This window comes from Sphingomonas sanxanigenens DSM 19645 = NX02, from assembly GCF_000512205.2.
Lineage (GTDB): Bacteria > Pseudomonadota > Alphaproteobacteria > Sphingomonadales > Sphingomonadaceae > Sphingomonas_D > Sphingomonas_D sanxanigenens.
The window spans coordinates 225476-283146 of the sequence record NZ_CP011450.1; the positions used below are offsets into that span (position 1 = coordinate 225476).

The window sequence follows — 57671 nt, forward strand, 5'->3', positions numbered from 1 at the left end:
GGGCCTCCACGGGCACCAAGGATTCGGCCTATCCGGACACGCTCTATATCGACACGCTGATCGGCCCCGACACGATCAACACGATGCCACCCAAGACGATGGACGCGTTCAGAGACCACGGCAGCGTCCACGGAATGCTCACCGAAAGGTTGGACGAGGCGCGGCATGTTCTCGACGAGGCCAAGCGCCTCGGCCTCGATCTCGGCGGCGTCACCACGGGGCTGGTCGATGAAGGCGTGCGGCTGTTCGCCGATGCGGCCGATGCGCTGCTCGGCGCGGTCGCGCAGAAGCGCACCGCCTTCCTCGGAGATCGCCAGAACGGGATGACGGCCACGCTGCCGGCCGGGCTGAACGAAGCCGTTGAGAAGCGGTTGGAACAAGCCCGCGCAGATGTCTGGGCACGGCAGCTGTGGGCGGGCGACGCCAAGCTCTGGACGGGCAAGGACGAGAGCAAATGGCTTGGATGGCTGGCGGCCGCACGCGGCCAGCAGGTCGATCCCGCCGCATTGAAGGCGCTCGGCGAGGAAGCGAAGCGCTACAGCCACGCCGTTCTGCTCGGCATGGGCGGATCGAGCCTCGGGCCCGAGGTGCTGGCGAACATCCTCGGCAACGCGCCGGGCAGCCCGACGCTGCACGTGCTCGACACCACCGATCCTGGCCAGATCACCACCGTCGCCACCGCGATCGATCCGGCCGACACCTTGTTCATCGTCTCGTCCAAGTCGGGCTCGACGATGGAGCCGGAGCTGCTGCGCGCTTTTTTCTACGATCTTGCCGGCAAGGATGGCGCCTGCTTCGTCGCCGTGACCGATCCGGGATCGAAGCTGGAGGCGACGGCCAAAGCGGATGGCTTCGCGCATGTTTTCCCCGGCGATCCCGCGATCGGCGGGCGCTACTCGGTGCTCTCCGCCTTCGGCATGGTGCCGGCCGCCGCGATGGGGATCGACGTCCACGCCTTCTACGAGGCGACGGCGCCGATGGTGTTCGCCTGTGGGCCAGATGCGCCGGCGGCGGCGAATCCGGGCATCCGGCTTGGCGCGATCATCGGCGAGGCGGCGCTCGCCGGGCGCGACAAGCTCACCATCCTGACGTCGCCGAAGCTCGCGCCATTCGGCGCGTGGCTCGAGCAATTGCTTGCGGAGTCGACCGGCAAGGAGGGCAAGGGCATCGTCCCGGTCGATCTGGAGCCAATCGGCGCGATCGAAGCCTATGGGGCCGACCGGCTATTCGTCCACTTCGAGATGGCGGGCGACGCCGAGGATGGCCTTGATACGGCGCTGACGAAATTGGCCGAAGCCGGGCATCCAGTGGTCCGCATCACGGTCGCCAAGCCCGAGCTGATCGGGCAGGAATTCTTCCGCTGGGAGATCGCGACCGCGGTCGCCGGCGCGGTGATCGGCATCGATCCGTTCGACCAGCCCGACGTGGAAGATGCCAAGATCGCCACGCGCAAGCTGGTGGATGCCTATGAGGCGTCGGGCGCGCTGGAGCCCGAGACCGCCGCGGCGGAGGATAATGACTTCGCCATCTTTACCGCAGACGACAGCGGCTTTGGTTCAGCCCAACCGGCAGCGCTGCTGCGGATGCACTTCGCAGGCCTGGCGCCTGGCGATTATGCCGGGTTCCTTGGCTATGTGGAGCGCGACGAGACGAACGCGGCGGCAATCGCGGCGATGCGGGTAGCGGTACGCGATGCCAAGGCGGTGGCGACGGTCGCGGGCTTCGGGCCGCGCTTCCTCCACTCGACGGGCCAGGCCTACAAGGGCGGCCCGGCGAGCGGCGTCTTCCTGACGATCACGCGCGATCCCGATCCCGATCTGGCGATTCCCGGCAGGACGGCGAGCTTCGGCACCGTCCAGATCGCGCAGGCGCGCGGCGACATGGACGTGCTCGCCGCGCGCGGCCGGCGCGTTCTGCGCGTCCACCTGAAAAAGGCCGGCGGGCGCATCGAAGCCTTGCGCGCGGCGATCGTCGCGGCAGCCCAGAATTAAGGAACCAGCGCATGCGTCTCGCAATGATCGGCCTCGGCAGGATGGGAGCCAATATAGCGCGCCGGCTAATGCGCGGCGGTCACGAGATCGTCGCCTTCGATCGCAACGCTCCGGCGGTGGCAGAGCTGGCCGGCGAAGGCGCGACCGCCGCCGCCTCGCTTGAGGAGGTCGCCGACAAGCTGGAGAGCCCGCGAATCTTCTGGGTAATGCTGCCGGCGGGGCCGCCGACGGAGAGCACGATCGCGACGCTGATGGCCTTGGCTGCCCCAGGCGACATCATCATCGACGGCGGCAACAGCTTCTACAAGGACGACATCCGCCGGGCGAAGCTGTGCGCAATGCAAGGCCTCCACTATGTCGATGTGGGCACCTCGGGCGGCGTATGGGGACTCGAGCGCGGCTATTGCATGATGATCGGCGGCGATTTTGCTACTCTCGACAGCCTCGATCCCCTGTTCGAGGTGCTGGCGCCGGGCCATGGCACCATCCCGCGCACGCCGGAGCGCGGCGACCCCAATGAGGATGCGCGCGCCGAGAAGGGCTATATCCACACCGGTCCCGCGGGTTCGGGCCACTTCGTCAAGATGGTGCACAACGGCATCGAATATGGCCTGATGCAGGCCTATGCTGAGGGGTTCGACATCCTGAAGGGCAAGTCTTCCGACAAGCTGCCGGAAGACGAGCGCTTCGACCTCAACCTGACCGACATCGCCGAGGTCTGGCGGCGCGGTAGCGTCATTTCCTCTTGGCTGCTCGACCTATCGGCCGCGGCGCTCGCCAAGGATCAGATGCTCGAGCAATTCTCTGGCCAAGTCGCGGATTCCGGCGAGGGTCACTGGACGATCGAGGCGGCAATGGAGGAGGCGGTTCCTGCCTACGTCCTCTCTGCAGCACTGTTCGCGCGCTACCGCAGCCGGGTCGACACGACATTCGGCGACAAGCTGCTCTCGGCGATGCGGTTCGGCTTTGGGGGCCATGTCGAGATGCCCCAATGAGCGATGCTCCGGCTGCACCCCCTGCTACCTTCGTCATCTTCGGCGCTCTAGGGGACCTCACCCGCCGGTTGCTGGTACCCGCGCTCGTTAACCTCGCCCGGGCCGGCTTGCTCGCCGATGACATGACGCTGCTCGGCGTCAGCCATCATGACGGCGACGACGAGCATCTGCGCCAGGCGCTTGACGATTTCGTGAAGGACGATGCCGACTGGCAGCGGCTCCGCGGCCGTATCCGCTATTTGCGGGGCGATTTCGCCGATCCCGCCACGTACCAGGCGCTCGGCACCCAACTCACCGGCAACGCGGTCTTCTACCTCGCCACCGCACCGAGCTTCTTCGGGACCGTCGTCGATCAGCTCGGCGAAGGGGGGCTGCTCAACGCGACTGCCGGCTTCCGCCGCATCGTGATCGAAAAGCCGTTCGGCACCGACCTCGCCACTGCGCAGGCGCTCAACAGGCAGATCCTTACCCAGGCGAGAGAGGATCAGATTTACCGGATCGACCATTTCCTGGGAAAGGAGACGGTGCAGAACATCATGGTCGCACGCTTCGGCAACGCCATGATCGAAGCCGTCTGGAACAACCGCTACGTCGATCATGTCCAGATTACCGCCGCCGAGGCCGTGACTGTCGGCACGCGCGGCAGATTCTATGACGGCACGGGCGCATTGCGCGACATGGTACCCAATCACCTCTTTCAGCTGCTGGCGATGATTGGGATGGAGCCGCCGATCAGCTTCGATGCCGAGGCAATCCATACCGAGAAGGGGAAGGTCATCGCCGCCATCCGCCCGATCGATCCGGCCGAGGCCATTCGCGGCCGCTATGCAGCTGGCAGCATAGCCGGCAAGCCAGTGCCCGCTTACCTCGCCGAACCGGACGTCGATCCCGCCAGCCGCACCGAGACCTTCGCCGCGCTCAAGGTGCACGTGGAGACCTGGCGATGGTCGGGCGTGCCTTTCTATCTACGCACCGGTAAGGCGATGCCGGTACGCGATACCGAGATCGTGGTTCAGTTCCGTGACGTGCCACTGGCGCTGTTCCGGGAGACGGTGGTGGATCGCCTGCCCCCCAACCGCCTCGTCGTGCAAATTCAGCCGGACGAGGGCATCAGCCTCGAGTTTGTGGTCAAGCGGCCGGGGCCCGTCGTGAACACCGCGCCCGTCGCCATGAACTTTCGCTACAAGGACCATTTCGAGGTCGGCCACCAGACTGGCTACGAAACTTTGCTCTACGACGTGCTAACCGGCGATCAGACGCTGTTCCAGCGAGCCGACCAGATCGAAGGTGGCTGGCGCGCGGTGCAGCCGCTCCTCGATGTGTGGGCTCAGGGCACTCCGGAGGAATATGCTGCGGGCAGCGCCGGTCCCGAAAGTGCGGATGCGCTGATGCACCGCTCGCACCGACGCTGGCATCACCTCGGGTGAGCGGGCGCATCCGCCTACTCGTGTCCGATATCGACGGCACGCTCGTCCGCCGCGACAAGAGCCTCTCCGAAGGCGTGATCGCAGCGGTCGGGCGGGCCAAGGCGGCCGGCATCGCGGTGAGCCTGATCAGCGCCCGACCGCCCAGCGGCATGCTGTGGATCGCGGAACGGCTGGAGCTCACGGGCGTCCTCGGCGCCTTCAATGGTGGCACGATCGTCCAGCCCGACGGGACTGTCGTCTCGGCCGACCAGCTCGAGCCCGAATGCGCCGCACGGGCGCTCGCGCTGCTGGATCACCCGGCCATCACCCCGTGGCTGTTCGCGGGCGGCCTCTGGTATGCCCGCGCAATTGACGGTGTGTATGTTCCGCGCGAGCGCCGCGCGGCCAACATCGACCCGATCATCAGGCGCGACTTCGCGGGACTGCTCGCCCATCCCGACAAGATCGTCGGCGTCAGCGACGACCATGCACTGCTCGCGCGACTTGACGGAGAGATCGCGGCCGCACTCGGGCAGGACGCCACCGTTGGCCGTTCCCAGCCCTACTATCTCGACATCACCGCCCCCCGCGCCAACAAGGGCGATGGCGTCGCCGCACTGGCCGCCGCGATCGGCGTGCCGCTCGCTAACGTCGCCGTGCTCGGCGATGAGCGCAATGACCTGCCGATGTTCGCGCGCGCAGGTCTCTCGATTGCAATGGGACAGGGTCCCGATGCCGTCCGGGCCGCCGCTGACCGGGTAACTCGGTCGAACGAGGAGGACGGCGTTGCCCATGCGATAGACGAGATCATCCTGCCGGAAGCGGCTCCATGAGCGAGGCGATTTCAACGATCCGCCGGACGACGGCATCATGAGTGGAGCTTGCCGATGAAGCGACTTATCGCTTTCGACTTGGACGGCACCCTGGCCGAGAGCAAACAGCCGATCGACCAAGCGACGGCCGAGTTGCTTGCCGAGCTTCTCGATCTCCTCCGCGTTGCGGTGATCTCCGGGGGCGACTGGCCACAGTTCGAGACACAAGTCGTGTCGCGGCTGCCCAGGAAAGCCAACCTCCGTCAGCTGTTCATCATGCCGACCACGGGTACCAAGCTCTACCGTTTCGATGCGGGCTGGCAGGTCGTGTACGCCGACGTCTTCTCGCAAGAAGAGCGCAGCCGCATCCTCGATGCGTTAACCAGGGCAGCCGACGAGAGTGGGCTCCGCGAGACCCAGATATGGGGCGAACGAGTGGAGGATCGCGGCAGCCAGATCACGTTTTCCGGGCTCGGGCAGCTCGCTCCCCTCGACGCAAAGACCGCGTGGGATCCAGACTTCGCCAAGCGCAAACGCCTCCAGGCGGCCCTCCGAACGACGCTCCACGATCTCTCGGTCAACATTGGCGGATCAACCTCGATCGACATCACTCGTCAGGGCATCGACAAGGCTTATGGAATGCGCAAGCTAGCCGAGCATGCCGGCGTTCCCTTCGCCGAAATGCTCTTCCTCGGCGACGCGATCTACCCGGGGGGCAACGACAACCCTGTTCGTGAGGCGGGGATTGATACGATCGCAGTCCGGGACGTCGCCGAGACCAGGACCGCGATCTCGGCGATCATCGCTTGCCTGAGGCCTTCACAGGCAAATGGTCGAGGGGATCCAGTGCCCTGAACAAAGGCTTCCCGAACAAGCGCACCGAGATTCTATCCGACCGGCGGACGAAGCCGCGAGACAACAGCAATGGAGCTCATCATGTCGAAGGCTGATTTTGTGACCCGCCTGCCTGTGTTGCTTCGGTCCGATCCAGCGCGCGTGGTCATTCGGCCTTACACCCCAGCGGCGGATCCGAAGGGGTTCGACCAGGGAGATCGTCCGCGCGCACAACGCATCGCAGATCGGGTGCTTGCGCTCGATGAAGCCGAGTTGCGCGAAGAATTGCGACGCCTCCTGACCGACTTCTCAGGTCGTCACCGGGACGTGGAGTCAGTCTTCCTTCGGCGGTTTCAAGAGGTGAACGGATTGATTATATGCAAATGCGAAGTCAGCCGCGACCGCGCAATCTTGATTGGGGCTTACTTCAGCAATGAATATTCCTACGAGGCCGCGGCTTTGTTCAACCCGAGCATTGTCCCTCACCCCGACCAGTCCGGCGTCGCAGCCGATGCCATCCGCTTCGTTCTTTCGCTGCGAGCGGTCGGCGAAGGACATGTTTCATCGGTCGCCTTCCGCACGGGCGTGTGCGGAGCGAACGGTGTCGTCGCGATCGATCCCTCCAGTCCAAGGCCGGTCGTGCTGCAGATGGAAAACATGCCCGGCGACGGGACGAGCGAGCCGGGCGTGCGTATCATCTGCGATGGGAGTCATGATCTGTCGGAAATCGTATTGTTTCCAATGACGCCCAGCCAGCGCAACGGCATCGAAGACCTCCGTCTCGTTCGTTTTGTCGATGATGACGGGAGCGCAACTTACCTCGGCACTTACACCGCTTTCAATGGTCAAGCGATCCGACAGGAGTTGCTCCGCACCACTGATTTTAGAACCTTCGAACTCAAAGCCCTCCACGGAGACGCCACGAGCAGCAAGGGGATGGCGCTGTTCCCGCGTCGTATCGACGGGCAATACGCAATACTCGGTCGGCAGGACAACGAGAACATCTTGTTCCTGACGTCGGACGATCTATACGACTGGAACGGCGGCGTGAAAACGGTCTCGCCGCGCTGGCCTTGGGAATTCGTTCAGATCGGCAATTGCGGGTCGCCCATCGAGATCGATGAGGGCTGGCTGCTGATCACGCATGGCGTCGGTTCAGTGCGAAACTATTGCATCGGGGCATGCCTCCTGGACCGCAACGATCCGTCGAAACTGCTGGCGCGCGTGACTCAACCGCTGCTCCGATCAGATGCCGAAGAACGCGAAGGCTATGTTCCGAACGTGGCTTACAGTTGCGGCGCGATGGTCCACAATCGCGTGCTGGTGCTGCCCTATGCCGTTGCCGACAGCTTCACCACCTTCGCGACGGTGCCACTCGACCAGCTTCTGGCGGCGATGGCGTAGGAAACATCTTGGGAGCCTGACGGAGTGACGGAGTAGGGTGACCGGGAATAAATGTGGCAAACATGCTGCTTCCTCCCGGCGCATGCTTAGCTCGCAGGTAGCCGCCCTCGCTTTCCAATGAGGCTTTGGTGATGCACGAGGTCGAGTGGCTGGAATTCGACGACTGGGCCGCAATGGTGTGGCAGGTCGTCAACGATGTTGAGATCGCGGTAGAATGCGCGGTCGACGCGCGCGGGTGCGCGTTGCTTGCAGTGCCGGGCGGCAAGACGCCAGTGCCGATATTCCGCGCGTTGGCCGCTCGCTCACTGAACTGGCCGAAGGTCATGCTGCTGCCGACTGATGAAAGGTTGGTCGCGGAGGATGATCCGCTCAGCAATGCCGGCTTGATTCGCGCTCATTTCGGCACCACGGGCGCTACCATAATGCCGCTGTGCGAGCGCGTGGATATCGACCCAGGGGCGGCGGGCCGCGCCGCGGATCGGCGCCTGCGGGTGCTGCAATGGCCATTCGACCTTGTCTGGCTCGGGATGGGTGAGGATGGCCATACCGCCTCGATCCTGCCGGGGCCGGATTTTGAGGCGGCGTTGAGCGCTCCGTTATCACGCCGCGCCTGCGGCGTCGTTCCCGACCCACCACCAAAGGAGGCACCGGTCGCGCGCGTTACCCTCACTCGAGCGGCGCTTGTGGCGACACGGACGCTGATGTTGACGATCAGCGGTGACAAGAAGCGCGCGGTTGCGAGGCAGGCAATCGAAGACGGCCCGCGGTCAGCAACCGCGATTGGGCGCGTGCTGGCCGAGTGCAGCGCACCAATTAAAGTCGTTTGGTGCAAGTGAAGCGCGTACCGTCCGGGGATTTCCTGCGTTGGCGATGATGTTCGCTGTGATCGGCCTCGTAGTGGGCGTTAGGATATCTTGTGCGACCGAGCCCAATGACCGGCAAGTCGGCTGAAAACAAAGGAACGAAAGTGATGATGAAACCTACTCACCATAATCGGCGGTCATTCATTTCTGGTAGTGTTGCGCTTGCGGCGGCGGGGACGGTCATTTCCGCCGCCGAGGCGCAGCAAAGCAGGGGGATGGCGAGTATGAAACGGGGAATGACGTTATCGGACTGTGTACAGGATTGTCTCGAATCACATAAGATGTGCCTGGAAACTGCCCGTTACTGCATGGACAAAGGCGGAAAACACGTTAGCACCAAGCATCTTTCACTCCTGCTTGACTGCGCGGAGATATGCCAGACGACAGCTAACTCTTTATTGCGGCGCTCTTCGCAGCATGCAGTGATTTGCGAGGCCTGCGCTCGGGTTTGCGAAGCCTGCGCGCGCGACTGCGACAGCTTTGCCGCAGACGCTCAGATGCGACAGTGTGCTTTAACCTGTCGGACATGTGCCCAAAGCTGTCGCGATATGGTCGGGATGGCCATCTGACGCGGACTTTTTTTGGTAGCGGCGGGCCCGAAGAATGCGCCGCATCTCTGTGCGGCGTGGCAGATCTTCCCGGCTGAGAGCTCTCGAGCGGAACGGACGATGACGGCTGCATCATCTCGCGCGGGGTCATTGGTTCGGAGCGCCCCTCCCATTTCCCTCACCTCAGCTTTTGACCCGAATCAAAACACCGGCCTTGGCTCGGGACTATAGTCGAAGCGCGACAGGGGCCTCGGAGGTAGATGATGCTGGTTTCCGATCAGCCGATATGCCGTTAGACACAGGAGACGATGATGTTTACCGAGCTTCTGCAGCTCGCCGCCGACAAGAAGCTGATCGTGGGCATGTGCGTCTATCCTCCAGGAGCTTCCGGGTATCACGTGCAAATCTGGACCGGCCCTAGCATGGGTGAGCGTACAGAATGGTGGGAGCGATTTCCGTGCGATATTCCGCACCGGGAGGCGCTTGATCGAGTCGCCGGAATCGCCGGGCACGCTCTGGCACAAACGTGGCGCCGGGAGGCAGCCTCGAGTGCATTTTTCCAGCCCGCGCCTCGCCATGACCTGATCGAGCCGAACGTGAACCACGCGGCAGACGAACCCGACAGGCGACGCCTCCGCATCCTCCACGGGGAGAGTGTCGGGAACCCTGCGACTCCCCAATGATGCACGAATGGATCGCGCGGTCATAGGTTCGCCACCACAGGGCGTCGCGTGACGAAGGAACCCGCTTCATGGCCGCCATCCGCCTCACCACCAAGCGAATCGAGAAACCCTGGGGGCGGACCAAGCTGTGGGCGGGCTTCGGCAGCGTGGCGCCAGGCGGTGAGCCCGTCGGGGAGATCTGGTTCGAGGCACCCGGCGATCCCGAGCTGCTCATAAAATATCTCTTCACCAGCGAGAAGCTGTCCATCCAGGTTCACCCCGACGATACGGTGGCGCAGGCGCACGGCTATCCGCGCGGCAAGGACGAGGCGTGGGTGGTGCTCGCCGCGGAGCCGCGTGCAACAATCGCGATTGGCACAATGGCCCCAATGACCCAGGACGAACTTCGCCGCGCCGCGCTTGATGGTACGATCGAGAAGCTCGTCGACTGGAAGGCGGTCAAGACGGGCGACGTCTATTATTCGCCCGCGCGCACCGTCCATGCGATCGGGCCGGGGCTGACGCTGGTCGAGGTTCAGCAGAATGTCGATCTGACGTACCGCCTCTACGATTATGGCCGGCCGCGAGAGCTGCATCTCGACGAGGGCATCGCAGCGAGCAATCCCGTCCCCTACGTCGCACCGTATGTAGCCAAGGAGCTCACGCCAGGTCGTACCATCCTCGCCGACCACGCCGCCTTCGTGCTTGAGCGTTGGACGCGCTCGGGCGAGGCAACGCTCGCCAGTGACGGTCGGCCGATCTGGCTAGTGCCGCTCGAGGGCGGCGGCGCGTTCGACGACGAGGGCTTCGAGGCGTGCGGGGTGTGGCTCGCCGAGGGTGAAACCGCGCTCCGCGTGGATCCAGGCACCGAACTGCTCGTCGTCTATCCCGGCGCGGGCGTGATCGATCGACTGTGGGAGCCGGACGTGTGACATCCACCCTCATCGCGGTTCAACCGCGGATGACGGAGCCACTCTGGCGCCCGAGCAACAACGAGCGGCACGGCAATATGACGAACTTCGGCTATAGTTTCAGGGCCATGGCGTCTGACCGGACTGATGGCGTACTACCGGAATGCCTTGATCACCGCGTTGAGGTTTACCATCGCCGACTTATCGTGATGTATTATTGGTGGAATCTCCGCATCGATCCCAAGGAGCTCATAAACCGCCATTTGCGCGACCCTCACAGAGTATTCGACGGTGAAGACGACATCTTCGGGTATTTCGACGAATTGACTGACGAAGGCGAGGTTCTTCGAGTTCTTTGGGACCGGCGGCGGTCGGTCCTCGCTCGCGCGCGGCATGAACATGCTGGTAATATAGGGCATTCGGCAAGGGATGCAGTTCGCCGTTTCGAACACCGTCAAATCGAGGTTGAGGTGACCAGAAAGCTCGATCAATATCTCCTGACCGATGCAATCCGACATCGGCTTCGCTACAAAGTCGCCCACCCGGTCGGGGTGCAACGCATAGCCCCAGAAAACGCGGGTCCCGGCGGGCTGGTCGGGGAAATGCGGTTGATGTGCCAGCACTACCGACATGAACCAATTGGAGTCCTTGAACGTGACGAGGCCGCCTGTGCCTGCCTCGTTGCCCGTAAACGCCTGCATATGATCGAAGAAGGCGGTATTCTGCTGGGTGACAGTGAACGACAGCCAATAGGACTCAGGGATCGAGGAATTAAACACAGCAGGATTGCCAAACTCGGGCCGCCCCTTGGCTAACTTCTCCCACAGAGCCCACCCGGCGCTGTCATCCTTCGTCAGACGTTCGGGTGCTCGTGTCATCGATCCAAGGCTAGACGCGTCCGTCATCGAGCCGTTCTGAAAAAAGACAAGGTCGTCATCGCCGACGTTGACGGATCCGTTTTCACCAGCGTCGCTTGTCTCGATGCTCGTGACTGCTATCTTTCCGTTCATTGTCGACAGACCGAAGTCTGTTACCCGGCAGTCGTTGACGAAATGAACACCCCTCTCCCTCAGCCAGCTCGCCAGCGGCCGAACCAATGAGTCGTACTGGTTGTAGATCGTGCGCTTCACGCCCGCGAGCGTTTCGATGCGTGAGAATTCTTTCATGAAGCGATGCAAGTAGCGTTTGAATTCGACCGCGCTATGCCAAGGCTGAAAAGCAAATGTCGTCGCCCACATATACCAGAACTTGGTCTCGAAGAACGTTGGCGATAGCCATTCGCTAATTCGACTTGAGCCCAGTGTTTCCTCGCTTGCCCCGGCGAGCTTCAGCAACTCGACGCGATCCTTCATCGAAAAACCCATAGAGGTGACGTCGAGGATGGCGCAGTTGCGGTCCACGAGGCGCGCTCTGGAATGCGATTTCACACGCTCGTTGAACGCGACCGTCTCCTCAAACACAGTCCTGCCAGGCTGTTCGAGCGAGGGGATCGTCTTGAACAAGCCCCAGGTACATTCATAATTGTCCGTTGTCAGCATCCGCCCTCCCCGCATCGAATAGCCCTCCGCCGGGCTGCCGGCGCCATCCAGACTCCCGCCCAGGACCGGCAGGGTCTCATAGACAGTGATGTTCTTACCTTGCATGCCGCCGTCGCGGATCATGAAGGCTGCTGCCGCGAGCGAGCCGATGCCGCCGCCAACTAAGTACGCGCTTCTATCGCTTGCCATTTTGTTCTCCGGGAGAAATTGCGAGTATTCCTTGCGAAGGTAGAGGAATCCCGTCCCTTAGCCGTTGACTCAGGTCAAAGGCTGACGTGCCGGAGCTCGGGTCAAGGTGGGGATGAAGCGCCCGCGAGCGGTTGGCGCGCTGCCAAACGCTAGCGCCTACCACGCGCTCGACATTGTTCTTGAGTATGGCAGGCGGTGTGTCGAACCATATCAGGCAAATCAGGAAGAACCCTGCGGCCCCCACGATCACCGCAACCTCACGAGCGACATCTCGGGTAGTCCGCTGCTCGAGCAGTCTCGCCTTGAGCCTTGAGCAGCCGACGCTACGCAGCACACTTCGACGGGCGGTTCAATCGCCTGCGTCGGACGGAGCCCGGTAAGGCCAACTCCACTCGCGAATCCCAGGCATGTCCTCGCCATGGGTCGTTATATATTGTTTGTGCTCTATCAGCCGGTCGCGAAACGCTTGCTTGGCGTGCGCGGTGGTGCCGGCAAGGCCCGGGACACGGTCGATCACATCCATTGCCAAATGGAACCGATCAAGACCGTTGCGCACGACCATGTCGAACGGTGTTGTGGTCGTCCCCTCCTCCTTGAAGCCGCGGACATGAAGATTGGCGTGGTTGGCTCGCCGGTAGGTCAGCCGGTGAATGAGGTACGGATAGCCATGGAAAGCAAAGACGATCGGCTTGTTTCGAGTGAACAGGCTGTCGAAGTCATTGTCACTGAGGCCGTGTGGGTGTTCGCTTCTTGGCTGAAGCGTCATGAGGTCGACGACGTTCACCACCCGGATCTTCAATTCGGGAATGTGCTGACGAAGGAGGTCGACGGCCGCAAGCGTCTCGAGCGTCGGCACGTCGCCGGCGCAAGCCATGACGACATCCAGCTCGCGGCCGTCGCGATCAGTTCCCGCCCAGTCCCAGATGCCAACCCCCGCAGCGCAATGCGTCTCCGCCTCGTCGGCGGTCAGCCATTGAGGTGCTGGCTGCTTGCCGGCGACGATCACGTTGATCCGGTCGTGGGTGCCCAGGCAGTGGTCAGCCACGCGCAGCAGGCAGTTGGCATCCGGTGGCAGATATACCCTGACCACATCGGCCTTTTTATTGACAACCAAATCGATGAAACCCGGATCCTGATGGCTGAAGCCGTTGTGGTCCTGCCGCCAGACATGACTGGTCAGCAGATAGTTGAATGAGGCGATCGGCCGGCGCCAGTCCAGTCCGCGCGAGACCTTCAGCCATTTGGCATGCTGGTTGAACATCGAGTCTACAATGTGGACGAACGCCTCGTAGCAGTTGAACAGCCCGTGCCGGCCGGTCAGCAGATAGCCTTCGAGCCAGCCCTGGCAGAGATGCTCGGACAGCACTTCCATGACCCGCCCGCCGCGGGCAAGGTGCTCGTCATAGGGCTCGGTCCGCTGCATCCAGGCGCGGTCGGTCACCTCGAACACCGCGTCCAGGCGGTTCGACGCGGTCTCGTCGGGTCCCATGATACGGAAGTTGCGGGCGTCCGCATTGAGTCGAAGCACGTCGGCGAGATACTTGCCCAATTGGCGCGTCGCCTCGCCGATCGCGCCGCCGGGGCTCGGCACCGCCACCGCATGGTCGCGCCAATCGGGCCGCCTGAGAGCGCGACGCAGCCGGCCGCCATTGGCATAGGGGGTCGAACCCATCCGCTTGTCGCCGGCTGGAGCCAGCGCGCGCAGCTCGGGCAGAAGCCGGCCGGCCGCATCAAACAGCTCCTCTGGGCGATAGCTGCGCATCCATTCCTCGAGCAGCCGGCGGTGGGCGGCATTCTCCCGCGCCTCGGCGATCGGCACTTGATGCGCCCGCCAGAAGCCTTCGACCCTCTTGCCGTCGACGTCCTTGGGACCAGTCCAGCCCTTCGGACTGCGCAACACGATCATGGGCCAACGGATCGTGCCAGGAGCCTCCCCGGCGCGGGCGGCGTGCTGAATTTCCGCGATCCGGTCGAAGACGCGGTCCAACGTCGCCGCCATCTGCCGGTGCATGTCCATCGGATCGCTGCCCTCAACGAAGAAGGGCTCGTGACCATAGCCCTCGAGGAGCTGGCGCAGTACCGTGTCGTCCGACCGCCCCAGAATGGTGGGACCTGCGATTTTGTAGCCGTTAAGGTGCAGAATCGGCAGCACCGCGCCGTCATGGACCGGATCGAGGAACTTGTTGCTGTGCCAGGAAGCGGCAAGCGGGCCGGTCTCGGCCTCGCCATCACCGATCACGCAGGCGACCACCAACTCGGGATTGTCGAATGCCGCGCCATAGGCGTGGACGAGCGCATAGCCGAGCTCCCCACCCTCGTGAATGGAGCCCGGGGTTTCCGGCGCGGCGTGGCTGGGGATGCCGCCGGGGAAGGAGAATTGACGGAAGAGCCGTCGCATGCCCTCCTCGTCGTCGCTGATCGCCGGATAGATCTCGCTGTAGGTACCTTCGAGCCAGGTGTTGGCGACCATTCCGGGCCCGCCATGACCCGGCCCACAAACATAGAGGAGATCGGTATCGCGCGCCAGAATGATGCGATTGAGATGGGCGTAGATGAAGTTCAGCCCCGGCGTCGTCCCCCAATGGCCGAGCAACCGCGGCTTGACGTGTTCGTGCGTCAACGGCTCTCGAAGGAGCGGGTTATCGAGCAAGTAAATCTGCCCGACAGAGACATAATTCGCCGCGCGCCAATAACGGTCGATCAGCATCGCCTGCGTGTCCGAGAGACCGCTTATCGCCGGACTATTGTCTGCATGATCGGTCAAGCTCAATCTCCTCGACGTGAACAGCTTGTGCCCGACCCACTTGCTTTTCGTCCGACCTGCACTGGCAGGCTTTGATCTGCGTCAAAGACGTGACGCGATCGAGCCGAATGATCGGGTGAACCAATCGCAGGCAGCAACCACAGCATGGCCGCTGACGACCAGAAAAATCGACCGGGCGGCGCGCGAGGCAGGGCCCGAGCTACCGCCGTCGTGATCGCCGCTCGCGGCGACGCCTTTAGCACCGTCGGGCTGCCGGGCATCAACGACGAGCTTGACGTGCAGTCGGAACCACCAACCGCCTCGATGGTCGAGGTACGACGCCCCCTTGGCCCTTTTTTCTATCCCGATCTCGGACCTTGGATTTTTGACCTCGGTCAAAAGAACGGCCTTGACCCTGGACTATGATCCAAGCGCGATAGGGGTGGCGGAGGTAATTCATGGCTGGCTTGACCATTGGCGCTTTCGCGAAGGCAGTTGGCGTCCGGCCCGACACCATTCGCTATTATGAGCGCAACGGTCTCCTGCCGCACCCCGCACGCTCGTCGGCGGGTTACCGCTTGTACGCGGAGAGCGACCTCGAGCGAGTGCGCTTCATCCGCAAGGCGCAACAGCTTGGCTTTACGCTCGCCGAAATCGGTCTGCTTCTCACGTTGCAGGCTTCGGACACCGCTCGCGCCGCGGACGTTCTGGACATTACGGAGAGGAAGATCGCGGAGTCCACTTCCCGGATCATCGATCTCAATCGCATCAAGGATGCACTCGAGGGGCTCGCCGCCGAGTGCCCGGTGGATGCTCCGGTTTCTGACTGTCCGATTCTTGCGCACCTCGCGAACACAAGCGCCCCTGCTTTCGGCGCCAGCGGGGCGACGGCATGAGATTTGGCCCCCTACCCCAATGTGACCCGCGCGGAGGCAGCGGAGCTGGCGATCCGCGCGCTGCGACTAACTGCCGGCGGTCTCTACCCGCAAATCGATCGGACAGAAGAACGGGCCATTTGAGCTCGGGAGAGGGACTGCGGGGCATACAACCGAACAGAGAAAGGTAACATCATGAAACTTCTTATGGCAGCAACCGCGTCGCTCTCCCTGGTTCCGCTTGCGGGGTGCGCGACGATGAGGGACGCAACTCCCGAACAGCGGGCTAGTTGCGAGCGCATGGAACAAACCATGGGCACCAACACGACGCACGACCACAACGAGATGAAGGGCATGGGCATGAACCCGATGAATCTCAGCCACGCACGGTGCCAGCAGATCCTCGCACAATAGTCGCGCGACCTGAGTCGCTCGTCGAGTCGCCATAGAGTCTCTGCGTCGGGCAACCGACTGCTTTACTTGTAGCGACTTGGCGAGCGACGAGGGTGACAGCATCTCTCCGCTGCCGGGAATTACGCTGCGGAGACAGTACAGAGTTTCAACCGTTGAAAGGAGTAAGACTATGAAGAACCTAAGAAGGAGTATCCGCCGACCGGTTTTCGCCTCCACAGCCGCCATGTTAGCGCTCTTGAGCGTGACAGCGTGCGACGGTTCAAAAGACGCACCGGCCAATATCACGGCTGGTGACGAGAACGTCGCGCTGCCGGAAGACGAAAGCAGGGAAGAGCACCACGAGCAGGGAGTGGCGGCCGAGATGCACAATCGGATGTCCACTCAGCAAGGCAACCAGATGGGTGCAGGCCAGGGCGGAATGGCGGACGATCAGATGGGGGCCGGCGGCATGATGGATGATAAGATGCCGATGGGCAACTCCACGGCCAAGCCGGATACCGGCAAGGATAAGGCCATGCCGAAGGATAAGGCCATGCCGATGGAAGACGACGAGCCCATGCCGATGAAAGACGACATGTAGCGTGAAACTCTCGCCCGCGGGGAATTTGGCAATGGTGGTTCAACAATGGCTCTTTGGACGGTGAGCGGCGCGACAACGATCGTCGATGCTTGCCTGGAACGGGTGGCGTGGGTTCAGGCTCCAGTGCTCGCGCCCCTGATCTCGATGTCGTCGGCGCAGCGCAGCGCCCCCCCCCCCCGGCCCTGCGCCGGCGGCACTGCTCGCGACACTTGTCGCATGACGAATAACTCGATAAGTCACCCATCAACTGCGGAAATTTCAGCACAAAGAGGCCGCAACTCGTGCCTGAGGGAGCGGCACCAGCGCCGCTCCGCCGGCAGTCCAAGCTGTCGATTGCCAAGCCGGCGCCGATGCCGGCCGCGGCCCAACCGATGCCGATGAAGGATGACAAGTAAGGAATCCTGATGTGAAGTACGGTCCTGCCCAGATCATCTCGCGCCGTACGTGGACGACGATGAAAATCGTTCGGCTGGGATTCGCGGCGCCAATGGCGCTCTTCGGATCCTCAGCGGCGCTGGCGCAGGCGTCGCCCTCCGAGCACGCTTCGCATCATCCGGGCGCCGCTGCCGCACCGGCGAACGCAATGCCGGCAGCCGACACAAAGGTGGCAGCCCCGCAGGGCGCACCCGCCCCTCCCCCCGCGGGCGGAATGACGGGCATGATGAAGGGGATGATGTCGCCATCCCCAGGTGGCGGGGAAGCAGCTGGAGCCGAAGCAGGCTGCTGCGGGATCGTAGGCGGCAAGCCGTTCTACCCGGCCATGATGAACTTCCCAGCGCTGACGGACAAGACGCGCGCAGCCATCAGGACCGAAGCGATCGCGCGCCTCGGATCGGGCGCGGCGGCCGTCACGGCCGGGCAGGTCGAACTCCATCGCGCCCAATCGTCGAACGACCCGGTGGCTGCGCAGGCAGCCATCGGCCTGGTGCGCGATGGGGTGTCGCTCGCGGAAAGCGGCAACAGTGCGTTGCAAGGCCTGAACCAAAATCAGCCGCCGCCACGCATCGCGCTCGCCTGGTTCAAGCGCGAGATGAGCGTGACACCGGAAAGCGACATGATCATGGACGGCGGCTTTCGTGACCTGTCCTGGCTTCACGTCGCCGCCATGCTGCTGCTTGCAGCCGCGCTCGTTGCGGCATTCCTGCTACGCCGGGCGCGGCTACAGCGTATCGGCGCCCTGGCGCAGCGGCTGACTCCCGGGGGTCAGCCGCCCGGCACCGCGCCTGCGGCGGCGGCCACACCGAAGGCGCCGGGGCCCGTCGCGGGCGCTCCGGTTGCTGCGGCCGCCCCGGTCAAGCCGCCGGTCAAACGGCCCTGGAAGGGCGTCCTGCGGATCAAGGCGATCTTCGACGAGACGCCGACGGTCAAGACTTTCCGGCTGATGGAACCCAATCTAGAGTCGATCCCCTTTACGTTCCTGCCGGGACAATATGCGTCGATCACCTCCGAGATTGACGGTCAAAAAGTGCGGCGCTCCTACACGATCTCTTCTTCGCCCACCCAGCACGACTATATCGAGCTTACCGTAAAGCGCGAGGAGCATGGCCTAGAGTCCCGCCACCTCCACGATCATGCACAGACTGGCGATCTGCTCGAGATCACCGCGCCGGCCGGAAATTTCTTCTTCACCGGCAAGGAAGCCGACGGCATCGTCCTGATCGCCGGGGGTGTGGGCATCACGCCGATGATGAGTGTTTTGCGCTACCTTACTGATCGATCGTACCCGTATGAAATCCACCTTATCTACGGTGTTCGTACTCCCGCTGACCTGATTTTCCGCGAGGAATGCGCGTATCTCGCCAGTCGGCACCCGAACGTCACCATCCTGTCGATCGTCTCGTCCGCGGAAGGCACCGACTGGAAGGGCCCGGTCGGCTTCATCACGGCGGACTTCATCGCCGGCTGTGTCGACGATATCGTGAAACGCCGCATTCATCTTTGCGGCCCGCCGCCGATGATGGACGCGGTCAAAGCGGCGCTGGAGGAACTCCACGTCCCGTCGGATCAGGTCAAGACCGAGGACTTCGCGCCGCCCAAAGGCGGTCCCGTTCCCGATAAGGAGCCCGACGACGAGCCCCCGGCTCCGCCGGCGGATGCGGCTGGCGGCGGTGCGGCGCCACCTTCGGCTCAGGCGACCGTCAACTTTTCCAAGTCCGGGAAGTCAGGAAACCTGGCGCCGGACCAATCCGTGCTCGAGGCTGCCGAAGCGATCGGCGTTGTGATCGACTTCGAATGCCGGGTCGGGATCTGCGGGCGCTGCAAGGTGCCGCTTAGCGAAGGTACGGTGACGATGGAGGTTGAGGACGCGCTCTCGGCCGACGAGAAGGCGGGCGGCATGATCCTCGCATGCCAAGCAAAATCTGCGAGCAACCTGGTCGTGGACGCCTGACGTGACCGAAAGCGAGAAGGTCACCGTTGGCGGCATGCTCAGCGCTCTCGTCCTGATCGTGCCCGCGTTCCTGGTGCACGTCGCGCCTCGCTTTCCCGGCAGCCTGACAGGCTCATTGTTCGGCATCGCCGCGGCAGTGCTCTTCCTGCTGCTGCTGTCCTATTCGGCCGTGAAGCGGCTGCCGTGGGTAAAGGAGCGCACGAAAGAGCATGTCTCGATCGGCGCTGTTCTGACCTTTCACGTCTATGCTGGCGCAGTCGGGGCGCTGCTCGGCATCATTCACTCGGGACACAAGTTCCAGAGCCCGCTCGGAATTGCACTGACCCTGTCCATGCTCACGGTCGTGGCAAGCGGGTTCGTTGGTCGATACTACCTCGCTCACATCGGCCAGGACTTGCGCGACCAGCAGAAGGAGCTCGGTGTCTTGCGCACTCGCTACGACAGTCTCGCGCTGGCCGCGGCGGGGCTCAAGGATCAGGCCGTGGTCGACCCTAACGGTGTCCCGCTCGGGCAACTGCTCGGAGCGATGTCGGATCTCGAATTCGCGATCACCGCACGCGAGACGCTCAAGCGCACGCTGGCACGCTGGGTCGTCCTGCACATCGCCGCCTCGATCGTGATGTATGCGTTGCTGGTGCTGCACATCTGGAGCGGGATCTATTACGGGCTGAGGTGGCTTGGATGAAATTTTCGGCCGCATCCCTGCTGATCCTGGTGGCAGCGGCGATCCTCGCGGCGATCGCCGTGCCGATCTCGATCTATCGCTCCGGCAGCGACGCGATACCGGGCTGGAGTGCGGCCGTCCGTCCTGGGCCGTTGTCCAAGGCTCACGCATTCCTCGGAGATAAATGTGCGAGCTGTCATACGCCCAACGAGGGCGTCACTGTCGACAAGTGCGTTGCCTGCCACGTGCCGGCCAAGGAACTGCTGTCGAAGCCCTCGACGGTGTTCCACGCCAATGTGACGACCTGCAGTGGTTGTCATGTGGAGCACCAAGGGCGCGACAAACGCCCCATCAAGATGGACCACGCCGTTCTCGAGAAGCTCGCGATCCGCCAAGCGGGCAAGCCCGTCGCGCTCGATTGCAAGGGGTGCCACGTCTTCAAGGACAAGCACCAGGAATTCTTCGGGCCAAAATGTGCGACTTGCCATGCCACCGACACGTGGAAAATCGTCGGCTTCCTTCACCCAAGCCCGAAATCGAAGGAATGCGCGCAGTGCCACAAGCCGCCGCCGAGCCATCTGATGATGCATTTCGAGATGATGGACAGGTCGATCACCGGCCAACGAAACGCAACCGTCAACCAGTGCTTCGCCTGTCACCAGACCGATTCGTTCAACAACATCAAAGGGGTAGGTCGGGTCGATATGCACTGAAACGCTAGTAACGGGGAACTGAAGTTTCACCGCGAAAGGCCAAAGCTCGACACTTTCTCACCGGATGCAATGTGGCCGCCGCACAGCGCTGACGCTGGACCGGATCCTCGACGCAATGCGACACCTTCGCCCATGCGGCCGGCACGCAAGCCCAAGGTGATCATCGCGGCTTGGTCGCATTCGTCCACAGCACCGACGCGCGCACGAGCTGGATGGGAAACGGGCAACCCAGTCCTTTTTTGTCGTTGTCGCTTTTGACTAAGGTCAAAAGAACGGCCTTGACCCTGGACTATGATCCAGGCGCGATAGAGCGATTGGAGGTCAGTGATGGGTGATTTCACAACTGGCGTATTTGCAGAGGCCGTTAGCCTCCGGACCGATTCATCCGCTCTTGTAAGCGTCACGATGTTCGACACGCGCTGCGCAGCGACAGCCGCTCTGTCAAAATGAGAAGAGCCGAAATCGAACGATATTTTGCGTGGGGTTGGCGAGCAGACCCCCCAGGCGCGATCCGGATGGAGACGAGACGATGACCTACCAGAGCATCAACCCCTACGACGGCAAACTCCTGCAAAGCTTCGACGATCTTACCGAGGAGAGCCTTGAGACAAAGATTGCGACGGCCGCCGCGTGCTTCGAGAGCTGGCGGCAGACGACGTTCGCGCAGCGGGCGGCCATCGCCGCGAAAGCCGCCGCCATCATGCGGGCCCGCGCCGACGAGTTCGCGCGGCCGGTAACGCTCGAAATGGGCAAGCGCATCGCCGAAGCGCGGGGCGAAGTGGCGCTCAGCGCGGACATCATCGATTACTACGCGCAGAACGCCGAACGCTTCCTCGCGCCCGAACGCCTCCATCCGAGTTCAGGCGAAGCGGAGATCGAAAGCACCCCCCTCGGCGTACTCTTCGGAGTTCAACCATGGAACTTTCCCTATTATCAGCTCGCGCGCTTCGCAGCGCCCAACCTGATGGCGGGCAACGTCGTGATGGTGAAGCACGCCGGGAACGTTCCGCAATGCGCCATCGCGTTCGAAGAGCTGTGGCTGGAGGCCGGGGCACCAAAGGGCGCCTACACCAACCTGCTGATCTCCCACGACCAGGTGAACCGCGTCATCGACGACCCGCGGATCAAGGGCGTGGCGCTGACGGGCAGCGTCGAAGCCGGAAAATCCGTCGCTGCGCGGGCGGGGCAGAACCTGAAGAAATCGACGATGGAGCTTGGCGGCAGCGATGCCTTCATCGTCCTTGATGACGCCGATCTGGAAAAGACCGTCGAGTGGGCGGTCTGGGCCAAGATGAACAATACGGGCCAGTGCTGCGTGGCGGGCAAGCGCTACATCGTCGTCGAGGAGTTGGCCGATCGGTTCCTCGACAAGTTCCGCACCGCGCTCGCGAAGCTGGAACCCGGGGACCCGATGGACGAGGCGACAACGCTCGGTCCGTTGTCCACCGAAGGCGCCCTGGTGAACCTCCTGGACCAGGTCGATCGGGCGGTCGGCGACGGCGCCACGGTCGTGATGGGCGGCAAGAGGATCGACCGTCCGGGCTCCTTCATGCAGCCCACGATCCTGGCCGATATCGCGCCCGATAGCGCCGCATTCCGGGAGGAGTTCTTCGGGCCGGTCGCGCTCTTCTTCCGGGTCAAGGATGAAGACGAAGCGGTGGCGCTCGCCAACGACTCGGCTTTCGGGCTTGGCGGCTCGGTCTTCACCGGCGACGTCGCGCGCGGCAAACGCGTCGCGAGCCGCATCGATACGGGCATGATGTTCGTCAATCACCCAACTTGGACGACGCCCGACCTGCCGTTCGGTGGGGTCAAGGACTCAGGCTACGGCCGCGAGCTTTCGAACATGGGCATCCAGGAATTCGTCAACAAGAAACTGGTTCGCGTCGAGGCGATCGACGCGCCAGCCTAGATCGCAAGGCGCGGATTTCGAACCAGCGCGACGTCAACAGCGCGCTCTCGACTGAGCTAAAAAGGAAAACAGCCATGGCTTCTACAATGCAGGCCGCAGTGGTCGAAACGTTCGGCCAGCCTTTGGTCCTCCGCGAATGGGACATGCCGACGCCTGGCCCAGGTCAGATCGTCGTCAAGACCGAAGCGTGCGGCGTGTGCCACACCGATCTCCATGCCGCAAATGGCGATTGGCCGGTCAAGCCGACGCCCCCGTTCATTCCGGGTCACGAGGCGATCGGTCCGGTCGTCGCGGTCGGAGCGGGCGTGACGATCGTCAAGGAAGGCGACCGGGTCGGAGTGCCCTGGCTCTATTCAGCATGCGGCCGCTGCGAATATTGCCTGAAGGCTCAGGAGACGGTTTGCGCCAAGGCGCAGTTCGGCGGCTACACGAAGAATGGCGGCTTCGCCGAATACATCCTGGCCGACCCCAATTACGTCGCCCACATCCCCGACGGCCTGTCGTCGATCGAGGCCGCGCCGCTCGTCTGCGCCGGCATCACCACCTACAAGGGCATCAAGGAAACCGGAGCCAGGCCCGGCGAATGGATCGCCGTTTCCGGCGCCGGAGGCCTCGGCCATCTGGCCATCCAGTATGCCAAGGCCATGGGACTGTCCGTCGCGGCGATCGACATCGACGACACAAAGCTCGAACATGCAAAACGCCTCGGCGCCGATCTTGCGATCAACGCCAAAGAGGGCGACCCGGCGGAGGCCTTGAAAAAGGCGACGGGCGGCGGTGCTCACGGGGTCCTGATTACAGCGCCCTCCCTCCCGGCGTTCAAGCAGGGAGTCGCCATGACGCGTAAGCGCGGAACCTGCGTGCTGGTCGGGCTGCCGCCCGGCGAGTTTCCGGTCCCGCTCTTCGATGTAGTCGTTGACTGCATCACCATTCGGGGATCGTTCGTCGGCACACGCCAGGACATGGCCGAGGCCCTCGCATTCGCCGCCGAAGGCAAGGTCAAGGCGAACATCGAACTGCAGCCGCTTTCGGCGATCAACGAGGTTTTGAGCCGGCTGCAACGCGGCGATGTGGCCGCACGCGTCGTCCTCGATTTCGCGGGCAAGTGATCGTTATGACAAGGTCTTTGGATCGCATCGGCCGACGCGAGGTGATGGCGGGCGCGGGTCTGCTTGGCCTATCGGCGGTTCTCGCGCGCTCGGCGCCGGCTTATGCCTGGACGCAGGACAGCCAGGCCTTGCCGGTCCCGCGGCCCTCCTCCGCGAACGTGCGCAGCTACGATCTGGAGATCGACGACTACCGACTGATGGTCGACGGACGTCCCGGCAAAGCGATGGCGATTAACGGAACCGTGCCGGGGCCGCTCCTGCGTTTCCGCGAGGGCGAAGACGCCGTCATACGGGTCACGAACCGCTTGAAGGAGATCGCCTCGATCCACTGGCACGGGATCCTCCTGCCCCCGGGCATGGACGGGGTTCCCGGCGTGAGCTTCGCCGGCATCGCGCCGGGCGAGACGTTCACCTACCGCTTTCCGCTGCTTCAGAGCGGCACCTACTGGTGCCACAGCCATTCGGGCGGGCAGGAGCTGCTCGGCGTCTACGCGCCCTTCGTCATCGATCCGGCCGGTCCCGATCCCGTCGCCTTCGACCGGGACTATGTCGTGTTGATGTCCGACTGGAGCTTCGAGGCTCCAGAAAAGATTATCGCCAATCTCAAGAAGCAGTCCGGATATTACAATTATCAGAAGCGCACGCTGGCCGATCTCGTGCGCGATGTCAGCGCGAACGGCTGGTCGGCGACGCTCATGGAACGGCTCAGCTGGTCCAAGATGAGGATGGACCCGACCGACTTCGCCGACGTCACCGGTTACACCTACACCTACCTCGTTAACGGTCTGACCAGCGACGCCAATTGGACGGGGCTGTTCCGGCCGGGTGAGCGCGTACGCCTGCGTTTCATCGCGGCCGGCGCGATGACCTATTTCGATATCCGCATCCCCGGGCTCAAGATGACCGTGGTCCAGGCCGACGGGCAGGACATCCAGCCGCTGGAGGTAGACGAGTTCCGGATCGCGCCCGGCGAAACATTCGACGTCATCGTCGTGCCCGAGGACCGCGCCTACACGCTGATGGCGGAGACGATGGACCGCAGCGGGTTCGCGCGCGGCACCCTGGCCCCGCGCGCTGGCATGACCGCCCCGATCCCGCCGCGCCGACCGCGGCCGATCCGCACCATGGCCGACATGGGGATGGACATGGGCGGCATGGACATGGGCGCGGGCAAGGCCGGGATGGGGAGCATGTCCGGGATGCCGGGCGCCGCCGCTCCCGCGTCACCGCCGATCATGGACATGAGCGGCCACCAGATGCAGAACATGGGCGCGGCCGGGCGGGTTCGCGCGGACGCCGCCGGAAAACTGAAGACGGCGCACCAATCGGGCATGGCCGACATGCCGACGACCGGCGGCGCGATGGGCGCCATGGGTGCGATGCCGGGCATGAGCGGCGAAGGCGCCTCGGTCAAAGATCAGCGCTTCGCTCACGGCCCCGACACGCACGGGGTCGGCAATTCCTCGATCGCCATGGTCGCGAAGAACCGTCTCGGCGAACCGGGCTCGGGGTTCGACACCGAGAATTCGCGCGTCCTGGTCTACGCCGATCTTCGCAGCGTGATCCCGCAAACCGATCTGCGTGCGCCCGAGCGCGAGATCGAACTGCACATCACGGGCAACATGGACCGCTACAGCTGGTCCTTCGACGGCAAGAAATACTCCGAAGCGCGCACCCCAATCGCGTTCAGATATGGCGAACGGCTGCGCATGGTGTTCGTCAACGACACCATGATGGAACATCCGATCCACCTTCACGGCATGTGGATGGAGCTCGAGAACGGCGGCGGAGCGAACCAGCCGCGCAAGCATACGGTCAGCGTCAAACCCGCCGAGCGCCTGACGGTGGCTGTGACCGCCGACGCACCTGGGCAATGGGCGATGCACTGCCACCTGTTGCTCCACATGGAGATGGGCATGTTCCGCGTCGTCGAAGTCTCCTCCCCCGCCTGACCGGAGAAAGCCGTTGCGCTTCGCACCTTCATTATTGCCCGTCCTGTTCCTGCTGCCCACCGGTCTTCAAGCACAAGAGACGGGCGCGCGGGGAGCCGGCGAACCGATGTCCATGCCGATGCCGGCTCCCGGCCAAACTTCGCATGCCGAACCGGTTGCTGCACCTGCCCCGACAGACCAGGAGACAGCAACGCTGCCCAACCTGGAGGACCGCTCAGGATGGCCGGAGCCGACCGCCGACAGCGCGAACTACAGCTACCTGGTGACAGAACTGCTCGAGTATCGCGAAAGTCGCGCCGCGGGAGCGATCCGCTGGGACATTTACGGCTGGTACGGCGGCGACGTGAACCGGCTCTGGGTCAAGACCGAAGGGCTGCAAGACGTATCGGGGCCAGGCGGAGGCGAGCAGGAGGCCCAGCTTCTTTACGGCCGCCTGATCTCGCCCTTCTTCGACTTTCAGGCCGGCGTCCGTTTTGCGCACCGCTCGGGGCCAGGCCCCAATCAATCGCGAACCTATGCCGCGATCGGCGTGCAGGGCCTCGCTCCTTACCGCTATTCGCTCGAACCGACGTTGTTCATAAGCCAGGACGGCAAGGTCTCCATGCGGGCGACCGCCACCTATGATCAGCAGCTGACACAGCGGCTCATCCTGCAACCCCGCTTCGAGTTCGACGCCGCAGTCCAAAAGGATCGGTCGTTCGGCGTCGGTTCCGGGCTGAACAAGACCGAACTCGGTCTCCGGCTGCGGTATGAAGTAAAGCGCGAGTTCGCCCCGTATGTGGGCGTGTCGTGGACACAGAGCTACGGAAGCACGAAACGACTGGCGCGCGCGGAAGGTGAAGACACCAGCCTCGTTTCTGTCGTCGCGGGAGTCCGGATGTGGTTCTGAGAAAGGCGCGCGCCTCGATGGACCTGACCAACCTCGCCCGGCAGTCGAGGTGTGAAGAATGTTAGACGGAAATGGAGCGGTCGATATGAGTAATTCCGGACGGCGATTGGCACAACGGCTCCGAGCGCACCCCCTGACTTCGGTCGTCTCCGGCATTCTCGTCATTGTGGCACTATATCTGGTGTACGAGCACCGCACCTCCCCGCTTGCAATGCTCCCCTACCTCCTCCTGCTCGCTTGTCCGCTGATGCATTTTTTCATGCATGGTGGTCATCGCCGGCGCACCAGCGAACGTGCGGAGAACTCGGGAGGTCCAGCGGGGACAATCGGCAACCGCCTTGTTAGCCGCGAAGCAGAGGGTGGGCAGTGATATGCAACTGCGGAGCGCCCATTGGCTCCGCGCGATCGCTCTGATGGCATTTGCAGCCGGTGCGTCCACTACGAGCGCCTCGCAAGCAGCGACGGTCCAGCCGGAGGCGAGCCTTGTCGGAACTTGGTCTTTCGACGGCCGCCAAGCCTGCAAGTCCGGACCAGCCTGGGTTTTCAGCTCTGACGGTTCGTATTCGGAAGTGATGCTCCCCGACAGAACGTCGCGAGGGACTGGTGGCTGGCGCGAGCAGGGAGGAAGTATCTTCTATTCGCTGGCCGTTCCGGCTTCACGAACACGGCGCCGGGCACGGCTTGAACGCCGCATGACCATCATCGAGCGCTCACCGGACCGGATTGTTGCGGTGACACAACAGCGGGTCCGACATGTGATGCACCGGTGCCGGTAGGAACTTTGTGCTCGTGCCGCCATGGCGGCTGGCGGGACACCATCCCGCCAGCTTTCATGGCTTTGAACAAACTCCTGCGCCTCCAGTATGATCTCATACGACAGCCGGTTGGTGGGAGCCGGCTTGGCGCTCCTGCGAAGCTCTGGTTCCGCGTAAAAGGTGCTCCCGTGCCGGTCGCCACGCCTGCGTCTGAATGAAGGAAAATATTGTGGATCACACGCATGAATACGCGGAAGGCGACCGCCAAATGAAGCCATCCGGCCTCCCGGACGGAGCAGTCAGGGATCCGGTATGCGGAATGACGGTGGACCCAGCTACCGCAAAGCACCGCCATGATCTGGACGACACCATCTACTATTTCTGCAGCGAGGGGTGCCGCTCGAAGTTTGCCGCGGATCCTGAGCGTTATCTCAACCCTCCCGCAACAAAGCCCGCGATCACCAGTCCGGCAATGGGCGCATTGCCCGAGCCGGCTCAGGGGGCCGTATGGACCTGCCCGATGCATCCCGAGATTCGCCGCCCCGGTCCCGGGAGCTGCCCGATCTGCGGGATGGCGCTGGAGCCGGCCGACCCCACGCTCGAAGAGGGCCCCAATCCCGAACTGATTGATATGACCAGGCGGTTCTGGGTCAGCGCCATTCTGTCCCTGCCCCTCCTCGCTCTGGCAATGGGGGGCGAGCTTTTCGGCTGGCATCCACTCCCGATGCGTACGTCGATGCTCGTCCAACTTGCGCTCGCTACCCCGGTCGTGCTGTGGGGCGCCTGGCCATTTTTCGAGCGAGGCTGGGCTTCGCTCAAGAGCCGAAACCTCAACATGTTCACGTTGATCAGCCTCGGCGTCGGGGTTGCCTACGTCTTCAGCGTGGTGGCCACCTTAGCGCCCGATCTCTTCCCTCCCTCGTTCCGAACGATGGGAGGAGCCGTCCCGGTCTATTTTGAAGCGGCGGCTGTCATCGTCACGCTGGTTCTGCTCGGCCAGGTCCTGGAGTTGCGTGCCCGTTCGGCAACCGGACGGGCGATCCGCGCGCTGCTCGGCCTCGCCCCGAAAACGGCTCGCATCGTGCGCGCTGACGGACGCGAGGAAGACATTCCGCTCGAGCATGTCGTGGTCGGTGACACGCTTCGTGTGCGGCCCGGCGAGAAGATACCGGTCGACGGCATCGTCACTGACGGCCGATCCTCAGTCGACGAATCCATGATCAGCGGTGAGCCCGTGCCGGTGGAAAAGGTCCCCGGCGAGAAGGTGACCGGAGCCACCGTGAACGGCACCGGCAGCCTGTTGATGCGCGCCGAGCGCGTCGGCCAGGATACGATGCTATCGCAGATCGTCCGCATGGTCGCAGACGCACAGCGCTCGCGGGCTCCAATTCAGGCGCTGGCCGACAAGGTCTCGGCCTGGTTCGTTCCCGCCGTCGTGCTGATTGCGATTCTCGCCTTTGGCGTGTGGTCGATCTGGGGTCCGGAACCGGCGCTCAGCTTTGCGCTCGTCAACGCGGTTGCGGTTCTCATCATCGCCTGTCCCTGCGCCTTGGGCCTCGCCACGCCGATGTCGATCATGGTCGGCACCGGCCGCGGCGCCACTGCCGGCGTCCTCGTCAAGAACGCCGAGGCACTCGAGCTCATGGAGAAGATCGATACGCTGGTCGTGGACAAGACCGGCACGCTCACCCTCGGTAAGCCCAAGCTCGTCGCCGTCACTGTCGCAGAAGGCCGCGCCGAAGCTGACGTCCTGAGGCTTGCAGCCGCTCTTGAGCGCGGTAGCGAGCACCCGCTTGCAGCAGCGATCGTGGAGGGTGCCGAGGAGCGCGGGCTGGAGTTGCCGAGCACGACCGACTTCGCGTCGCATACGGGCAAGGGCGTGACCGGGAAGGTGGAAGGGCGTCAGGTCGCTTTGGGCAATAAGGCGCTGCTTGAGGGCCTGGGCATCGACACCTCGGAGCTGACAGGTCAAGCCGACGCGATGCGCGCCGAGGGCCAGGGCGTCATGTTCACGGCGATAGACGGAGCGCTTGCCGGACTCATCGCCGTGGCTGATCCAATCAAGGAGAGCGCTGCCGACGCGATCGCCGAACTACGCAAGGGAGGCGTTCGAGTGGTCATGCTGACCGGCGACAATCAGCGCACCGCGGATGCGGTGGCACGGAAGATCGGCGGCATCGACGAGGTCTTCGCCGACGTTCTCCCCGACCAGAAGCAGGCCGTGGTGGAACGGCTCCGTGCCGAGGGCCGCCGCGTGGCAATGGCCGGCGATGGCATCAACGATGCGCCTGCTCTGGCTGCCGCGGACGTCGGCATAGCGATGGGAACAGGGACGGACGTTGCGATGGAGAGCGCGTCCGTGACCCTGGTCAAGGGTGACCTTGGCGGGATTGTCCGCGCCCGCCGGCTCAGCCGCGCGGTGATGCGCAACATCCGGCAGAACCTGTTCTTCTCGTTCATCTTCAATGCGGCGGGCGTGCCAATCGCGGCCGGAGTGTTCTATCCCCTGTTCGGACTGCTCCTCAGCCCCATCATTGCCGGCGCCGCGATGGCGTTCAGCTCGGTGGCTGTTATCGGAAACGCGCTTCGTCTGCGGACGGTGCGGCTTTGATGGCGAAGCAGCTCCCCGTCTTTCGCCAGAACGGCAGTTGCTCGTTTTTAGCGAAGCTGAAGTAGGCTCTCTGATCTCGCCGGGCAGCCGCCATCGGTGGCAGTAGGTAGCTCCGGGCGTGGATCGAGCAAAACGAAATAGTTTGAGGGCGATATCAGGACAACGGACTCTATGACCATTACGCAGGTGGCCACGATTGATATCAGCGGTATTGTCCGGGTTGCGGTAACGGCCCTTGAACTTGCCGGCACGGGCGCGATCTTGGCGGGCGCCCTGATAGCTACCGCGGCTTGCGCCAAGAGAACCTGGTCCAGCGGCTACGAGGTAAGCGTGGCCTGAGGGCCGCCTTGCCCGTTTGGCCGTAGCCGGGATGCTTATCGTCTTTGACGAGGGCGCGGGCGGTGCGGGAGGTTTTCGGTTCTGAGACTGGTCGTACGAGCGCTCGTACGACTGGTCGTGTGGAGGTGGTCGGCCGGGTATCGGGCCGACGGAGCTGGTCGGACGCGGAGAAGCTGGAGATCCTGGCCGAGGCGTTCCGGCCGGGCGTGCGGGTCCGTGATGTCATCGCCCGGCGCGAGGTGTCGAGCAGCCTGATCTATACGTGGCGCAAGCAGGCGCGGCTGGGCAAGCTGGGCGGGGTCGCGCCTGCGCTGCCGGCATTCGCCGAGGTGCGCGTGGCCGATGTCGCCGCACCTGCGCCGCAGCCGGCGACATCCACGTCTGGCCTCATCTGCATCGAATTTCCGGGTGGCGTCCGAGTGAGCGTGGACGGGTCGGTGGACGCCGGCGCGCTGGCGCGAGTGTTGTCGGTGCTGCGTTGAGCCCCACGCCGTTGCCGACGCGGGTGTTCCTGGCGTGTGGCGTCACCGACATGCGCAAAGGGTTCGATGGCCTGGCGGTACTGGTGCAGCAGGTGCTGGCCCAGAACCCGCACTCGGGCGCGTTGTTCGCGTTCCGGGGCAAGCGGGGTCATCTGGTCAAGCTGCTGTGGTTCGATGGGCAAGGCCTGTGCCTGTTCTCCAAGCGGCTCGACCGGGGTCGGTTCGTCTGGCCGGTGACCGCGACGGGCACGGTGACGCTGACGCCGGCACAATTGTCGATGCTGCTGGAGGGCATCGACTGGCGTCGCCCAGAGCGGACGTTCACGCCGACGCTGGCGGGGTGAAAACGGCGGTTTTGCGACGCTTTTTCTCGCCCGTCGATGCGTGATCTGTTATGAAATGCGGGTGCTGGAAGCGCCTGTTTCCCCTGCTGATGCCACCGCGCGGATCGCCGCGCTGGAGGCATCGCTCGCCCGGGCGAATGCCGCGCTCGCCGCCCGCGATCTGCTCATCGACACGTTGCGCGGGCAGATCGCCCGACTGCGGCGGATGCAGTTCGGTGCCTCCTCCGAGAAGTTGGGCCGCGAGATCGAACAGCTCGAGCTGGCGCTGGAAGAGCTGGAAACGGAGCGGGATGTTTCCGAAGTCGAGACTGCGGCGCCTGGAGTAGCGCCGCGCCTGGCACCGGTCCGCAGTCTGCCGGAGCATCTGCCGCGCGAGGAGGTCGTCCACGAGCCGGCGTCCGGTATCTGCACCTGCCCGGACTGCGGTGGTGCGCTGCGCCGGCTGGGCGTGGACGCGCACGAGATGCTCGACATCGTGCCGGTGCGCTGGCGGGTCGTGCGCAACGTCCGCCCCAAATACAGCTGCCGGTCTTGCGAGAAGATCGTCCAGGCACCCGCGCCGGTCAGCGCTGTGGCGCGGGGCAAGGCGACCTTCGCGACGCTGGCGCACGTCGTCGTCTCCAAGTTCGACCACCATCTGCCGTTGTACCGCCAGGCCGAGATGATGGCCGCGCAGGGGCTCGAGATCGACCGCTCGACGCTCGCGGGCTGGGCCGGGCAAGCTGCAGCACTGCTCGACCCGGTGGTCAGCCGTATCCGTGACGAGGTGCTCAAGGCCGACAAGATCCATGCCGACGACACGCCGGTGCCGGTGCTCGACCCCGGCCGTGGCAAGACCGCGACCGGGCGGCTGTGGGTGTACGCCGCCGACGACCAGGCGTCCGGCAGCACGACACCGCCCGCAACATGGTATCGCTTCACGCCCGACCGCACCGCGGCGCACCCGCAGGCGCATCTCGCCGGCTTTCGCGGCTTTCTCCAGGCCGATGCCTATGCGGGCTATGACGCCCTGTACCGCGGTGGCGTCACAGAGGTGGCATGCTGGGCACACTTCCGGCGCAAGGTGTTCGACCTGCACGAGCGCCTCTCCACGCCGCTGACCACCGATATCCTGGAGCGCATCGGCGCGCTCTATGCCGTCGAGGCGGAGGTGCGTGGTCAGCCGCCGGATGTACGCCGTCGAGCGCGACAGGAACGAAGCCAGTCGCTGGTCGACGCCTTGCGCGAGGTGCTCGACGCTGCCCTTCGCCGCCTGTCGCCCAAGTCCGACATGGCCAAAGCCATCGCCTATGGCACCAAACGCTGGCCGGCGCTGTGCCGCTTCCTGGGTGACGGGCGTCTGGAGATCGACAACAACATCGCGGAGCGGGCCCTGCGCGGCGTCGCCGTGGGAAGGCGCAACTGGCTGTTCGCGGGTTCGCGCGCAGGCGGCGAGCGAGCCGCCGCCATCTACACCGTCATCCAGACCTGCAAGGCCAACGGCGTCGACCCGCAGGCCTATATCGCCGATGTCATCGCCAGGGTCGCCGGCGACTGGCCCGCCACCCGCTGGGACGAGCTGATGCCGTGGAACTGGGTGCCCCAGACAGATCAGCCAACAGCCCAAGCCGCATAAACTGCGGTCCTCACGCCACGCTTACGCTACGAGGCGGCATATCGCCCCTTCCGCGCAGATCTTGGGCGCAGCATCTTGCTCGGGCTCGAGTTCCTCGTAGCGGGCGACATTCTCAAGTCGCTGGTTATAAACCCGACGCTTGCAGACCTCGTAGTCCTAGCCGGATTGATCCTCGTCCGCACCTTCCTGAGCGTCTCGCTTGGCGTCGAGATAAACGGGCACTTGAACCGCGCCGGGTTTGCCGGAGGCTCCAACTCCTGAGAAGGTGGAGCCTGTATGAGCAAGACGACGAACAAGTTTGCGCCGGAAGTGCGCGAGCGGGCGGTGCGGATGGTGGCCGATCACGAGCGCGATTACCCCTCCCGCTGGGCCGCGGTGGTGTCCATCGCAGAGAAGATCGGCTGCGTTCCGCAGACGCTGCATGAATGGGTGAAGAAGGCGGAGGTCAACAGCGGTAAGCGCGCCGGTGTCCCGACCGAGGTTGCCGACAAGATGAAGGCGCTGGAGCGCGAGGTTCGTGAGCTGCGGCAAGCCAACGAGATTCTGCGCAAGGCGTCAGCATATTTTGCGCAGGCGGAGCTCGACCGCCCGTTCCGGCGATGATCGCGTTCATTGACGATCACCGCGATGCCTATGGGGTCGAGCCGATCTGCCGCGTCCTGCCGATCGCCCCATCCACCTATCACGAGCGCGTCGCGAAGCGGCAGGATCCAACACGCCTTTCGACGCGGGCACGACAGGATGCGGCTCTCAAGCCCGAGATCGCACGCGTGTTCGCTGAGAACTTCGCGGTCTACGGCGTACGCAAGGTCTGGCGGCAGATGATGCGGGAAGGCTTTCCGATCGCTCGCTGTACGGTCGCTCGGCTGATGCGTGAGATGGGCTTGGCAGGGGTGATCCGGGGCAAGCCGGTGCGCACGACCATCAGCGACAAGGCGGCGCCGTGCCCGCTCGATAGGGTCAACCGCAGGTTCTATGCGCCAGCGCCGAACATGCTGTGGGTGTCGGACTTCACTTACGTCGCGACCTGGGCAGGCTTCGTCTACGTCGCCTTCGTCATCGACACCTACGCTAGGCGCATCGTCGGTTGGCGGGCCAGCAGGACGGCGCATGCCAGCTTCGTCCTCGATGCCCTGGAACAGGCACTTCACGATCGCCGGCCGACCCACCGGGGCGGCCTCATCCATCACAGCGATCGCGGGTCGCAATACGTGTCCATCAAGTACACCGAGCGCCTTGCCGAAGCCGGGATCGAGCCCTCGGTTGGCAGCGTTGGCGACAGCTATGACAATGCTTTGGCCGAGACGATCAACGGCCTTTACAAAGCCGAGGTAATCCACCGGCGTGGACCGTGGCGCAGCTTCGAAGCAGTCGAGTACGCCACGCTGGAATGGGTCGACTGGTTCAACCATCGCCGACTGCTGGAGCCCATCGGCAACATCCCGCCCGCCGAAGCCGAAGATCAATATTATGCTGCCGCAGACAACATCGATATGGCAGCGTGACTCACAACCCAACGCCTCCGGCAGACCCGGCGCGGTTCAACTGGCCGTGGCAAGAAACGCGTTTAGCACGCGAGCAAGCTGCGCGGGGAAACAAATGCCCCGAGAGCGACGGCAAGACGGATGAACCTGGGGAGGGCCAGTGAGGCCGAGGAAAATGGCAGATGCTGGTCGAAGGTTCAGAGCGCACCGCCTCAATGAAGGTCGCTATGCGACTGCGGGGATGGTTCAAGTCCACAGGCGAGACCGCTACAATTGTCGAGAGACCGTCCGATCGTCTCATAATTATGACGCTAACAGGGACGCTCCGGCTCTTCCTGGCCGGTTTGAGAGCAAGCGACGTATGAGCCAAGCTTTCACGCCAGCGCTCGGGAGGGAGGCGCTCACTCCGCTCTACGATCTGGTGATCCGCTTGCTAACCCGGGAGCGGTACTGGCGATCGCTGCTGTTGGAGCAAGTGGCGCCTCACGACGGTGAGAACATTCTCGATCTGGGCTGTGGGACGGGCACATTCGCGATCATGCTGAAGCTGCGATCGCCGGGCGTTCGCATCTTAGGTATCGATCCGGACCTCGGCATCTTACAGATTGCCCGAAAGAAGGCCCGGCGGGCGGGCGTTGAGATCGAGTGGCGGCAGGGTGTCGCGAGCGATCTTGCTGGCTCGCCAGGTACGTTCGACAAGGCGGTCTCGAGTCTCGTCTTCCACCAAGTGACACAGCGCGAAAAGGAGGCTGGTATCGCTGCGATGGTCGCCAGCGTCCGCTCGGGCGGCGAAGTTCATATCGCGGATTACGCGCAACAGAGAGGGTATATGCGGCAGCTTTTTCGGATCGTTCAACGTCTGGATGGATATGAGAACACCCAAGCAAATGCGGATGGAGCACTTGAGCGGATCTTCGCTCGGTATGACGGACCTACTCGAGCGGCGGCGGTGGTCGCGACGCCTACCGGCGCGATTAGCCTATTCAGGATGTTGGTGGATCATCCTTCTGAGAGGCAGGTGCCCTAGATCCTGGATATTGCTGCGTCCTTCTCGCTCAGCGCGGAAATCTGCGGCTTCGGACGATCGGCACCCGACCCTGCCACAGGAAATGACCACCTCGAAGCGTTCTCTCAAGCGCTTGGGTCGCATTGCATTTGATCTGGGTCAATGTCGCGCTGGATGCTAGGTGCTGTTATCGGTCCAAGCCCCAGGACCTCCAGGAGATCACGATGCAGGCCCGACGCTTCTTGCTGGCGACCGCACTTCTCGTAGTGACCGCCCCTGTCGCGGTCATCGCTCAGCCCGCCGCCCGCACGCCGGGGCTGTGGCATGCGATCCTCATGCGCGGCAGCGTCGTCAAGGCAGGTCAGGCCAACCTCGTACTTTGTGTGGGCAAGGCGGACGGTGCTCAACCTGGGCAGATCCTCAACGTCTACCGGAACAAAGAACATCCTCATGGCCCGCGCGGGGCACCCCTGTTCACGCGCGTCGAAGTCGGCACGGTCCGGATTGATTCGGTGATCGATAATCACTTTGCGAAAGCGATCAAGGTGTCCGGTGACGTCAGGGCCAACGACATCGTGGAGCTTAAGCGTCGCTCAGGCTAAGCAATTGCGCGGCCGCCGGCGTGCCGCCCGACGCGGCAGCCGCGAATGGACCGACCGTTCACCTTATATGCAGAGGGAGCACTGACAATGGCCGAGTCGCTCAAGCCTAGCGCACCGCGGGTCCCCCAACCCGACACTGCGGCTCCTGCTATAGCGGCCTATGATGCGGGACTGCGGTCCTACATGTTGGGCGTTTACAACTACATGGCGAGCGGCGTTTTACTGACTGGCCTGATCGCGTTGTTCGTTGCCAGCAGCGCTCCCGTTCGCGCTCTGTTTTTTGCCACGAATGGTGCTCCAACTCTGCTGGGATGGGTCGCGGTGTTCGCACCGTTGGTCTTCGTTTTTGCGTTGAGCTTCGGCATCAGCCGACTGTCGGAGAATGCCGCCAAGACATTGTTCTGGGCCTACGCGGCGCTGATGGGTGTGTCGCTGTCGACAATTCTGCTCGCCTACACAGGCGTCAGCATTGCGCGCACCTTCTTCGTCGCTGCGGCGGCGTTTGGCGGATTGAGCCTATGGGGCTACACCACGAAAAGGGATTTGTCGCCTTTTGGAACCTTCCTGATCATGGGCCTGATCGGATTGCTCATCGCGATGATCGTTAACATGTTCCTGAAGTCTTCGACAATGGACCTCATCGTCAGTGCCGTTGGTGTCCTGCTATTCGCCGGGCTCACAGCGTACGATACGCAGCGGATCAAAAGCATCTACTTCTCAGTGGAAGGTAGCGAGTTCCGGGGCAAGTCTATGGTGATGGGTGCGCTGACCCTCTACCTCGACTTCATCAATCTGTTCCTGTTCCTGTTGCGTTTCATGGGCAATCGCCGATAGCGGATTGCCTCAAGGCTGCTTGAGCCACCAAGGAGGTTCTGGCAGACGATCCACCTCGGGCACTCGCAGTCTAGATGTTTTTGGTTCTGGGCGGTGTCCTGGCCTAAGAGCCCGATCCGAAACTAAGTTGAGTGGTATCAGTGGGTTAGCTTGACGGCCAGCCCAGTCGTTGATTCAGGGGTTTCGCCAAAAACTACCTTGGATACAACGATGTGGACCGATACCACTCGCGCTCTCCATGCGCGAAGCATGCTGGCTTTGCCAACAGATTTAACCGATGCCGAATGGGCTATCTTCGAGCCCCTTCTTCCTCCACCAGCAAGGACAGGTCGACCACGGAAGTGGGAGATGCGCCGGATTGTTGAGGCCATCTTCTACCTGCTCCGGGGTGGGCTGCCATGGCGAATGCTGCCACCTTGCTTTCCACCGGTCTCAACGGTGCGACGCTGGTTCTACATCTGGCGCGATACCGGGCTATGGCAGGCCTTGAACTGTGGATCGGCGTGGAAAAAGGACCCCGGTAGCGGGGTGATCGGCGTCGAAAAAGGACCCCTCATCCCGGTGGTCTAGGCTGTTCGCTTGGCAGGTGTCAGGCGGCGAGATCGGGATGTTGGTATTGGAGACGGTGTTGAGGATCCGGCGCGAGCACGCGGCGGGGAAAGCCATCAAGGCGATAATGCGCGACCTGCATCTGTCACGTGGGGTGGTGCGCAAGGCGATCCGGTCGCCGGAGGCGGACATGGGCTACCGACGCGAGGTTCAGCCGCTGCCGAAGATCGGACCATTCCAGGTGCGACTGGATGCGCTGTTGAAGGAAGACGAGGCACGGCCGCGGCGCGAGAAGCTGCGCATCACGCGTATCCACGACCTGCTGCTGCGCGAGGGGTTTGACGGCTCGTATGATGCGGTGCGTCGCTATGCGGCCCGCTGGCGGCAGGCGCGGCGTCGCGACGTGATGGATGCGCCGGCGTTCATCCCGCTGCTGTTCCGGCCGGGCGAGGCCTATCAGTTCGACTGGAGCCATGAGGACGTCGAGATCGCGGGCAAGCCGATGCGCGTGAAGGTCGCGCATGTGCGGCTGTGCGCGTCGCGAGTGATATACGTGCGAGCCTATCCCCGCGAGACGCAGGAGATGCTGTTCGACGCGCATGCGCGGGCGTTCGCCTTTTTCGGGGGCGTGCCAACGCGCGGCATCTACGACAACATGAAGACCGCGGTGACGAGCGTGTTCACCGGCAAGGAGCGGGTCTTCAACCGGCGGTTCCTGGTCATGGCCAACCACTACATGGTCGAACCGACGGCATGTTCGCCGGCAGCCGGTTGGGAGAAGGGTCAGGTCGAGAACCAGGTGCAGACGGCACGTGGCCGGTTCTTCCAACCACGCCTGCGCTTTGCCAGCATTGAGGAGCTGAACGGTTGGCTGGAGGCGGAGTGTCGCCGTTGGGCGGACACGCACCAGCATCCCGAGCAGAAGGAACTGACGGTCGCTCAGGCCTGGGCTGCGGAGCGCAGCGTGCTTCAGCCCGTCGTCGCGCCCTTCGACGGGTTCTACGAGAGCGAACACGCGGTGAGCGGCACGTGCCTGATAAACTTTGACCGCAACCGCTACTCGGTCATGGCCAAGGCGGTGCGGCGCGCGGTCCAGGTCCGTGCCTATGCCGACCGCATCGTCGTGCGCTGCGACGGCGAGGTCGTTGCCGACCATCCCCGGTTTTTCGGACGCGACCGGACCATCTACGACCCGTGGCACTATCTGCCGGTGCTGGTCACCAAGCCCGGCGCCTTGCGCAACGGTGCACCATTCCAAAACTGGGAGTTGCCACCTGCGCTGTCGCGGCTCCGGCGCAAGCTAGGCGCTGGCGATGATGCTGACCGGCGGTTCGTGCGGGTGCTGGCGGCGGTGCTCGACGACGAGCTGAACCTCGTCGAGGCGGCTGTACGCGAGGCGTTGCTGGCCGGCGTCACCAGCGACGATGTCATCCTCAACATACTGGCCCGCAGGCGAGAACCGCCTCGACCGTTGGCCATCGTCACGGCCGAGGACCTGGCGCTGCGTCATCCGCCTCTTGCCGACTGCACGCGCTACGACAGCCTGCGAGGCCTCCATGCAGCGGCATGAGATGATGACGGCCATGGCGGGTCTCGGCCTGAAGGGCATGGCCAGTGCCTTCGACGAGGCGGTGACCACCGGACTACAGCGCAAGCGCACGACGATGGAGATCCTGACCGACCTGCTGCGTGCCGAGGCAACCCACCGCCATGCAGCGTCGGTCCGATACCGGATGTCGGCCGTCAGGTTGCCGGCGGTGAAGGATCTCGACGGCTTCGTCTTCGACGGCACCCCCATCAACGAGGGGCTCGTACGCTCGCTGCACAGCGGCTCGTTCCTGGCGAGCCAGCGCAACGTCGTGCTGGTCGGCGGTACGGGCACCGGCAAGACACACCTGGCCAGCGCCATCACCGCCAACGTCGTGCGGGCCGGTGCCCGCGGGCACTACTTCAACACGGTCGACCTCGTGAACCGGCTCGAGGAGGAGAACCGCCTCGGCAAAGCCGGCGCGCTCGCAAAACAGCTCTCCCGCCTCGATGTCGTGGTGCTGGACGAGCTCGGCTATCTGCCCTTCGCCCGCTCAGGCGGTCAGCTGCTCTTCCATCTGGTGAGCAAGCTCTACGAGCGCACCTCGGTCATCGTCACGACGAACCTCGCCTTTGGCGAGTGGCCAACCGTCTTTGGTGACCCGAAGATGACCACCGCGCTGCTCGATCGCATTACCCACCATTGCGACATCGTCGAGACCGGCAACGACAGCTGGCGCTTCAAACACCGCAGCTGACGCAAGGGACTACCGGCAGAAGACGCTTCGCGCTGGTTGCGCCTCCGGTCGAGCTACGCCCGCCCTACGCCGCAACCAGCGCGAACGGCACGCCCGCCATACCTGTCACGCAGCTCGACGAAGGGGGTCCCTTTTGCACGCCGATAGGGGGTCCTTTTTGGACGCCGATTGACACCTTGAACCATGGCCTTCTTATGCTGATCCGTGAAGGACAGGGGCGTGAGGCCTCGCCCAGCGCCGGTGTGATCGACAGCCAGAGCGTCAAAACCACTGAAAGTGGCGGGCCTCGGGGCTACGATGCTGGAAAGAAGATCAAGGGACGCAAGCGTCACATCCTAACCGACACCGAGGGCAATCTGGTTCACGCCGTCGTTCATACCGCTGACATTCAGGATCGCGATGGAGCTCCGATGGTCTTGGGCGGCGTCATCCAGCGGTTTCCCTGGCTGCGGCACGTGTTCGCTGATGGCGGATATGCTGGCCAGAAACTGAAGGAGGCCCTGAAGCCTTTGGGTAGCTGGATGATCGCGATCGTCAAACGCTCCGACATGGTCAAAGGCTTCGAAGTCTTGCCTCGCCGGTGGGTTGTCGAACGGACAATCGCCTGGCTCAACCGAAATCGCCGACTTGCCAAGGACTTCGAGCAAACCATCGCATCTGCCACCGCTTGGCTCTTCGCGGCCTCGGTCCAAGCCTTCATCCGGCGTGCCGCAAGACACTGTCATTCAAAGGATTAGTTTCGAATCCGACTCTAAGCGTCGTTAACCATCCTCTAACGCTTGCGATGCGATCATGCAGCTATGCTAGAGGTCGCACCGGGGTGAACATGAGCAGCATCTTCATCAACGACGTCATGGCCGTGCGAAGCGCCATTCTCGACAGGAATGCGGCGCTTCGGAATGTAGCAAGCAGCGCGGTTTCTGTTGGTAGCCCCGAGGGTGCGGGAGCAAAATTCGAAGCAGCGATGAATACCGTGCTTGGAAAGGCGGACGGTGCAGACTCGGTCGTAGGTCCAGGTTCGACCCAAGGGATCTCGGCTGCCGGGCGCGCGGAACCAGGTGGCTTTACCTCTACACTGCAAACACAGCTTCAAAAGATCAATGAAATCAACGCTCGCGCCGGAAAGTTGACGGTTGCCTATGAACGCGGCGAAGAGGTCGATATTGCAAAGGTAATGCTCGCGCGGCAGGAGTCGTCGATCGCGTTCGAGGCGACGTTGCAAGTTCGCAATAGGTTGCTTTCCGCGTATAAGGACATCATGAGCATGCCAGTCTAGCGAAAACCTTGTCGATCATATCATTGTAAGGAAGTCAGATACGAGCATCCCACCGTATCAGCTATGATGGGTTCAGATCGGCATCGAAGGGTATTCTGTTATGAGAAGATCGAGGGCGATTATCACAGCCATGTTTCTGTTACCTCTGGCCGTAACGGCTTGTGGCAGCAGCGAGGAAACGTCGGACATCTCCGAGGATCAGATGAACCATTATGCTGGCATACCGGAGCACGATCACCCGACGAATTCTACAAATGCGACACCGCAGTCGGCTACGCCGAATCCAGCGAAGAAGCAGTAGCGGCCATATTGCCGACCCCTGAAGCTGGGTCCGGGCGCAATGTGATCTTGACCGATCAGGAGCCTTTCGGCTTGCGAGCGCTACTGTGCATGCTGATGATCTTCCAGCTGCTCCCCGAGCGCGTTAAGACGCTGGTTGCGACGCCAATACGTTCGGCAACAGCCCCGTTCTTCGGCTCGATCCGATAGCGGTAGGTCTCGGTGGCAAGTGCGACCGGACCCTCAAAGCGAACCTTCACCTTGTAGTCGGAAAATGTAAACGACTTGAAGGCTGCCAGCTCTGGCCCAAGATGATGGGCGAGGTATGTCGCGTAGGTTCCCTCCGAGCCACCCGTTTCGAATATCTGGGAGTCGGCCGCGAAGAGTCGCTCTGTTCCTTTCGCATCGAGCTTTTCAATCGCCGCCTTGTACTGCGACAGTACTGCCTCCACGGCCTTCGTATCCGCGAAGCGCGATGCAGGCTGGGCGGCGACCGCGATCGGCATCGCCAGTGCTGTGGCCATTGCCACCCTAAACGCCAAAATCATGTTTCCCCCTTCAAAATGCCAGATGGTTGAGGCCGCCATGCATGAAGGCGCGCCCCAGGAACCCTTGTAGTTGTCTGGCGCACAAACCTTGAGGTGACGCCTTCTATCCGGAAGTTCGGTCCACACGAGCGGCTGACCGACCGCATTCAGGACCATTGCATGCATCGCATGCCTCCCAGCATCTGACAGCTGCACCAAGACGAGCCTGCCGAAACAGGATCGTCTTCGAACCTCTGCCTCAGTTAAAGACCATGCCGCCGTCGATAATCAGGGCTTGCCCTGTCATGTAATCCGAGTCCGGGCCAGCAAGGAAGGATACGCAGGCTGCCACGTCTTCCGGCTCAGAGATGCGCCCGAGCGTTACGTTCTTCGCCCATTGCTGCAGGCCCCATTCAAGGGTCTGGCCATTTTCATCAGCGACCTTCTGAGCAATGCCCTCCATCATGGGCGTGCGCACGATACCGGGACAATAGGCACTGCTGGTGATGCCAAGGGGTGCGAGATCCTTGGCTGCTGTCTGGGTGATGCCGCGGATCGCGAACTTGGTCGCGCCGTAAACCGCCAGATCGGGATTGCCAACCTGTCCCGCCTGTGACGAAGCATTGATGATCTTGCCGACGATATCGCCGGCCTTCTCGGGCTTACGTGCCTTGAAATGCTTGAGCGCCGCCTGGATGCCCCAATAGGTGCCGCCGACATTGACGTCGAACACCTTGTGGTAGATTTCGGGCGTGATCTCCTCGATCGGTGTGGTCGGTCCGAGGCCTGCGTTGTTCACGATGACATCGAGCCGGCCAAACCGCTGAACGACCGCATCCACCGCCTTGAAGACGTCATCGCGCTGAGCGACATCGACCTTGACCGCGAGTGCTTCACCGCCTGTAGCGATGATTGCATCGGCTGCCGCCTCTGCCGTTTCCGCATTATAATCGAGACAGCCGATGGCGAAGCCTTCCCGGGAGAGACGCACCGCGATGGCCAAGCCTATGCCCTGGCCGGCACCTGTGACGATTGCGACCTTCTTGCCAGTAGTCATGATAATCTTCCTTCGTCTGTTCAGGATGGCGCCTCTCCTCCACCGGCGCGTCTCCTCCCTCCTAAGGGTGAGAGGAGACGCGTTCAGAAAGGCAATTGACCTCCGGCCCCGGCGGTGACCGGCTGATCGACGAAGACACGCCCGATCGAAAAGCGGCTCGTTATTGCTCGAAATCGATGACGACGCGGCCCTGGATGTCGCCCTTGTGCATCCGGGAGAAGATGTCGTTGATGTTCTCGAGTTTGTCGGTTGAGATCGTGGCCTTCACCTTGCCGTCACCGGCGAAGTCCAAGGCTTCCTGTAAATCGAGCCGCGTCCCCACGATCGATCCCCGCACGGTCACGCCGTTCAGCACCGTGTCGAAGATCGGCAGCGGGAAGTCACCGGGCGGCAGGCCGTTGAGCGCGACCGTGCCGCCGCGTCCCACCATACCCATCGCCTGTTCGAAGGCCTTGGGCGACACGGCGGTGACCAACACCCCATTCGCGCCTCCGATCTGCTTCTTCACGAAAGCGATCGGGTCTTCCGAACGGGCGTTGACTGCCAACGTGGCCCCCAGCGACCGGGCGAGGTCGAGCTTCCTGTCATCGACATCGACGGCGACGACGTTGAGGCCCATCGCCTTGGCATATTGCACGGCGAGATGGCCGAGACCTCCGATGCCGGAGATCACCACCCAGTCGCCCGGTTTGGTGTCGGTTACCTTGAGGCCCTTGTAGACGGTGACGCCGGCGCACAGGATCGGCGCAATATCGACGAACGAAACGTTGCCGGGCAGATGCCCCACATAATTGGGATCGGCGAGAACATATTCGGCAAAGCTGCCGTTCACCGAATACCCGGTATTGTGCTGCTCCTCGCACAGCGTTTCCCAGCCGCCCAGGCAGTGCGTGCAATGGCCGCAGGCATCATATAGCCATGGCACGCCCACCCGGTCGCCCTCCTTGACATGCTTCACACCTGCGCCAACCGCGACCACATGTCCGACGCCCTCGTGACCAGGAATGAAGGGTGGATTGGGCTTGACCGGCCAATCGCCCTCAGCGGCATGCAGGTCGGTGTGGCACACACCGGTGGCTGCGATCTTGACGAGGATCTGGCCGGCGCCAGGTCGGGGCACCGCGACTTCCTCCATGACCAATGGCTTTCCGAATTCACGGACGACCGCGGCTTTCATCGTGCTTTCCATGGCGATGTTCCTCTCTCAGAAATGCGCGTCGATATCGACGACATCGATCAGCTTGTGATTGACGAACTCCTTGAGGCCGAGGCCCAGCAGTTCGCGGCCATAGCCCGAGCGACGGATGCCGCCGAACGGCAGGTCGGCCTCCACCTTAGTCGGGTGATTGACGAAGACCATGCCGGTGGAAATCCGCTTCGCCACTTCGGCGCCGTGGACAGGATCGGAGGTGAAGACGGAGCCGCCCAGGCCAAAGGGCGAGTCGTTGGCGATGCGCACGGCATCGTCCTCATCCTTCGCACGGAACAGCATCGATACCGGACCGAAGAATTCCCAATAACGGGCCGGATTGCCCTCATCGAGGTCGGTCAGAAAAGTTGGCTGCACGAAAGCCCCCTTGTTCGGCACTGTAGGACCGACTTCCTCAGCCTTGGCGCCCAGTTCGACGGCCTTGCGGATCTGTTCCTTGATGTCGTCGGCCGCCTTTTGCGAGGAGAGCGGCGCGAGAGTGGTGCCGGGGTCGGAGGGGTCGCCCATGACGAGCTTGGCTACGCCCTTGCGATAACCGTCGAGGAAGGTGTCGTAGACTTCATCGACGACGATCATGCGCTTGGACGAAACACAGACCTGGCCACCGTTCCAGTGCCGGCCGAAGACGGCCCAGTCGATCGTCTTGTCCATGTCGGCATCGGCGAGCACGACAAAGGCGTCGGCGCCGCCCAGTTCCATGGTCGACTTCTTGAGCGCCTTGCCGGCCTCGGATGCAACCACCGCGCCGGCAGCTTCCGAGCCAGTCAACGCCACGCCATGAACGCGCGGATCGTTGATGATGAGGTTGATCTGATCGCGCGTTGCATAGAGATTCTGGAACGCGCCTTCCGGCAGACCCGCTTCGTTCATCAGTCTCTCGAACGCCGCGGCGCTCTGCGGAACGTTCGAGGCGTGCTTGAGGATCAGCGTGTTGCCGGCCGAGAGTTGCGGCGCGAGAATGCGGGCAATCTGATAATAAGGGAAATTCCATGGCTCGATCGCCAGGAGGACGCCGAGCGGCTCGTGCACCAGCATCGCCTCGCCTTCGGCGGGATCGAGCACCGGCAGCTTCTCCGGCTTCAGCAGGTCTTCCGCATGCCGAACATAATATTCGAAGATCTTGGCGGAGAGTTCCACCTCGGCCTTCGCTTCGGCGACCAGCTTACCCATTTCCAGCGTCAGCAGGCGGGCAAAAGCATCGCTGTCCCGGCGCAGGATGTCTGCGGCATTCTGCAGGATACGGCCGCGCTCGGCGAAGGAGGTTTCGCGCCAACTGAGGAAAGCCGCGTCTGCTTTGTCCAGCGCGGTCTTCACCTCCTCGTCCGTTGCGTCGGGAAAGGTCGCAACAGTGTCTCCGGTATAGGGATTGATGGTCGCGTAGGTCATTGTCCATTCTCCTGTGGTGAATCAGATTTCGGGGGTAAGGGGTACGGTCACGCGCCGAGATCCTTCACGGCCTGCACCATCTGCGTCAGCACCGCCTGGGCATCCCCATAGACCATGCTGCAATTCTCGTTGAAGAAGAGCAGGTTCTCGACGCCGGAATAACCTTTGCCCTGACCGCGCTTGACGACATAGACCTGGTGGACCTGGTCGGCATCGAGGATGGGCATGCCGTAGATCGGCGAGGATTTGTCGGTGCGTGCCGCCGGGTTGACGACATCGTTGGCCCCGATGACCAGCGCGACATCGGTGTTGGCAAACTCGGCGTTGATATCTTCCATATCGAAGATGATGTCATAGGGCACGCCGGCTTCGGCGAGCAGCACGTTCATGTGACCGGGCATGCGCCCCGCAACCGGATGGATCGCGAACTTCACGCCGACGCCTGCGGCCTGGAGCAGCTTCACGCGAACTCGTTCATCTCGGCATACTCGGCCGCTCTTGACCCGGCCATCGGCAACCGCACCGCCATAATCGACGGCCATATAACCGCCTGAATGACCGCCCGGATAGAACTCGGTACCTGGACTGCGCCATGCTGTGCCCCTCCTCTCTGGAGGCGAGTAAGGCCTCAAATTACGTATTTGTCCCAGCTCGCATAATGTTCGGGGCTGCGCTTGCCGCGCGGCAGGCTGAGCCCGATGAGCGCGATTCCCACGACCACCGACACGATCGCCCCAAGGGGGCCGGCCCCTGTCAGCAGGAACGGGGCAGCGACGAGCCATGCCCCGAACGCGACATTGATGAAGCGGAGAGCGCGGGCCACCTCTGCGGTGGCAATGATCGCGACTGTGATCACGAGGGCGCCGACGACATGGTCGCTGTTCGCCATCTCGCCTTCGTTCCCCAGAATCACCCGCGTCAGCATCAGGAAGGCGCCGAGCACGATACTGGCCGCCAGCGTCCACGGCAGCGTCAGCCCGCGCTTCGCATCCGCCCAGAAGGTAGAAGGCGAGGCCATCACGTCGGATGCGTCCTCGGCCCCCGCCTCGACCGCGTCGCCCTGGAAGAAGGTGCGGATCAGCGGCTTGCCGCGGCGCTTCGCCCAGGCGAGGAACTGGCCCATGGCAATGACCTCGTCCAATGCGAACGGGATCATGATCAGCATGGCGAGCGCGGCGATCAGCGCCAGCGTGCTCCACGTGCCGATGACGATCGGCTGGCTGATGATGAAATAGATGCTGACGACGCCGAGCGGAATGACGAGAATGCCGAAGAAGGTCACCATCCACGGCATGGTCCGCCAGCGGTCGCGGGTGCCCATCACCGCCATAAGAATTTCGAGCACGTAGCTGACTGTACCAAGACCGCCGTCGGGGATCGGCCAAGCCTTCGACATGTCGGATGTAATGATCTCCTCGGTCCCATTGCGCGGGTCGGCCAGCGATCCAGCAAAGAACGGCTCCCACACAGTATCGATGTGGCCTAACTGGTAGGCCGTCAGGATACGCGAGGTCAGAAGCCCAATCAGCGCCATGGCGACGATCGGCAGCCGCTGCGCGTCCGTCGATGGCGAATAGGTCCAGCCAGGCGGGATGTTCTTGGGGTCCATCATGCCCGCCATGCTCATGCCCGGCATCATTGGCACGAGCACCGACAGGGCGATCACGGCCGAGCCGATGAGCAGGTTGTTGTTGTACTGCGCGGCGCTCGGGCTCCAGAAGATCAGCGGCGCGAAGAACAGCCAGATGCCGATGAACGCGACAGCCCACTGCGCCCATGTCTTGGTGCGCGGGGCGAGCGACAGCGCGCCGAACAGCGCGATGGCGAGCCCGCTGACGACATCGCTGATAGCCAGTGCGCTGGCCCGCCATTCGATCGAAGGCAGCCCGCGATCGACGGTTACGAAACGCGCGGCTTCGCCGACGCTCTGCGTGGTCATGGAATCATAGATGAGCGGGCTGGAGGCGAGCCACAGACCGAGACCGATGTTGGCGTAAAGCGCCCAGCGTGCGCGGCGCTCATCGCGGTCCATCAAGGCCATGTGATCGCCGTGCCCGCCGTGGTCCGACATGGCCGCGACCGCGGCGCCGGACCCGTGCCCCATCGCCGCGTGGTCCATTTTGCTGTGATCCATCCCGCCGTGATCTATGCCGCCCGTTCCGGCGGCCGCTGCGGGCTGGTGGTGGCCAGACCCCGCAAGCTCGGCCTCTGGCTCTTCATCCCACGCGACCAGGTTCTCGTTGAGCTTGTTGTTCCGGTACCAGGCCCGCGGATGCCGCTTGAGCGCAGCGACGATCGCCGGGAGCGTGTCGCGAAGGCTGTGCTTCGGTTCCCACCCGAGCAGCGACCGTGCGCGCGAGATGTCGAGGATATAGTGGTCGTTGCTGCTGTCGATCATCCAGGGCTGGATAAAGTCGTCGCTGCCGAGCGCTTCGTTCTGCAGGATGATCCCGGCCTTCGCGAGCGGCTGCGGGATGCGGATCGTCTTCCAGCCCTCGCCGTGGAGCGCCTCCCCGACGATGTCCTGGATCTCGGCATAGCCGGGCGGGTCGGATTCGCCGACGAGCAGCGGCAGTTCTGACGGCAAGTCGTGCCGCCGATCGACGAGGCGCACCACGGCGTCGGCCAAGTCCTCGCGGTGCACCGATGACTGTGCCGCGCACAGCATGCCGGGATAGAAATGCGAGATCAGGCGGTGCTCGTAGATCTGCGATATCTGCTGCGCGAGAAACGCCGAGCGCCCGTCGTCGTCGTAAACTCCTGCGGCGCGGAGGAAGACGACGGGGATGTTCCCGTGGCGCTCATGCAGCAATGCCTCGGTGTCGACCTTGGACTGCGGATACGCCCAGGACGCACCGATTGGCGACTCCTCGCTGATGCGCTCCTCCGGAGTGGCGGTCGGCTTATGGACCAGCATCGTGCTGGCGAAGACGAATTGCTCGACCTCGAACGATTGCAGCCCGTCAATCAGCCGGCGGGTGCCCTGGACTGTCACCTTGTCATAGAGCGGGTTAGGCTTGCCGGTTATGTCGTAATAAGCGGCTAGGTGGATAACCGACGCGATGCGGGCGCCGTATCGTGCGCGCACCTCCTCGAGCGCGGCGCGGACCGCCTCGTCGGACCCGAGATCGATGGCGACCGCGGCCGCAGGAGGCGGCGGGTCCGGAGGACCGGCACGATCGAGTCCGACGACCGTGTAGCGTTCGCCGAGCCGGGCAATGAGCGCGGCGGCTATGAAACCGCTCGCACCCGTGATGAGGACGATCTCAGGAGCACCCTTGCCGCTCCCGGGCTCGCTGCGTTCGACGTCGGTCATGACTCTGCCACCCTCGTTCGTTCACCTTTGAATACATCAACAGACCCAGCAGAGCTAACCTCACCTACATGCCCGATGCGGGCGGTGCGAGGGTGCCGAGCCATGCTACGAGCGCCAAGATACCAATCACGCAGGTTGTCTCGACCGCCAGGCTGACCCGCAGCGTCATAAGCGCTCCGTCATGATCGTTCATGGCAATCGAGCGTTCGAAGGCCGGCGTGAGGCGGAACCGATTAAGCGACGCGAGTCCCAGCATCGCTGCGAACAAGACCAGCTTGGCGAGCAGCAGCAAGCCGTAGAGCGTCGTGCCCAAGGCCGTGAAATTGGCTGGGCCCACGAGCAGCCAGCTGTTGATCAAGCCGGTGATCACTAAAATGGCAACCACGAGCGTGCCCACCGCCCCGAAGCCGTGCAGCGCCCGATGGGTAAGCTGAAGGTGCGCGGCATCGATCGCCTCGGCGCGGCGCATCATCAGGAGAAGCAATCCGAACAGTGCGCCAACCCATATACCGCCTGCGAGGAGATGGAGAATGTCCGCGCCCAGGTGAAGCCATCCGGTGCTTCCCTCGTCCATGGCACCGTGCCCGTTCCACGCGAGTGTCGCCAACGCCGTAGCGGCGGCAATCATGGCCATCGCCAGCCATGATGCTCTGCCTCGCGCCAGTAGGACCGCGCCCCCGGCAATGACCAGCGCTACCATGCGCACCTTCCAGGCGGAGCCAACCGGTGGCCCTCCGAGCAAGGCAGCCACCGCGGCCTCGTCGACCGGCCAGAATGGAGATCCGGCCATCGACGAGGCCATGAGGATCAGGCCAGCGGCTGAGAGCAGCAACCCGAGCACAGCACTTCCCGAAAGCCAAGGCCGCAGAGCGATTGCATCCTCGCGCTCGCCGAGCCGAAGGCCATAGAGGCTGAACGCCGACAGGCCGAACAGCACCGCCAGGACGAGGTATAACGCCAAGCGGATGGCGACGGTCGGCCAGTCAATCATCCGCTCACTTCACCGTGAAGGTGTAGCTGCCAGTGATTTTGTGCGTGTCGCCGGAAACGACCTGCCAGTCGACGTTGTAACGCCCACGCGGGAGACGCTGCTTCGGGATGATCGTGAGCGTACGCCCGTCGGAGCCGACCGCGGCGCTGCTCGGCATCTTCATGGCCGCCATGCCAGGCATCGCGGCCATGATCAGTTCGGCCTTGGAGAAAGCAGGCACGAGTTTCTCGCTGAACTGGAGGCTGATCTTCTCCGGGGTCGCAACCGCCGCGTTGGCGGCGGGGCTGGCGGATACCAGCTTCGGGTGCGCGTTTGCGACGCCGCCTGCGAAGAACAAGGCGGCGGCGGCAGTCGTGATGAACAAGCGACGCATCTGGGCAATCTCCATTTCCATTGGGTTCACTTGTATTACGCAGCCGGACGTTTCACCCCTCACGATCTTTTTCGTGCCGCCGCGCCTCTCGATGAGGGGTTAGCGGGGGAGGCGCGTATTCAGAAGGGAGTACAGAGCGCTTTTCACTGCGCCTTCCCGTCCGGACGAGCTGTCGCCGCGGGCCTGACGGGCGCTTGCGCGGGGTAATGATGAGGTTGCGGTTGACCAATCAAGGCTGGACTGGCGATCCCGAGGAGGTCATCGACTGTCTGATTGTGGGCGGCGGTCCCGCAGGCCTCACGACCGCGATCTATCTGTCCCGGTTTCTCAGGAGCTGCGTCGTCTTCGACACGGCGGCAGGGCGCGCCGCCTCCATCCCGCGCTCGCACAACCTTCCAGGATTTCCCGGCGGCATTTCCGGCGTCACGTTTCTTGCGCGCCTGCAAGCTCAGCTGCACGAATATGGCGGTACGATCCAGAGCGGTGAGATCGACGCGATTGTCGCATCAGGCGACCATTTCTCGGCAAGCTGCGGACTGAACGTCATGTACGCGCGGACCGTGGTCCTCGCGACCGGGGTCGTCAATCGACGTCCAGAGATGCCCGATGCGATGCATGACATCGGCGTCGCGCGTGGTCTTATTCGCTACTGCCCGATTTGCGATGGTTATGAGGCTCGGCGGATGAACGTGGCGGTGCTCGGCTGCGACGGCCATGGCGCTGAAGAAGCCGAATTTCTGCGCGCTTATGGCGCCAAGGTCACGCTTCTCGCCGAACGGTCGCTCGACCTCGCTCCAATGGAATTTGCCAAGCTGAACCAGCAGGGCATCGATGTCGCGCCTTCGCCTGTCGAGCAGCTGCGTCTGGGCGAGTGTGTCGAGGTGCGGTTGGCCAACGGCCTGGGGCTACAATTCGACACGCTTTACCCTGCGCTCGGCTCGTCGCCTCGAACGCGGCTTGCCACTTCGCTGGGCGCGAAGCTCAGCGAATCAGGTTGCGTGCTGACCAACGCCCACCAACAATCCTCTGTTGCTGGCCTTTACGCGGTTGGCGACGTTGTGGAAGGGCTCGATCAGATCAGCGTCGCGACCGGACAAGCAGCGATCGCTGCGACCGCAATCCATAACCTGTTGCGCGACAGCGACAGCGGATTGGCATCCGCCATGGCCGGGCTGTGTCCCGCTCGGGGCGTACTGCCGACCTAGCGCGAGCTATTGGCAGTGCAACGAGTAAAGCCGCCACCCAGCGCTGATTCGTACCCACACGACGATCGGCGACACGGCCCTTCTCCGTTCAAATTCCCGCACTACGATCCCGGGCTCGCTCACGCAGGCGGCATGGGCGTCGAGACGGTGCGCTACCACCAGCGCCAGAGGTTACTCGACACGCCAAAGCGGCCGCACGGTCCAACGCAAAGGCCGGAACATTCAGGTTTGTAACCTCTTGCTTCGACAGGTGGTGAGACCACTGCCTGAACAGGAGAGAACGATGCACCACATGAAAGAGATGATCGCGACGCATCCGGACGTGAAAGGAAGCACGAACGATGCACTGATCCGCTGTCTCGAGGAGTGCTACTCATGTGCTCAAACCTGCACGTCGTGCGCTGATGCCTGTCTGGCGGAAGAGATGGTCGCGCAGCTTCGCCAGTGCATTCGTCTGAACCTCGACTGCGCCGACATCTGCTTGGCGGCAGGCTCGCTCGGCACCCGCCGCACCGGCAGCAACGAGCAGGCGCTGGTCGCGGCTCTTCAAGCCTGCGCCATCGCCTGCGGGCTGTGTGCGGAGGAGTGCGAGAAGCATGCGAGCATGCACGAGCATTGCCGCATCTGCGCTGAACACTGTCGCCGCTGCGAACAGGCTTGCAACGAAGCGGTTCAGTCGATCCGCTGATCAGCCGAGGACGCGTCCTTGGCGGAGACGCGTCCTCGACGGTCCCTGTTCAGGAAACGACCGCTTCACGCACACAGCCGGACTGGGTCAGAACGCCAAGTGGTTTATTCCGCCATGCATGAAGGTTCCGCCAAGGAACCCCTGGATGGAGATCGCCAGCGTCATCAGGCCAAGCAACACCCAGTACAACGTCCGCGACCGCTCGGGACCCTTACGGTGGCGCGCTGCCATCCAAGCCAGCGCAACGCCGAAGACCGCGATCAACGTTCCGAGCCAGCGATGCGTCATCAGGATCGGGTTGCGGTCGGTCAGGTAGAACCCGCCTGCGAACCAGCCCAGGAACGCCGCCGCGATTGCTCCCAGCGCTCCGACGACCAACATTATATGTGCGACATGCTGATAGTCCCGGTTGCGGCGCCACAACCCGAACAGCTCCACCCCGAACGCACCGATGAACAGTGCGATGGGAAAATGAATGACCATGGTGTGCAGCCGACCCAGCCAACTCACAAGACGTTCGCCGAAACTCTTGTTCTTGTTAGCGGTCTCCTCGTGCATGCCGCCCATGTCCATGTCATCGCCGGCGATGTCGCGGCCGGCCATGTTCATGTCCACGGTCGACATAGAGCCCATCCCCATGTGACCGTCGCCAGCGTCTGCTCCATCCTTTTTCTGAGTCTCGCCTGCGCTGTTAGCGGCCGGCCCGGGACCGGCCCCGAGCGCATCGTGATCTTCATGAGCCGATGCCGACGTGCTTACTGACATTGCAACCGCAAGGAGCAAAGCGAAGGCCCCGCCTCGTTTACCGCCCATCACCCGACCCCTTGATCCGTGTTCATCGATTCCCGTTTTCCTCACCCGTCCGAATCCTTTTGTGAACTCTTCGCCTGCTCTTTCAGACGAACTGGACCGTGGAGCTACGCCGGCTGCGGCGGCCGGGTCCTGCGCCGCTAGCCTGAAAAAACCGCCGATCAGCTGCCGTGGCGCGCGAACAGGCGGCGCCCGCCGGGACCGAAGGCGACCACGTCATAGGCCTGCGTCTTGACGCCCGGCACTTCCATTCCCGGCGAGCCGAGCGGCATACCGCCGACCGCGAGGCCTCGCACACCCTTGGGCCGGGTCGCGAGAGCCCGCTTCATATCGGCAATCGGCACGTGGCCCTCGAAAGCCATGCCATCGGCGATTGCTGTGTGGCAGGACGAGACGTCCGCAGGGACCCCCGCGCGCTTCTGCAGCGCCGGGCGATTGGAATCATCGACGACGCGCACCTGGCGCCCGAGCTGCCGCTGCACCTGCGCTGCCCACTTGGCGCAACAGCCGCAGCCGGGATCGCGGTGCATAACGATCGGGGTGGCCGCGCTGACGGCAACCGGAACCAACAAGGCTGCGGCAGTAAGCGCGGATCGTAAAGCTGTCTTCATGGAAAAACTCCTTGGTCATTCCTCCCGCCCCTCGTGGGGCGGGAGGAACGAAGATTATCACTGAGGTCGCTTGCTCATCGACCGGAGCATCGCCTGGAGTTCACCGATGCTCTTGTTTTGCTCGGCAATAGACTTCTGAGCCATTTGCCGGGTCTTCGCATCGGGCGCCTCGCGGAGAACGATCTGCGACATGGCAATCGCACCGCGGTGATGCTCGATCATCTTGCGGGCCCACGTCTCATTTGCATTGGCGCCTTTGGCCCTCATCATCTTCTCGTGCATCGCCATCTCGGCGGGCATGAAGGGCGTGTTCATGCCAGGCATGTTGTCGTGGTTCATGCCCTGCATTTTCGAGTGGTCCATGCCTTGCATCTGCTGCTGAGCCAAAGCCGGGCTCGCTGCCATCGCCGCCAGAGCCAGAGCTGTAAGTGTCTTAAACATTGCCTGCTCCTTCTTGGACTTAGTCAACGCAACAAAGCCCAATCGGCCTCAAAACCATGTGCGAATGCCCAGAACAAGGCTGGTCGATGACGCATCCTCGCCGTCCTCGCGTGCAAAACGAGCAGAGCGGCCCACTCTGCGCTCGTATGAAACACCGATATAAGGGGCAAACTCGCGCTTCACCTCGTAGCGCAGCCGCAAGCCAAGCTCGAGGTCCGACAAGCCCGAGCCGATCCGGTCTTCCGGAACGTCTTGCGCCGCAAATTCCGCTTCGAGACGAGGCTGGAGGATCAGGCGCTGGGTGATACGCTGATCGTAATACCCTTCAACGCGGCCGAGCACGTCACCCTTGCTAGACAAGAACAGTGCGCCCTCCACATCGAAAAAGCCTGGGGCCAGGCTCTCGAACCCAACCGTAGCGTAGACACGGGAGGGGTTGGGCTTGAAGTCGTAACGAATCCCGGCCTGGAAGTCGGTGAAGGGTCCGATCGCCCGTGCATAGAGCGCCTGCAGCTCCGCCCTTTCCAGGCTTCTCCCAAAGTTCCCTTCGCCTTCGGTTTTAAGAACCAGGCGATTGATGTCGCCACCGTACCAGGCACCGCCATCCCATCGATAGGCGTCGCGACCGTCGCGGACCTGGTATTCGGCCAGATTAAATATGACCTGCGAGAAATTCTGGCCGCCGTGCATCGACTGCAGATGCTGCTGCGAATGCGCCATGGCGGGGGCAGAGTAGACTTGGTCTGCGGCCCGATCCATCGGGATGGGCGGCGGCGGAGCGTTGCCGGCCGGCAGGTTGGTCCCGACCATTGTCGTGCCGGTCGCCGAAGGAGGCATGCTTCCCATGTCGTGACCTGCCATGCCTTGCATAGCGCCCGAACCATGGTCCATGCCCTGCATGGCACCTGGCTGGCCGGGGGCGGCACCGCCGGAGGTATCTGGCATCGCCGACATGTCGTGCCCGGCACCAGGATTGGGGTTGGCTCCAGGCGTAGTCATGCCCGGCATGGCCGTCATGTCATGACCGGCGTGAGGATCGGCAACGACCGCTCCAGGGGCCGGCGGCTTGGCGGACCGACTTGCGGCGGGCTTGGCCCCCGATCCCGCCTTCGCGCGCGGTGTCGACTTGGCGGCGGGCTTCACGGACTTCTTGCGCGCGGCGGGCTTGGTCGCTGCTGGCTTCTTAGCGGCAGGCTTTTTCACCGCTGGCGTCTTTGGCGGCGGCATCTTCATGCCGGGCATATTGGAATGGTCCATCTGCGCGGCCGCCGGGGTTGCCAGGCCGAGCGCTGCGCCGCTCGCGATCAGGAGGAGCTTAAGCTGCATCGCGATTCTCCTCGCCCATCGGGCGAACGGTCACGACACGCATCATCCCTGCGGTCATGTGATAGAGATTGTGGCAGTGGAACGCCCAGTCGCCGACCGCATCGGTCGTCACGTCGAACGTCATCTTGCCGCCAGGCGCTACATTCACCGTGTGCTTGCGAGGCGCCAAGTCGCCATGCCCGGTCACCAGTTCAAAGAAGTGCCCGTGCAAGTGGATTGGGTGCGGCATCATCGTGTCATTGATCAGGGTGACGCGCGCGCGTTCGTCCTTGCGGAACGGGATGGGGTCGGCGGGGTCGCTGAGCTTCTGGCCGTCAAAGCCCCACATATAGCGCTCCATATTGCCCGTCAGGTGGATCTCCAACTGGCGCGCCGGGGCACGAGCGTCCGGGTTGCGATCCAGCGCGACAAGGTCGCGATAGGTGAGCACGCGATGATCGACGTCCTCCAGCCCCTGCGGCGGCTCGGCCGTGCGGTCCTTCGGCATCGGCGAGATGGTCTGCACCCCCGGCCCCATCTTGACGCCGGGCGCGTTCTTCGGGTTGCGCATGTTCATGTCCATGCCCCCGGAGCCGTGGTCCATCCCCGCGGTGCCGCCGCTGCCCGTCTGGCTTGGGGTTATGCCCGACGCGCTGACACCCATTTGGCTGTGGTCCATTCCCGCCATCGCGCCGGAGTTCATTTGGCCATGATCCATGCCGGCCATGCCGGCCATCCCGGACGCAACCGCGACCGCCCCGTGGTCAGTCGGTCCCTTCCAGCCGGTTAGCTTCCACAGGTTACGCGATGCGTTCTGCTGGACCGTGGGGTCGAGGCCGCGCTTCGCCACCGGGTTCTCGTCGGACATCCCCGACATTCCCTCCATCCCCTTCATGCCTCCCATATCCATGCCCATGTCGGTCATGGTCAGGAGCGTGCGCGGGCGAAGCGGCGGGACTGGGGCGATCATGCCCTCGCGCGGTGCCAGGGTGGCGCGCCCCATGCCGGAACGGTCGATCGCTTCGGACACGAAGCTGTAGGCGCGGTCGCCGGGCGTCACGATCACGTCGAACGTCTCCGCGACCCCGATCTGGAACTCGTCCACTTCGACGGGCCGGACGTTCTGGCCGTCGGCCTGCACCACTGTCATTGGCAGGTCAGGGATGCGGACGTTGAAGTTGGTCTGCGCCGCGGCGTTGACGATGCGTAGCCGGACGCGCTCCCCCGGCCGGAAGAGACCCGTCCAATTGTCGTAAGGCCCAAAGCCATTGACCAGGAAGGTGTAGGTCGAACCCGTGACGTCCGCGATGTCCGCCGGGTCCATCCGCATCTGCCCCCACTTCAGGCGATCCTTGAGGGGCATTTCCCGTCCGGCGAGCAGTCCACTCAGCGTCGGGCGCTGATAGTTGAAATAGGCACCGCCCATCTGCTTGAGCTTGCGGAAGATCTCCTCACCGGTCATCTGGCTGTGATCGGAGAGCACGATCACATGCTCGCGGTCGAATGCGATCGGGTCGGGTCCCGCGGGATCGATGACGATGGGGCCGTAGAGCCCGCCCTGCTCCTGCTCGCCCGAGTGGCTGTGGTACCAGTAGGTGCCTGACTGCACGACTGGAAATTCGTACACGAAAGTCGAACGTGCCTTGATGCCGGGGAAACTGATGCCCGGCACGCCGTCCATTTGGAACGGCAGAATGAGGCCGTGCCAGTGGATCGAGCTATCCTCGTCAAGATTGTTGGTCACCGCGAGCCGGACCTTCTGGCCCTCCTTGAGGCGGACGAGTGGCGCCGGGACCGTGCCGTTCACCCCGATCGCGGGCGTTGTAATTCCGTCCATGACCAGCTTCATCCGGTCGATCGTCAGCGCGATTTCCGTGCCTGATACGGTCGGCAGCGGCTTGGCGATGCCGCGCGACACAGGTTGCGCCCAGGCTGGCAGATAGGCCGACATGGCCAGCGTGCCGCCGAGCATGGCGGTTCCGCGCATCACGTCGCGCCGGTTCAGATTGCGGCTCATGCTGTTCCTTCACTCCAATTCAATGCTTGCAGCCGGGGGACGCCGCCGCTGACATTACCCCTTATTACGCATGAACCAGCCCGCCCCCTCATGCGCAATTAAGAATATTCGACAATTTTATTCGCGCGCGCCGGAGCCGCGTCTCCACGGCCTTGCCGCTGATCCCCAGCGCGGCGGCAGTTTCCCCTTGGGACAAGCCTTCCACGGTCCGCAGCAAGAGCGTCTCCTTAAGCGTGGCCGGCAGCTGGGACACCGCGCGCGAAAGCCGGACTAGTTCTGCGCGATCGAAGGTTACCGCGTCGGCGCCTGGCGCCTCGTCCCACTCACTTTCCATCGTCTCGGGCGGCAGCGAAGAGGCGAACGATAATATCTGGCGTATGCGACGCCGCCGATGCCAGTCGCGGCTCTTGTTGATCGCCACGCGGGCCAGCCACGCAGCGAGCGGCCGATCTCCGTCATATCTTGGCAGGTTCTGAAAGGCGGACGCGAAGCATTCCTGAGTGAGGTCAAGCGCCTCTTCAGCGTCACCGATATGTGCACGGATCAGGCGGTAGACCGGCTCCTGGTGCCGGCGCATGATCTCGGCGAAGGCGGCCTGACGTCCAGCGAGCGTCAAGGCGGCGAGTTCGCCGTCCGTGCAGGCCGAAAGTTCAAGACTCACCGCGCGTCTGCGGTCAGCGCCTTCACCACCGCGCGGTCGAACGTCCTCGCCTGGTCGGGCCGCAGGATCTGCCGCATCGCGAACATATGGTTCAACGTCTCCTTCTGGAGCTCGCCCATCGCGCCGTGCGAACGATCGACGGCCGCCGCGACCTGCGGCCCATTGCCATGCTCGACTTCGATGGCGTCGGCGAGCCGCGCGTTGTCGGCCCTGAGTTCC

At 63.3% G+C, this 57671-nt stretch carries 51 protein-coding genes, 3 pseudogenes and 1 other annotated feature (2 of these 55 running past the window's edge); of the genes and pseudogenes, 36 read left to right on the forward strand and 18 right to left on the reverse strand.

All coding sequences use genetic code 11. The features are described 5' to 3' along the window. From NX02_RS29780 to NX02_RS29820, 9 genes are all read left to right on the forward strand, one after another. A protein-coding gene (locus NX02_RS29780) for a bifunctional transaldolase/phosoglucose isomerase (RefSeq protein ID WP_047100355.1) crosses the window boundary here: on the forward strand, positions 1-1991 show its 3' portion. It extends 817 nt beyond the left edge of the window; the window shows 1991 of its 2808 coding nt (coding positions 818-2808); the start codon falls outside the window, past its left edge; its stop codon occupies positions 1989-1991. An 11-nt stretch (positions 1992-2002) separates the two neighbouring features. Then, positions 2003-2986: a phosphogluconate dehydrogenase (NAD(+)-dependent, decarboxylating) gene (gene gnd, locus NX02_RS29785; RefSeq protein ID WP_047100356.1), complete on the forward strand. Its 984-nt coding sequence runs from the start codon at positions 2003-2005 to the stop codon at positions 2984-2986. Beyond that, the gene (gene zwf / locus NX02_RS29790; protein ID WP_047100357.1) at positions 2983-4413 is read left to right on the forward strand and encodes a glucose-6-phosphate dehydrogenase; all 1431 of its coding nucleotides are present in this window, start codon (positions 2983-2985) and stop codon (positions 4411-4413) included. Before gnd ends, zwf begins: the two co-directional genes overlap by 4 nt. Before the next feature lie 20 nt (positions 4414-4433). Next, positions 4434-5225, forward strand: a complete 792-nt coding sequence (locus NX02_RS29795) for a Cof-type HAD-IIB family hydrolase (protein WP_245648919.1) — start codon at positions 4434-4436, stop codon at positions 5223-5225. A gap of 54 nt (positions 5226-5279) precedes the next feature. Beyond that, a complete protein-coding gene (locus NX02_RS29800; protein WP_047100359.1) occupies positions 5280-6059 on the forward strand; it encodes an HAD-IIB family hydrolase in 780 nt (259 codons plus the stop codon). Between the two features lie 81 nt (positions 6060-6140). Beyond that, positions 6141-7442, forward strand: coding sequence for a glycoside hydrolase family 130 protein (locus tag NX02_RS29805; RefSeq protein ID WP_084718454.1), 1302 nt, complete (start codon positions 6141-6143; stop codon positions 7440-7442). Between the two features lie 131 nt (positions 7443-7573). Beyond that, entirely contained in the window at positions 7574-8278 is a 705-nt protein-coding gene (pgl, locus tag NX02_RS29810) for a 6-phosphogluconolactonase (RefSeq protein ID WP_047100360.1), read from the forward strand. 263 nt (positions 8279-8541) lie between these two features. Then, the gene (locus NX02_RS34155; protein WP_483852914.1) at positions 8542-8874 is read left to right on the forward strand and encodes a four-helix bundle copper-binding protein; all 333 of its coding nucleotides are present in this window, start codon (positions 8542-8544) and stop codon (positions 8872-8874) included. A 730-nt stretch (positions 8875-9604) separates the two neighbouring features. Next, complete coding sequence (locus NX02_RS29820) at positions 9605-10447, forward strand: class I mannose-6-phosphate isomerase (RefSeq protein WP_047100362.1); 843 nt, start codon at positions 9605-9607, stop codon at positions 10445-10447. 134 nt (positions 10448-10581) lie between these two features. Here the strand turns inward: NX02_RS29820 and NX02_RS29825 are convergent, their stop codons facing one another. From NX02_RS29825 to NX02_RS32925, 3 genes are all read right to left on the reverse strand, one after another. Further along, positions 10582-12153, reverse strand: coding sequence for an oleate hydratase (locus NX02_RS29825; RefSeq protein WP_047100363.1), 1572 nt, complete (start codon positions 12151-12153; stop codon positions 10582-10584). 349 nt (positions 12154-12502) lie between these two features. After that, on the reverse strand, positions 12503-14860 hold the full coding sequence (locus tag NX02_RS29830) for a phosphoketolase family protein (protein ID WP_047100474.1): 2358 nt from the start codon (positions 14858-14860) through the stop codon (positions 12503-12505). A 138-nt stretch (positions 14861-14998) separates the two neighbouring features. After that, entirely contained in the window at positions 14999-15295 is a 297-nt protein-coding gene (locus tag NX02_RS32925; protein ID WP_158014296.1) for a hypothetical protein, read from the reverse strand. A 59-nt stretch (positions 15296-15354) separates the two neighbouring features. Between NX02_RS32925 and NX02_RS29835 the strand changes: the two genes are divergently transcribed. The 25 genes and pseudogenes from NX02_RS29835 (at position 15355) to fliE (ending at position 40575) form a co-directional block, all read left to right on the forward strand. Beyond that, on the forward strand, positions 15355-15792 hold the full coding sequence (locus tag NX02_RS29835) for a heavy metal-responsive transcriptional regulator (protein WP_047100364.1): 438 nt from the start codon (positions 15355-15357) through the stop codon (positions 15790-15792). 562 nt (positions 15793-16354) lie between these two features. Then, positions 16355-16765, forward strand: a complete 411-nt coding sequence (locus NX02_RS29845; protein WP_158014297.1) for a hypothetical protein — start codon at positions 16355-16357, stop codon at positions 16763-16765. A 406-nt stretch (positions 16766-17171) separates the two neighbouring features. After that, complete coding sequence (locus tag NX02_RS29850; RefSeq protein WP_245648920.1) at positions 17172-19154, forward strand: FAD-binding oxidoreductase; 1983 nt, start codon at positions 17172-17174, stop codon at positions 19152-19154. A gap of 1 nt (position 19155) precedes the next feature. Further along, on the forward strand, positions 19156-19839 hold the full coding sequence (locus tag NX02_RS29855; RefSeq protein ID WP_230187277.1) for an iron reductase: 684 nt from the start codon (positions 19156-19158) through the stop codon (positions 19837-19839). Next, positions 19836-20531 (forward strand): cytochrome c3 family protein, encoded by a 696-nt coding sequence (locus NX02_RS29860; protein ID WP_047100368.1) that lies wholly within the window; start codon positions 19836-19838, stop codon positions 20529-20531. Before NX02_RS29855 ends, NX02_RS29860 begins: the two co-directional genes overlap by 4 nt. 529 nt (positions 20532-21060) lie before the next feature. Continuing rightward, the gene (locus tag NX02_RS29865; RefSeq protein ID WP_047100369.1) at positions 21061-22443 is read left to right on the forward strand and encodes an NAD-dependent succinate-semialdehyde dehydrogenase; all 1383 of its coding nucleotides are present in this window, start codon (positions 21061-21063) and stop codon (positions 22441-22443) included. Between the two features lie 74 nt (positions 22444-22517). After that, positions 22518-23552: an alcohol dehydrogenase AdhP gene (gene adhP, locus NX02_RS29870; RefSeq protein ID WP_047100370.1), complete on the forward strand. Its 1035-nt coding sequence runs from the start codon at positions 22518-22520 to the stop codon at positions 23550-23552. Positions 23553-23557: 5 nt separating this feature from the next. After that, a complete protein-coding gene (locus tag NX02_RS29875) occupies positions 23558-25504 on the forward strand; it encodes a copper resistance system multicopper oxidase (RefSeq protein WP_047100371.1) in 1947 nt (648 codons plus the stop codon). Positions 25505-25517: 13 nt separating this feature from the next. After that, entirely contained in the window at positions 25518-26393 is an 876-nt protein-coding gene (locus NX02_RS29880) for a copper resistance protein B (RefSeq protein ID WP_158014298.1), read from the forward strand. An 85-nt stretch (positions 26394-26478) separates the two neighbouring features. Next, positions 26479-26763, forward strand: a complete 285-nt coding sequence (locus tag NX02_RS31930; protein ID WP_084718432.1) for a DUF2933 domain-containing protein — start codon at positions 26479-26481, stop codon at positions 26761-26763. Positions 26764-27362: 599 nt separating this feature from the next. After that, entirely contained in the window at positions 27363-29759 is a 2397-nt protein-coding gene (locus tag NX02_RS29885) for a heavy metal translocating P-type ATPase (protein ID WP_158014299.1), read from the forward strand. Between the two features lie 171 nt (positions 29760-29930). Next, complete coding sequence (locus NX02_RS32930) at positions 29931-30098, forward strand: hypothetical protein (protein ID WP_158014300.1); 168 nt, start codon at positions 29931-29933, stop codon at positions 30096-30098. A 119-nt stretch (positions 30099-30217) separates the two neighbouring features. After that, positions 30218-30580 (forward strand): IS66-like element accessory protein TnpA, encoded by a 363-nt coding sequence (gene tnpA / locus NX02_RS29890; RefSeq protein ID WP_007407193.1) that lies wholly within the window; start codon positions 30218-30220, stop codon positions 30578-30580. Further along, positions 30577-30924: an IS66 family insertion sequence element accessory protein TnpB gene (tnpB, locus tag NX02_RS29895; protein WP_025292355.1), complete on the forward strand. Its 348-nt coding sequence runs from the start codon at positions 30577-30579 to the stop codon at positions 30922-30924. Before tnpA ends, tnpB begins: the two co-directional genes overlap by 4 nt. Positions 30925-30979: 55 nt before the next feature. After that, a complete protein-coding gene (gene tnpC / locus NX02_RS29900; RefSeq protein ID WP_025292356.1) occupies positions 30980-32539 on the forward strand; it encodes an IS66 family transposase in 1560 nt (519 codons plus the stop codon). Positions 32540-32575: 36 nt separating this feature from the next. Next, positions 32576-32800 (forward strand): annotated as a pseudogene (locus NX02_RS29905) (DUF1622 domain-containing protein); the annotation flags it as partial. 15 nt (positions 32801-32815) lie between these two features. Continuing rightward, positions 32816-34044, forward strand: a protein-coding gene (locus NX02_RS29915; protein ID WP_158013994.1) for an IS3 family transposase whose coding sequence is annotated in 2 segments (ribosomal slippage) — positions 32816-33104 and positions 33104-34044 — 1230 coding nt in all. Because the reading frame shifts where the segments join, the coding sequence is not laid out codon by codon here. Then, positions 33097-33213 (forward strand) — a sequence feature (AL1L pseudoknot). It overlaps the preceding gene by 117 nt. A 340-nt stretch (positions 34045-34384) precedes the next feature. Continuing rightward, positions 34385-35050 carry a class I SAM-dependent methyltransferase gene (locus NX02_RS29920; RefSeq protein ID WP_047100373.1) on the forward strand — a complete coding sequence of 222 codons (666 nt, stop codon included), beginning with the start codon at positions 34385-34387 and terminating at the stop codon, positions 35048-35050. A gap of 203 nt (positions 35051-35253) precedes the next feature. Next, on the forward strand, positions 35254-35631 hold the full coding sequence (locus NX02_RS29925; protein ID WP_047100478.1) for a hypothetical protein: 378 nt from the start codon (positions 35254-35256) through the stop codon (positions 35629-35631). Between the two features lie 87 nt (positions 35632-35718). Continuing rightward, entirely contained in the window at positions 35719-36465 is a 747-nt protein-coding gene (locus tag NX02_RS29930; RefSeq protein WP_047100374.1) for a Bax inhibitor-1/YccA family protein, read from the forward strand. 210 nt (positions 36466-36675) lie between these two features. Continuing rightward, positions 36676-36957 (forward strand): annotated as a pseudogene (locus tag NX02_RS31935) (transposase); the annotation flags it as partial. A gap of 115 nt (positions 36958-37072) precedes the next feature. Then, entirely contained in the window at positions 37073-38584 is a 1512-nt protein-coding gene (istA, locus tag NX02_RS29935) for an IS21 family transposase (RefSeq protein WP_025291104.1), read from the forward strand. Continuing rightward, a complete protein-coding gene (gene istB / locus NX02_RS29940) occupies positions 38571-39299 on the forward strand; it encodes an IS21-like element helper ATPase IstB (protein WP_025291103.1) in 729 nt (242 codons plus the stop codon). Before istA ends, istB begins: the two co-directional genes overlap by 14 nt. Continuing rightward, positions 39245-40036: an IS5 family transposase gene (locus NX02_RS29945; protein WP_425424057.1), complete on the forward strand. Its 792-nt coding sequence runs from the start codon at positions 39245-39247 to the stop codon at positions 40034-40036. Before istB ends, NX02_RS29945 begins: the two co-directional genes overlap by 55 nt. An 89-nt stretch (positions 40037-40125) precedes the next feature. Further along, positions 40126-40575 (forward strand): flagellar hook-basal body complex protein FliE, encoded by a 450-nt coding sequence (fliE, locus tag NX02_RS31105; protein WP_245648921.1) that lies wholly within the window; start codon positions 40126-40128, stop codon positions 40573-40575. 356 nt (positions 40576-40931) lie between these two features. Here fliE and NX02_RS29955 read toward each other — a convergent pair whose 3' ends face one another. The 8 genes and pseudogenes from NX02_RS29955 to copC all read right to left on the reverse strand — a co-directional run bounded on the left by NX02_RS29955 (position 40932) and on the right by copC (position 49714). Then, on the reverse strand, positions 40932-41567 hold the full coding sequence (locus tag NX02_RS29955; protein ID WP_239556198.1) for a YybH family protein: 636 nt from the start codon (positions 41565-41567) through the stop codon (positions 40932-40934). A 73-nt stretch (positions 41568-41640) separates the two neighbouring features. Continuing rightward, the gene (locus tag NX02_RS29960) at positions 41641-42438 is read right to left on the reverse strand and encodes a (S)-acetoin forming diacetyl reductase (protein ID WP_047100376.1); all 798 of its coding nucleotides are present in this window, start codon (positions 42436-42438) and stop codon (positions 41641-41643) included. A 160-nt stretch (positions 42439-42598) separates the two neighbouring features. Then, on the reverse strand, positions 42599-43627 hold the full coding sequence (adhP, locus tag NX02_RS29965) for an alcohol dehydrogenase AdhP (RefSeq protein WP_037475973.1): 1029 nt from the start codon (positions 43625-43627) through the stop codon (positions 42599-42601). Positions 43628-43642: 15 nt separating this feature from the next. Further along, complete coding sequence (locus NX02_RS29970; RefSeq protein ID WP_037475975.1) at positions 43643-45034, reverse strand: NAD-dependent succinate-semialdehyde dehydrogenase; 1392 nt, start codon at positions 45032-45034, stop codon at positions 43643-43645. Positions 45035-45081: 47 nt separating this feature from the next. Continuing rightward, positions 45082-45564: pseudogene (locus NX02_RS29975) on the reverse strand (NAD(P)(+) transhydrogenase (Re/Si-specific) subunit beta); the annotation flags it as partial. A gap of 98 nt (positions 45565-45662) precedes the next feature. Beyond that, complete coding sequence (locus tag NX02_RS29980; RefSeq protein WP_047100378.1) at positions 45663-48350, reverse strand: vitamin K epoxide reductase family protein; 2688 nt, start codon at positions 48348-48350, stop codon at positions 45663-45665. A gap of 64 nt (positions 48351-48414) precedes the next feature. Beyond that, a complete protein-coding gene (gene copD, locus NX02_RS29985) occupies positions 48415-49341 on the reverse strand; it encodes a copper homeostasis membrane protein CopD (protein WP_037475979.1) in 927 nt (308 codons plus the stop codon). A 4-nt stretch (positions 49342-49345) separates the two neighbouring features. Next, entirely contained in the window at positions 49346-49714 is a 369-nt protein-coding gene (gene copC / locus NX02_RS29990) for a copper homeostasis periplasmic binding protein CopC (RefSeq protein ID WP_037475981.1), read from the reverse strand. A 221-nt stretch (positions 49715-49935) separates the two neighbouring features. Here copC and NX02_RS29995 point away from each other — a divergent pair, with 221 nt between their 5' ends. Both NX02_RS29995 and NX02_RS30000 read left to right on the forward strand, forming a co-directional pair. Beyond that, entirely contained in the window at positions 49936-50919 is a 984-nt protein-coding gene (locus NX02_RS29995; protein ID WP_338112977.1) for an NAD(P)/FAD-dependent oxidoreductase, read from the forward strand. A gap of 292 nt (positions 50920-51211) precedes the next feature. Next, a complete protein-coding gene (locus NX02_RS30000) occupies positions 51212-51607 on the forward strand; it encodes a four-helix bundle copper-binding protein (protein WP_202392498.1) in 396 nt (131 codons plus the stop codon). Between the two features lie 87 nt (positions 51608-51694). Here the strand turns inward: NX02_RS30000 and NX02_RS30005 are convergent, their stop codons facing one another. From NX02_RS30005 to NX02_RS30035, 7 genes are all read right to left on the reverse strand, one after another. Continuing rightward, positions 51695-52231 (reverse strand): DUF2231 domain-containing protein, encoded by a 537-nt coding sequence (locus NX02_RS30005; RefSeq protein WP_084718461.1) that lies wholly within the window; start codon positions 52229-52231, stop codon positions 51695-51697. Between the two features lie 347 nt (positions 52232-52578). Continuing rightward, a complete protein-coding gene (locus tag NX02_RS30010) occupies positions 52579-53028 on the reverse strand; it encodes a DUF411 domain-containing protein (protein WP_047100380.1) in 450 nt (149 codons plus the stop codon). A 57-nt stretch (positions 53029-53085) separates the two neighbouring features. After that, on the reverse strand, positions 53086-53469 hold the full coding sequence (locus NX02_RS30015) for a DUF305 domain-containing protein (RefSeq protein WP_037472990.1): 384 nt from the start codon (positions 53467-53469) through the stop codon (positions 53086-53088). A gap of 48 nt (positions 53470-53517) precedes the next feature. After that, on the reverse strand, positions 53518-54795 hold the full coding sequence (locus tag NX02_RS30020) for a copper resistance protein B (protein WP_047100381.1): 1278 nt from the start codon (positions 54793-54795) through the stop codon (positions 53518-53520). After that, the gene (locus NX02_RS30025) at positions 54785-56791 is read right to left on the reverse strand and encodes a copper resistance system multicopper oxidase (protein ID WP_047100382.1); all 2007 of its coding nucleotides are present in this window, start codon (positions 56789-56791) and stop codon (positions 54785-54787) included. The genes NX02_RS30020 and NX02_RS30025 overlap by 11 nt, the downstream gene beginning before the upstream one ends. Before the next feature lie 88 nt (positions 56792-56879). Next, positions 56880-57452, reverse strand: a complete 573-nt coding sequence (locus NX02_RS30030) for an RNA polymerase sigma factor (RefSeq protein WP_047100383.1) — start codon at positions 57450-57452, stop codon at positions 56880-56882. Continuing rightward, positions 57449-57671: the 3' portion of a periplasmic heavy metal sensor gene (locus NX02_RS30035; protein ID WP_047100384.1), read on the reverse strand. It continues 188 nt past the right edge of the window; the window shows 223 of its 411 coding nt (coding positions 189-411); its start codon lies beyond the right edge, outside the window — the gene reads right to left on this strand; the stop codon is at positions 57449-57451. The genes NX02_RS30030 and NX02_RS30035 overlap by 4 nt, the downstream gene beginning before the upstream one ends.

Excerpts from the sequence above, each read along its gene's own strand:
- gnd (WP_047100356.1), top strand. The coding sequence starts at position 2,003 with ATGCGTCTCGCAATGATCGGCCTCGGCAGGATGGGAGCCAATATAGCG.
- zwf (WP_047100357.1), top strand. The coding sequence starts at position 2,983 with ATGAGCGATGCTCCGGCTGCACCCCCTGCTACCTTCGTCATCTTCGGC.
- NX02_RS29800 (WP_047100359.1), top strand. The coding sequence starts at position 5,280 with ATGAAGCGACTTATCGCTTTCGACTTGGACGGCACCCTGGCCGAGAGC.
- NX02_RS29805 (WP_084718454.1), top strand. The coding sequence starts at position 6,141 with ATGTCGAAGGCTGATTTTGTGACCCGCCTGCCTGTGTTGCTTCGGTCC.
- pgl (WP_047100360.1), top strand. The coding sequence starts at position 7,574 with ATGCACGAGGTCGAGTGGCTGGAATTCGACGACTGGGCCGCAATGGTG.
- NX02_RS34155 (WP_483852914.1), top strand. The coding sequence starts at position 8,542 with ATGACGTTATCGGACTGTGTACAGGATTGTCTCGAATCACATAAGATG.
- NX02_RS29820 (WP_047100362.1), top strand. The coding sequence starts at position 9,605 with ATGGCCGCCATCCGCCTCACCACCAAGCGAATCGAGAAACCCTGGGGG.
- NX02_RS29825 (WP_047100363.1), bottom strand. The coding sequence starts at position 12,153 with ATGGCAAGCGATAGAAGCGCGTACTTAGTTGGCGGCGGCATCGGCTCG.
- NX02_RS29830 (WP_047100474.1), bottom strand. The coding sequence starts at position 14,860 with ATGCTGATCGACCGTTATTGGCGCGCGGCGAATTATGTCTCTGTCGGG.
- NX02_RS29835 (WP_047100364.1), top strand. The coding sequence starts at position 15,355 with ATGGCTGGCTTGACCATTGGCGCTTTCGCGAAGGCAGTTGGCGTCCGG.
- NX02_RS29845 (WP_158014297.1), top strand. The coding sequence starts at position 16,355 with ATGAAGAACCTAAGAAGGAGTATCCGCCGACCGGTTTTCGCCTCCACA.
- NX02_RS29860 (WP_047100368.1), top strand. The coding sequence starts at position 19,836 with ATGAAATTTTCGGCCGCATCCCTGCTGATCCTGGTGGCAGCGGCGATC.
- NX02_RS29865 (WP_047100369.1), top strand. The coding sequence starts at position 21,061 with ATGACCTACCAGAGCATCAACCCCTACGACGGCAAACTCCTGCAAAGC.
- adhP (WP_047100370.1), top strand. The coding sequence starts at position 22,518 with ATGGCTTCTACAATGCAGGCCGCAGTGGTCGAAACGTTCGGCCAGCCT.
- NX02_RS29875 (WP_047100371.1), top strand. The coding sequence starts at position 23,558 with ATGACAAGGTCTTTGGATCGCATCGGCCGACGCGAGGTGATGGCGGGC.
- NX02_RS31930 (WP_084718432.1), top strand. The coding sequence starts at position 26,479 with ATGAGTAATTCCGGACGGCGATTGGCACAACGGCTCCGAGCGCACCCC.
- NX02_RS29885 (WP_158014299.1), top strand. The coding sequence starts at position 27,363 with ATGAAGGAAAATATTGTGGATCACACGCATGAATACGCGGAAGGCGAC.
- NX02_RS32930 (WP_158014300.1), top strand. The coding sequence starts at position 29,931 with ATGACCATTACGCAGGTGGCCACGATTGATATCAGCGGTATTGTCCGG.
- tnpC (WP_025292356.1), top strand. The coding sequence starts at position 30,980 with ATGCGGGTGCTGGAAGCGCCTGTTTCCCCTGCTGATGCCACCGCGCGG.
- NX02_RS29920 (WP_047100373.1), top strand. The coding sequence starts at position 34,385 with ATGAGCCAAGCTTTCACGCCAGCGCTCGGGAGGGAGGCGCTCACTCCG.
- NX02_RS29925 (WP_047100478.1), top strand. The coding sequence starts at position 35,254 with ATGCAGGCCCGACGCTTCTTGCTGGCGACCGCACTTCTCGTAGTGACC.
- NX02_RS29930 (WP_047100374.1), top strand. The coding sequence starts at position 35,719 with ATGGCCGAGTCGCTCAAGCCTAGCGCACCGCGGGTCCCCCAACCCGAC.
- istA (WP_025291104.1), top strand. The coding sequence starts at position 37,073 with ATGTTGGTATTGGAGACGGTGTTGAGGATCCGGCGCGAGCACGCGGCG.
- istB (WP_025291103.1), top strand. The coding sequence starts at position 38,571 with ATGCAGCGGCATGAGATGATGACGGCCATGGCGGGTCTCGGCCTGAAG.
- fliE (WP_245648921.1), top strand. The coding sequence starts at position 40,126 with ATGAGCAGCATCTTCATCAACGACGTCATGGCCGTGCGAAGCGCCATT.
- NX02_RS29955 (WP_239556198.1), bottom strand. The coding sequence starts at position 41,567 with ATGCATGCAATGGTCCTGAATGCGGTCGGTCAGCCGCTCGTGTGGACC.
- NX02_RS29960 (WP_047100376.1), bottom strand. The coding sequence starts at position 42,438 with ATGACTACTGGCAAGAAGGTCGCAATCGTCACAGGTGCCGGCCAGGGC.
- adhP (WP_037475973.1), bottom strand. The coding sequence starts at position 43,627 with ATGGAAAGCACGATGAAAGCCGCGGTCGTCCGTGAATTCGGAAAGCCA.
- NX02_RS29970 (WP_037475975.1), bottom strand. The coding sequence starts at position 45,034 with ATGACCTACGCGACCATCAATCCCTATACCGGAGACACTGTTGCGACC.
- NX02_RS29980 (WP_047100378.1), bottom strand. The coding sequence starts at position 48,350 with ATGACCGACGTCGAACGCAGCGAGCCCGGGAGCGGCAAGGGTGCTCCT.
- copD (WP_037475979.1), bottom strand. The coding sequence starts at position 49,341 with ATGATTGACTGGCCGACCGTCGCCATCCGCTTGGCGTTATACCTCGTC.
- copC (WP_037475981.1), bottom strand. The coding sequence starts at position 49,714 with ATGCGTCGCTTGTTCATCACGACTGCCGCCGCCGCCTTGTTCTTCGCA.
- NX02_RS30000 (WP_202392498.1), top strand. The coding sequence starts at position 51,212 with ATGAAAGAGATGATCGCGACGCATCCGGACGTGAAAGGAAGCACGAAC.
- NX02_RS30005 (WP_084718461.1), bottom strand. The coding sequence starts at position 52,231 with ATGTCGACCGTGGACATGAACATGGCCGGCCGCGACATCGCCGGCGAT.
- NX02_RS30010 (WP_047100380.1), bottom strand. The coding sequence starts at position 53,028 with ATGAAGACAGCTTTACGATCCGCGCTTACTGCCGCAGCCTTGTTGGTT.
- NX02_RS30015 (WP_037472990.1), bottom strand. The coding sequence starts at position 53,469 with ATGTTTAAGACACTTACAGCTCTGGCTCTGGCGGCGATGGCAGCGAGC.
- NX02_RS30020 (WP_047100381.1), bottom strand. The coding sequence starts at position 54,795 with ATGCAGCTTAAGCTCCTCCTGATCGCGAGCGGCGCAGCGCTCGGCCTG.
- NX02_RS30025 (WP_047100382.1), bottom strand. The coding sequence starts at position 56,791 with ATGAGCCGCAATCTGAACCGGCGCGACGTGATGCGCGGAACCGCCATG.